The sequence below is a fragment of the Streptomyces sp. NPDC087901 genome (assembly GCF_044742205.1).
Lineage (GTDB): Bacteria > Actinomycetota > Actinomycetes > Streptomycetales > Streptomycetaceae > Streptomyces.
The window spans coordinates 1-57671 of the sequence record NZ_JBIUUC010000013.1; the positions used below are offsets into that span (position 1 = coordinate 1).

General features: G+C 71.5%; 42 protein-coding genes and 1 riboswitch (1 of these 43 running past the window's edge). Of the genes, 31 read left to right on the top strand and 11 right to left on the bottom strand.

The genetic code is table 11. The features are described from left to right. Positions 1 to 87: 87 nt before the first annotated feature. Entirely contained in the window at positions 88 to 693 is a 606-nt protein-coding gene (locus tag ACIOEW_RS31040) for a TetR/AcrR family transcriptional regulator (protein WP_362544572.1), read from the bottom strand. A gap of 242 nt (positions 694 to 935) precedes the next feature. Here ACIOEW_RS31040 and ACIOEW_RS31045 point away from each other — a divergent pair, with 242 nt between their 5' ends. The 6 genes from ACIOEW_RS31045 (at position 936) to ACIOEW_RS31070 (ending at position 9072) form a co-directional block, all read left to right on the top strand. Then, entirely contained in the window at positions 936 to 1493 is a 558-nt protein-coding gene (locus ACIOEW_RS31045; protein WP_362544880.1) for a 2Fe-2S iron-sulfur cluster-binding protein, read from the top strand. Then, complete coding sequence (locus ACIOEW_RS31050; RefSeq protein WP_401967789.1) at positions 1490 to 2482, top strand: FAD binding domain-containing protein; 993 nt, start codon at positions 1490 to 1492, stop codon at positions 2480 to 2482. Before ACIOEW_RS31045 ends, ACIOEW_RS31050 begins: the two co-directional genes overlap by 4 nt. Next, positions 2479 to 4641: a xanthine dehydrogenase family protein molybdopterin-binding subunit gene (locus ACIOEW_RS31055; RefSeq protein WP_401967791.1), complete on the top strand. Its 2163-nt coding sequence runs from the start codon at positions 2479 to 2481 to the stop codon at positions 4639 to 4641. Before ACIOEW_RS31050 ends, ACIOEW_RS31055 begins: the two co-directional genes overlap by 4 nt. After that, the gene (locus ACIOEW_RS31060) at positions 4634 to 5767 is read left to right on the top strand and encodes an XdhC family protein (protein WP_401967792.1); all 1134 of its coding nucleotides are present in this window, start codon (positions 4634 to 4636) and stop codon (positions 5765 to 5767) included. Before ACIOEW_RS31055 ends, ACIOEW_RS31060 begins: the two co-directional genes overlap by 8 nt. A 247-nt stretch (positions 5768 to 6014) precedes the next feature. Beyond that, positions 6015 to 6824 carry an NPP1 family protein gene (locus tag ACIOEW_RS31065; RefSeq protein ID WP_401967793.1) on the top strand — a complete coding sequence of 270 codons (810 nt, stop codon included), beginning with the start codon at positions 6015 to 6017 and terminating at the stop codon, positions 6822 to 6824. A gap of 58 nt (positions 6825 to 6882) precedes the next feature. Next, positions 6883 to 9072 (top strand): alpha-galactosidase, encoded by a 2190-nt coding sequence (locus ACIOEW_RS31070; protein WP_401967796.1) that lies wholly within the window; start codon positions 6883 to 6885, stop codon positions 9070 to 9072. A gap of 17 nt (positions 9073 to 9089) precedes the next feature. On the opposite strand, the gene ACIOEW_RS31075 is transcribed toward ACIOEW_RS31070, so the two are convergent. The 5 genes from ACIOEW_RS31075 to ACIOEW_RS31095 all read right to left on the bottom strand — a co-directional run bounded on the left by ACIOEW_RS31075 (position 9090) and on the right by ACIOEW_RS31095 (position 16178). Beyond that, a complete protein-coding gene (locus ACIOEW_RS31075) occupies positions 9090 to 10727 on the bottom strand; it encodes an ABC-F family ATP-binding cassette domain-containing protein (RefSeq protein WP_401967799.1) in 1638 nt (545 codons plus the stop codon). 78 nt (positions 10728 to 10805) lie between these two features. After that, positions 10806 to 12440 carry a ribosomal protection-like ABC-F family protein gene (gene abc-f, locus ACIOEW_RS31080; RefSeq protein WP_401967801.1) on the bottom strand — a complete coding sequence of 545 codons (1635 nt, stop codon included), beginning with the start codon at positions 12438 to 12440 and terminating at the stop codon, positions 10806 to 10808. Between the two features lie 273 nt (positions 12441 to 12713). Next, positions 12714 to 13310 (bottom strand): TetR/AcrR family transcriptional regulator, encoded by a 597-nt coding sequence (locus ACIOEW_RS31085; protein WP_362544596.1) that lies wholly within the window; start codon positions 13308 to 13310, stop codon positions 12714 to 12716. Between the two features lie 59 nt (positions 13311 to 13369). After that, positions 13370 to 14332 (bottom strand): quinone oxidoreductase family protein, encoded by a 963-nt coding sequence (locus tag ACIOEW_RS31090; RefSeq protein WP_401967803.1) that lies wholly within the window; start codon positions 14330 to 14332, stop codon positions 13370 to 13372. A 175-nt stretch (positions 14333 to 14507) separates the two neighbouring features. Beyond that, positions 14508 to 16178: an IclR family transcriptional regulator C-terminal domain-containing protein gene (locus ACIOEW_RS31095; RefSeq protein ID WP_401967805.1), complete on the bottom strand. Its 1671-nt coding sequence runs from the start codon at positions 16176 to 16178 to the stop codon at positions 14508 to 14510. Between the two features lie 172 nt (positions 16179 to 16350). Between ACIOEW_RS31095 and ACIOEW_RS31100 the strand changes: the two genes are divergently transcribed. The 11 genes from ACIOEW_RS31100 to ACIOEW_RS31150 all read left to right on the top strand — a co-directional run bounded on the left by ACIOEW_RS31100 (position 16351) and on the right by ACIOEW_RS31150 (position 27318). Further along, a complete protein-coding gene (locus ACIOEW_RS31100) occupies positions 16351 to 17139 on the top strand; it encodes a CoA transferase subunit A (RefSeq protein WP_401967808.1) in 789 nt (262 codons plus the stop codon). Next, positions 17136 to 17783 carry a CoA transferase subunit B gene (locus tag ACIOEW_RS31105; RefSeq protein ID WP_401967809.1) on the top strand — a complete coding sequence of 216 codons (648 nt, stop codon included), beginning with the start codon at positions 17136 to 17138 and terminating at the stop codon, positions 17781 to 17783. Before ACIOEW_RS31100 ends, ACIOEW_RS31105 begins: the two co-directional genes overlap by 4 nt. Positions 17784 to 17900: 117 nt before the next feature. Beyond that, the gene (gene pcaH, locus ACIOEW_RS31110) at positions 17901 to 18698 is read left to right on the top strand and encodes a protocatechuate 3,4-dioxygenase subunit beta (protein ID WP_362544611.1); all 798 of its coding nucleotides are present in this window, start codon (positions 17901 to 17903) and stop codon (positions 18696 to 18698) included. After that, positions 18698 to 19330, top strand: a complete 633-nt coding sequence (gene pcaG / locus ACIOEW_RS31115) for a protocatechuate 3,4-dioxygenase subunit alpha (RefSeq protein ID WP_401967812.1) — start codon at positions 18698 to 18700, stop codon at positions 19328 to 19330. The genes pcaH and pcaG overlap by 1 nt, the downstream gene beginning before the upstream one ends. Before the next feature lie 100 nt (positions 19331 to 19430). Continuing rightward, a complete protein-coding gene (gene pcaB, locus ACIOEW_RS31120) occupies positions 19431 to 20837 on the top strand; it encodes a 3-carboxy-cis,cis-muconate cycloisomerase (RefSeq protein ID WP_401968113.1) in 1407 nt (468 codons plus the stop codon). 127 nt (positions 20838 to 20964) lie between these two features. Then, the gene (gene pcaD / locus ACIOEW_RS31125; RefSeq protein ID WP_401967814.1) at positions 20965 to 22170 is read left to right on the top strand and encodes a 3-oxoadipate enol-lactonase; all 1206 of its coding nucleotides are present in this window, start codon (positions 20965 to 20967) and stop codon (positions 22168 to 22170) included. A 3-nt stretch (positions 22171 to 22173) separates the two neighbouring features. Further along, positions 22174 to 23349, top strand: coding sequence for a 4-hydroxybenzoate 3-monooxygenase (locus ACIOEW_RS31130; RefSeq protein WP_401967816.1), 1176 nt, complete (start codon positions 22174 to 22176; stop codon positions 23347 to 23349). Between the two features lie 24 nt (positions 23350 to 23373). Further along, positions 23374 to 24276 (top strand): LysR family transcriptional regulator, encoded by a 903-nt coding sequence (locus ACIOEW_RS31135; protein WP_401967819.1) that lies wholly within the window; start codon positions 23374 to 23376, stop codon positions 24274 to 24276. Between the two features lie 138 nt (positions 24277 to 24414). Continuing rightward, positions 24415 to 24972, top strand: coding sequence for a quercetin 2,3-dioxygenase (locus ACIOEW_RS31140; RefSeq protein ID WP_362544626.1), 558 nt, complete (start codon positions 24415 to 24417; stop codon positions 24970 to 24972). Further along, positions 24969 to 26006: an alpha/beta hydrolase fold domain-containing protein gene (locus tag ACIOEW_RS31145; protein ID WP_401967821.1), complete on the top strand. Its 1038-nt coding sequence runs from the start codon at positions 24969 to 24971 to the stop codon at positions 26004 to 26006. The genes ACIOEW_RS31140 and ACIOEW_RS31145 overlap by 4 nt, the downstream gene beginning before the upstream one ends. Before the next feature lie 82 nt (positions 26007 to 26088). Continuing rightward, on the top strand, positions 26089 to 27318 hold the full coding sequence (locus ACIOEW_RS31150; protein ID WP_401967822.1) for an MFS transporter: 1230 nt from the start codon (positions 26089 to 26091) through the stop codon (positions 27316 to 27318). A gap of 28 nt (positions 27319 to 27346) precedes the next feature. Here ACIOEW_RS31150 and ACIOEW_RS31155 read toward each other — a convergent pair whose 3' ends face one another. Both ACIOEW_RS31155 and ACIOEW_RS31160 read right to left on the bottom strand, forming a co-directional pair. Next, a complete protein-coding gene (locus ACIOEW_RS31155) occupies positions 27347 to 28822 on the bottom strand; it encodes a sulfatase-like hydrolase/transferase (protein ID WP_401967825.1) in 1476 nt (491 codons plus the stop codon). Beyond that, positions 28819 to 29784, bottom strand: coding sequence for a TauD/TfdA dioxygenase family protein (locus tag ACIOEW_RS31160; RefSeq protein WP_401967827.1), 966 nt, complete (start codon positions 29782 to 29784; stop codon positions 28819 to 28821). Before ACIOEW_RS31160 ends, ACIOEW_RS31155 begins: the two co-directional genes overlap by 4 nt. 628 nt (positions 29785 to 30412) lie before the next feature. Here ACIOEW_RS31160 and ACIOEW_RS31165 point away from each other — a divergent pair. The 10 genes from ACIOEW_RS31165 (at position 30413) to ACIOEW_RS31210 (ending at position 44360) form a co-directional block, all read left to right on the top strand. Then, complete coding sequence (locus tag ACIOEW_RS31165) at positions 30413 to 31618, top strand: ROK family protein (protein ID WP_401967830.1); 1206 nt, start codon at positions 30413 to 30415, stop codon at positions 31616 to 31618. A gap of 100 nt (positions 31619 to 31718) precedes the next feature. Continuing rightward, on the top strand, positions 31719 to 31790 hold the full coding sequence (locus ACIOEW_RS31170; RefSeq protein ID WP_315986294.1) for a putative leader peptide: 72 nt from the start codon (positions 31719 to 31721) through the stop codon (positions 31788 to 31790). Between the two features lie 332 nt (positions 31791 to 32122). Next, positions 32123 to 33715 (top strand): ABC transporter substrate-binding protein, encoded by a 1593-nt coding sequence (locus ACIOEW_RS31175; protein ID WP_401967832.1) that lies wholly within the window; start codon positions 32123 to 32125, stop codon positions 33713 to 33715. 1 nt (position 33716) lies between these two features. Further along, the gene (locus ACIOEW_RS31180; RefSeq protein ID WP_362544647.1) at positions 33717 to 34661 is read left to right on the top strand and encodes an ABC transporter permease; all 945 of its coding nucleotides are present in this window, start codon (positions 33717 to 33719) and stop codon (positions 34659 to 34661) included. A gap of 5 nt (positions 34662 to 34666) precedes the next feature. Beyond that, positions 34667 to 35554 (top strand): ABC transporter permease, encoded by an 888-nt coding sequence (locus tag ACIOEW_RS31185; RefSeq protein WP_401967835.1) that lies wholly within the window; start codon positions 34667 to 34669, stop codon positions 35552 to 35554. Further along, complete coding sequence (locus ACIOEW_RS31190; protein WP_401967837.1) at positions 35551 to 37407, top strand: dipeptide ABC transporter ATP-binding protein; 1857 nt, start codon at positions 35551 to 35553, stop codon at positions 37405 to 37407. The genes ACIOEW_RS31185 and ACIOEW_RS31190 overlap by 4 nt, the downstream gene beginning before the upstream one ends. Beyond that, complete coding sequence (locus ACIOEW_RS31195) at positions 37404 to 38318, top strand: formylglycine-generating enzyme family protein (RefSeq protein WP_401967839.1); 915 nt, start codon at positions 37404 to 37406, stop codon at positions 38316 to 38318. The genes ACIOEW_RS31190 and ACIOEW_RS31195 overlap by 4 nt, the downstream gene beginning before the upstream one ends. Continuing rightward, positions 38315 to 40132: a sulfatase gene (locus tag ACIOEW_RS31200; protein WP_401967840.1), complete on the top strand. Its 1818-nt coding sequence runs from the start codon at positions 38315 to 38317 to the stop codon at positions 40130 to 40132. The genes ACIOEW_RS31195 and ACIOEW_RS31200 overlap by 4 nt, the downstream gene beginning before the upstream one ends. Then, entirely contained in the window at positions 40129 to 42444 is a 2316-nt protein-coding gene (locus ACIOEW_RS31205) for an arylsulfatase (RefSeq protein ID WP_401967843.1), read from the top strand. The genes ACIOEW_RS31200 and ACIOEW_RS31205 overlap by 4 nt, the downstream gene beginning before the upstream one ends. A 254-nt stretch (positions 42445 to 42698) precedes the next feature. Then, positions 42699 to 44360 (top strand): MFS transporter, encoded by a 1662-nt coding sequence (locus ACIOEW_RS31210; protein WP_401967845.1) that lies wholly within the window; start codon positions 42699 to 42701, stop codon positions 44358 to 44360. A 40-nt stretch (positions 44361 to 44400) separates the two neighbouring features. Here the strand turns inward: ACIOEW_RS31210 and ACIOEW_RS31215 are convergent, their stop codons facing one another. Together ACIOEW_RS31215 and ACIOEW_RS31220 are read right to left on the bottom strand one after the other, a co-directional pair. Continuing rightward, entirely contained in the window at positions 44401 to 46551 is a 2151-nt protein-coding gene (locus tag ACIOEW_RS31215) for an MMPL family transporter (protein WP_401967848.1), read from the bottom strand. A 232-nt stretch (positions 46552 to 46783) separates the two neighbouring features. Continuing rightward, positions 46784 to 49075, bottom strand: coding sequence for a glycoside hydrolase family 3 N-terminal domain-containing protein (locus ACIOEW_RS31220; RefSeq protein ID WP_401967850.1), 2292 nt, complete (start codon positions 49073 to 49075; stop codon positions 46784 to 46786). A gap of 152 nt (positions 49076 to 49227) precedes the next feature. Here ACIOEW_RS31220 and ACIOEW_RS31225 point away from each other — a divergent pair, with 152 nt between their 5' ends. Together ACIOEW_RS31225 and ACIOEW_RS31230 are read left to right on the top strand one after the other, a co-directional pair. Beyond that, on the top strand, positions 49228 to 49827 hold the full coding sequence (locus tag ACIOEW_RS31225) for a TetR/AcrR family transcriptional regulator (protein ID WP_362544671.1): 600 nt from the start codon (positions 49228 to 49230) through the stop codon (positions 49825 to 49827). Between the two features lie 299 nt (positions 49828 to 50126). Continuing rightward, positions 50127 to 53129 carry a carbohydrate binding domain-containing protein gene (locus ACIOEW_RS31230; RefSeq protein WP_401967853.1) on the top strand — a complete coding sequence of 1001 codons (3003 nt, stop codon included), beginning with the start codon at positions 50127 to 50129 and terminating at the stop codon, positions 53127 to 53129. 89 nt (positions 53130 to 53218) lie between these two features. Here ACIOEW_RS31230 and ACIOEW_RS31235 read toward each other — a convergent pair whose 3' ends face one another. Continuing rightward, a complete protein-coding gene (locus tag ACIOEW_RS31235) occupies positions 53219 to 54133 on the bottom strand; it encodes a carbohydrate kinase family protein (RefSeq protein WP_401967855.1) in 915 nt (304 codons plus the stop codon). A gap of 114 nt (positions 54134 to 54247) precedes the next feature. Continuing rightward, a riboswitch (cobalamin riboswitch) is annotated at positions 54248 to 54463 on the top strand. Between the two features lie 160 nt (positions 54464 to 54623). Here ACIOEW_RS31235 and metE point away from each other — a divergent pair. Continuing rightward, positions 54624 to 56951, top strand: coding sequence for a 5-methyltetrahydropteroyltriglutamate--homocysteine S-methyltransferase (metE, locus tag ACIOEW_RS31240; protein WP_401967857.1), 2328 nt, complete (start codon positions 54624 to 54626; stop codon positions 56949 to 56951). Between the two features lie 270 nt (positions 56952 to 57221). Next, positions 57222 to 57671, top strand: partial view of a hypothetical protein gene (locus ACIOEW_RS31245; RefSeq protein ID WP_401968116.1) — the 5' portion only. 15 nt of this gene lie beyond the right edge of the window; only the first 450 of its 465 coding nucleotides appear in the window; it begins with the start codon at positions 57222 to 57224; its stop codon lies off the right edge, out of view.

The following is a 57671-nucleotide window of genomic DNA, read 5'->3' on the forward strand; positions in this document are numbered from 1 at the left end:
ACGTCCAGTACGAGGGTGATCCGGGCGCACGCCGACAGCACGCACCAGACGCCGCGGGCTGCTCCACGAAGATCCGCCGGACAGGCCCTAGGGCCGGCCCTCTGCGGACGGCCCGCCCACGCCGGGCGCCCCCGCCCGCAGCCCGTCCATGATGAGGTCCAGGAGCCGGGCGGCCCGCGGCTGCCATTCACTGTGCGGGTCGAGCTGCCAGAGGCCGGCGATGGCGAGTACGAAGTCGTCGGGGGTCACCCCCGGGCGGATGGTGCCCGCCTCCTCGTTCGCGTGCAGCAGGAGCGTGACGCCCCGGGTCACCGGACCGTGACCCAGCTGGGCCAGGCTGCCGTACTTGCTCGCGGTCGTGCGGAGCGCGTCGGCCAGGCCGGCCTTGGCCATGGCGTACTGCGCCAGCCGGTCCATCCACTCCCGCAGGGCCCGGTCGGGCGTGCGGGTGCTGAGCAGTTGGGCGGCGGTATCGGCGACCTGCTGCATCTCGTACCGGTAGACCTCCAGGACGAGGGCCTCACGGTTCGGGAAGTTGCGGTAGAACGTCCCCTGGCCGACGCCCGCCTTCTTCGCGATCGCGCTCACCGAGGCGTCCGCGGACCGCGTCAGCTCGGTCAGAGCGACAGCCAGGATGCGCTCGCGATTGCGTTGCGCGTCCGGACGTTGGGACGTGCTCCTCTCCTCGTCCACGCCTCTTCCTTCCGGACACACAGTCAAGTCGCTCTTGCTGAGCGGACAGTTGTCCGCTAGGTTCGACGGATAAGCGGACAGCTGTCCGCTTCACTCCTCCACCATAGCGGTAGATCCGGCCAATGTGGCTGACCAGCGGCTTTGATGGACCGTTCCCCTACCAACATCGCCCTCTCCCTCCCGGCACGTCTGCCGGGATCGTCTCGTTCGACGCGCATAAGCAATGCGAAAGAAGGCTGATCATGGCCCCATCGACGTCCAGTGCCATCACCCTGAACATCAATGGCGAAAAATACACGCTGCCCGTCGACCACCGCACCACTCTGCTTGACGCCTTGCGTGAGCGACTCGATCTGACCGGCACCAAGAAGGGCTGCGACCAAGGGCAGTGCGGTGCGTGCACGGTACTGCTGGACGGGCGGCGGGCAGTCTCCTGTCTGCAGCTCGCGGTCGCGGCCGAGGGGCGGGCGATCACCACCATCGAAGGCGTCGCCGACGGCGACCGGCTGCATCCGGTGCAGCAGGCCTTCCTCGACCTCGACGGCTACCAGTGCGGTTACTGCACCCCGGGCCAGATCTGTTCGGCCCTCGCGGTGATCGAGGAACACGCGGCGGGCTGGCCGAGCGCCGTGACCGAAGACGTCCGGCCGGAAGCGGGGGTGCCCGTTCTGACCGCCGAGGAGATCCGTGAGCGGATGAGTGGCAATCTCTGCCGCTGCGGCGCCTATGTGTCGATCGTGCAGGCCGTGGCACGCGCGGCGGAAGAGTCCGCCGCCGACGCCGAGGAGGCTGTGGCATGAGGGAATTCGGATACGAACGCGCCCTCGACGTCTCCGGGGCCGTGGCCCTGCTCGCCGAGGATCCCGGCGCCCGTTTCCTGGGTGGCGGAACCAATCTGGTCGACCTGATGAAGGCCGGTGTGGAACGGCCGACGCTTCTCGTCGACGTCCAGGAACTGCCCCTCGACGACATCGCGTTCACCCCCGACGGCGGGCTGCGCATCGGTGCCACCGTCACCAACAGCGACCTCGCCGCCCACGCCGACGTGCGCCGGCACTACCCGGCCCTGGCGCAGGCTCTCCTGGCCGGCGCCTCCGGGCAGCTGCGCAACATGGCCACGGTCGGCGGGAACCTGCTCCAGCGGACCCGCTGCGGCTACTTCGGTGACCTCGCCAAGCCGTGCAACAAGCGCACCCCCGGCAGCGGTTGCCCCGCCCTGGCGGGCGAGCACCGCAACCACGCGATCCTCGGCGCCTCCGAGCACTGCGTGGCGACACACCCCTCGGACATGGCGGTCGCGCTCGCGGCCTTCGACGCCGTCATCTCGTACGAAACAGCCGACGGACCAGGCGAGTTGCCGATCGCCGAGTTCTACCGGCCGGTGGGGGAGACCCCGCACATCGAGACGGCTCTTCCGCCCGGCGCCCTGGTCACGGGTGTCACCGTGCCACCCGCCGCGGTCGCCGCGCACTCCCGCTACCGCAAGGTGCGCGAGCGTGCCTCCTTCGCGTTCGCGATCGGCTCCGTCGCCGCCGCCCTCGACGTGGAGGACGGTGTCGTACGCGAAGTGCGCCTGGCCTTCGGCGCGGTGGCGTCCCGGCCCTGGCGGGCCCGTGCGGCCGAGCGCGCGCTGACCGGAGGCCCTGCGGACGCCGAGGCGTTCGCCGCGGCGGCGGATGCCGAACTGGCAGCCGCCGAGGCCCTTCCGGAGAACGGATACAAAGTGACGCTGATGCGCAACCTCGTCGTGGCCGTGCTCACCGAACTCGCAGAGGAGGCCACCCGATGACCACGACGACCGAGAACACCACCGTGACGGGAGCTGTCGGCTCCGTCCGAACCCGCGTGGAGGGCAGGGACAAGGTCACCGGCGCGGCCCGCTACGCCGGCGAGATCCCCTTCGCCGACCTCGCCCACGGCTGGCTGGTGCTGTCGACCGTGGCCCGCGGCCGGGTCACATCCGTCGAGGACGCTCCCGTCCGCGCCATGCCCGGAGTGCTCACTGTGCTCCACCACGGGAACGCGCCCCGGGTCGACACCGAGTACGTGGGCTTTCTGGGACGGCCCAACCCGGTTGTCGGGATCTTCCAGCACGACCGGGTGCCCTTCATGGGCTGGCCCGTGGCGTTGGTCGTCGCCGAGACGTCCGAGCAGGCGAGGGAGGCCGCCGAGGCGCTGGTGGTCCGCTACGAGACGGAACCGCACGACGTGGGGTTCTTCGCCGGGCACTCCGGTGCGTACACCCCCGACGCCAACTCGATGCCCCAGGCCGGGACGGAGAAGGGGGACCTGGAGGTCCGGCTCCGGGAGGCCGCCTTCGTCGTGGACCAGGAGTACTCAACCCCGGAGGAACACCACAACTCCATGGAGCCGCACGCGGCGACGGCCCGGTGGGAGGGCGGCCGGCTGGATGTCCTCGACTCCAACCAGGGCACCTTCTGGGTGGCGAGCGAACTCGCGTTGCTCTTCTCCCTCGATCCGGCCTCCGTCCGGGTGCGCTCCGAGCACGTCGGCGGCGGCTTCGGATCGAAGGGCGTGGCCCCGCACCAGGTGGCCGCCGTGATGGCCACGACCCTGCTCCACCGCCCTGTCCGCGTCGTGCTGACACGCCGCCAGATGTTCTCGCTCGTCGGATTCCGCAGCCCCACCGCACAGCGGGTCACGCTCGGAGCCGACGCCGGCGGCCGTCTGCGGGCCTTCGGCCACCAGTCGCTGAGTCTCACGTCGACCGTGCACGAGTTCGTCGAACCGGGCGCCAACGTGGGACGCACCATGTACGACGCCGACGCGCATCGGACCGGGCACCGGCTGGTGCGGCTCGACGTGCCGACCCCGACCTGGATGCGGGCGCCGGGTGAGACGCCGGGCTCCTTCGCCATCGAGTCGGCCATGGACGAGCTGGCCGAGGAGTGCGGCCTCGACCCGATCGAGCTTCGGAGGCGCAACCAGCCCACGGTGGGTCCCGTGTCGGGGCTGCCCTTCAGCCGTCGCAACCAGCTCGCCTGCTTCGAGGAGGGCGCCCGCCGCTTCGGCTGGGCCGACCGGGACCCGCGCCCCGGACTGCGCCGCGAGGGACGCTGGCTCCTCGGGACCGGCATGGCGGCGGCATCCTTCCCCGCCGGCGTCGGCCCGTCCACGGCTGCCGTGACCGCGGAGCCGGACGGCCACTTCACCGTGGGGATCAACGCGGCGGACATCGGGACCGGGGCGAGGACCGCGATGGTGTCGGTCGCCGCGGACGCACTGCGGGTCGCACCGGACCGCATCCGGGTACGCCTCGGGGACAGCGACCTCGGCCCGGCATGGATCGCCGGAGGCTCCATGGGCACGCGCTCCTGGGCCTGGGCGGTACGGCTGGCGGCGGAAGAGCTGCGGGAGCTGCTCGCCCTCGGCGGATCCGTTCCGCCGGAGGGCATCACCACCCGCTCGGACACCACCGACGCCATCGGCGCCCTGGCGCAGAAGGAACGGCACTCCTACGGGGCGCAGTTCGCCGAAGCCGCCGTGGACATCACCACCGGTGAGGTGCGCGTACGGAGGCTGCTCGGCATCTTCGCGGCGGGCACCATCGTCAACCCGCTGACCGCACGCAGCCAGTTCGTCGGAGGCATGACCTGGGGGCTCTCCATGGCCCTGCACGAGGAGGCGGTCCGCGACGCGGCCTCCGGTGGCCATGTCAACGCCGACCTGGCCGGCTATCACGTCGCGGCCCACGCCGATGTGCCGCACATCGAGGCGGACTGGGTGGACGACCACGACCCTGAGGACCCGGTCGGGATCAAGGGCATCGGCGAGATCGGCATCGTGGGCGTCGCAGCCGCCATCGCCAACGCGGTGTGGCACGCCACCGGCGTACGCCACCGCAGCCTGCCGATCCGTCCCGACCGGGTCCTGGCGGCGGCGGAGGAGGCGCGACAGCGGGCTGCGGAGGAAGCCCCGGGTGCTTGACATCGCGGCGGCCCTGCACCGCTGGTCCGAGGAGGGCCGGGACTTCGCCGTCGCCACCGTGGTGGCGGTCGACGGCAGCGCGCCGCGTGCCCCCGGCGCGGCCCTGGCCGTCGACAGCGAAGGCACCGCCATCGGTTCGGTCTCCGGCGGCTGCGTGGAAGGAGCGGTGTACGAGCTGTGCGTCCAGGCCCTCCAGGACGGCCGGACGGTGCGGGAGCGGTTCGGGTACAGCGACGAGGACGCGTTCGCCGTGGGCCTCACCTGCGGTGGTGTCGTCGACATCCTCGTCGCACCGGTGCGCTCCGAAGCGCCGGTGCTCCGGGCGGCGTTGTCGGCAGCGGTCCGCGACGAGCCGGTGGCGCTCGCCCGGGCGGTCCGCGGACCTGAGGGGCTGCTCGGCCGGGCCCTGCTGGTCCGGGGCGACGGATCGTACGAGGGCAGCCTCGACGGACGTCCGGCCCTGGACCGCAGGGCCGCCGCGGAGGCCCGGGCGCTCCTGGACGCCGGCCGCACCGGCACCGTGGAGATCGCGGAGGACGGCACGAGCTGCCCGGGCGGCCTGACACTGTTCGTGGAGTCGAGCGTGCCGCCGCCCCGGATGATCGTGTTCGGCGCCGTGGACTTCGCCACGGCGCTGGTGCGGGCGGGCAAGTTCCTCGGCCACCATGTGACGGTGTGCGACGCCCGGCCCGTCTTCGCCACCCGCGCCCGTTTCCCCGAGGCGGACGACGTGGTGGTCGACTGGCCGCACCGGTACCTCAGCAACACCGCGACCGATGAGCGCACCGTCCTGTGCGTACTCACCCACGATGCCAGGTTCGACATCCCGCTGCTGGAGGAGGCCCTGCGGCTGCCGGTCGCTTACGTCGGCGCGATGGGTTCGCGCCGCACCCATGAGGACCGCAACCAGCGGCTGCGTGAAGTCGGGCTGACCGACGTCGAGTTGGACCGGCTGCGCTCCCCGATCGGCCTGGACCTCGGAGCCCGTACGCCGGAGGAGACCGCGCTGTCCATCGCGGCGGAGATCGTCGCGGAGCGCCGGGGCGGCACGGGCGCCCCGCTGACCGGCTCGCGGACGCCCATCCATCACGACCTGGACCGTACGCCGGGGGCGGCGCCGCGGTGAGTGGCGCAGGGGCGCGGGTGGCTGCCGCTCGTGAGGGCTCCCGCGCCGGGGCTGCCGAGCAGGAGACCGATCCCGTCCGGCAGGCGGTGCGTCCGGTCCGGGCAGCCGGCCTGTCCGGTACGGCCGGGCGTCGACGCCCGCCCCGTAGCGGACGCGCCGCAGAGCTGTTGGCTGACGCTTCATCACTGCGAAATCCGTAACGCCCGGCAGGGCCACGGGGTTCCGCGAGCTTGGACATGGGCATGCCATGGCATGGCCGAGTCCGGCAGGTGTGAACCAGGAGGATGCAGTGAAGAACACAGGACGACTCCGGAAGGCGTCACTCACCCTGGCCGCCGCCGCGGCGCTGGTCGTCGCCTCGTCCGGCAGCGCCTTCGCGGCGGTGCCGGGCGCTCTGCCCGCGAACGCGGACGGGCTGGAGCAGACGTTCCAGCCCGCATTCGACTACGACGGCGACGGCTGCTATCCGACACCAGCCATCGGCGCCGACGGGGCCATAGCCCCCGGGTTGAAGACCACGGGCGCCGTCAACGGCAGTTGCCACGACTCCTGGGACCTGGACAACACCAACGGCTACGCACGCTCCACGTGCAACAACGGCTGGTGCGCCATCATGTACGGCCTCTACTTCGAGAAGGACCAGGCCGTGGCCGGCAGCGGGCTCGGCGGGCACCGTCACGACTGGGAGCACATCGTGGTGTGGGTGCAGGACAACGAGGCGAAGTACGTCTCCACCTCCGCCCACGGCGACTTCAACGTGTACGGCCGGGACGGGATGCTGTGGGACGGGACGCACCCCAAGGTCGTCTACCACAAGGACGGAATCGGCACGCACTGCTTCCGCCGCGCGACCACCGGCGACGAGCCGCCGGAGAACCACTACCACCAGTGGCAGTTCCCCGATCTGGTCGGCTGGAACGGCTACCCCGCCGGCGTAAGGGAGAAGCTGGTGCAGGCCGACTTCGGCAGTGCGGTCTTCGGTCTCAAGGACGGCAACTTCGCCGGCCACCTGGAGAAGGCGAAGCCCGCCGGGATCCCCTTCGACCCGTACGCCTGACTGGCAATGGGGGGCGGCGAGGCGTATCGCCGCCCCATCCGTTCCGAGAGGACACGGCATGACCCTCAGCACCACCCGGATCGCACACCTGCGCGCAGCCGGGGTGAGTTTCGTCGTCGAGCTCCGCGCTCCACTACCCCGCATCCTGCACTGGGGCGAGGATCTCGGGGAGCTGACCGATGACGGTCTCGCGTCCCTGGCACTGTCGGCGGACGGCGCCTCGCTCCACTGCTCACTCGACGAGCCACGGCAGTTCACGGTCTGGCCGACCGAGGCCGACGGCTGGTCGGGCACCCCCGCGCACGAGGGCCACCGTGCCGGGACGGCCACCACGCCCCGCGTCACGATGACCGGCGCCGAAGTGACCCCGGACGGACTCGTCATCGCTCTCCGGGACTCCGACGCCGGGCTCGACCTCACGCTCACCTATCGGCTCGACCCGTCCGGGGTCCTGGGCGTGCGCACCCGGATGTCCTCCCCGGCCGATGCCCCCGGCCCGGTCCCGTACGATCTCGCCGCCACCACCGCCCTGCTCCCGCTGCCGAACCGCGCCCAGGAGATCCTCGACTTCACCGGCAAGTGGTGCCGCGAACGCTCCCCGCAGCGTGGCCCGCTCGCCTTCGCCGGCCACGTCCGCGAGGTCCGCCGGGGACGCCCCGGGCTGGACGCGCCCTATCTGCTGACGGTCGGTGTGCCCGGCTTCGGGTTCCGTACGGGCGAGGTCTGGGCCCTGCACGTCGGCTGGAGCGGCAACCAGCGCTGGCTGGCCGAGCGGCTGCCCGAAGGCGCCGGGGTACACGGCGGCGTCCTCGGCGGGGGCGAACTGCTCTCGCCCGGCGAGATCCGGCTCGCCCCGGGCGACAGCTACACCTCGCCCCAGTGCTACTTCGCGTGGTCCGCCGAAGGCCTGGACGGTCTCGCCGGACGCTTCCACACGATGCTCCGCGCCCGCCCCGGGCACCCGTCGTCACCGCGCCCGCTGACGCTGAACACCTGGGAGGCGGTCTACTTCGACCACCGTCCCGAACGCCTCCTCGCACTGGCCGACGCCGCTGCCGCCGTCGGGGTGGAGCGCCTCGTCCTGGATGACGGCTGGTTCCTCGGCCGCCGCGACGACACGGCCGGACTCGGCGACTGGACGGTCGACCCGCAGATGTGGCCCCAGGGCCTGACCCCGCTGGCGGACCGGGTGCACGGCCACGGCATGCAGTTCGGACTCTGGGTGGAACCGGAGATGGTGAACCTCGAATCGAACCTCGCGCGGGAGCACCCCGAGTGGATCCTCGGACCGTCCGCGGGCCTGGGGCCGAGCTCCCGTCGGCAGTACGTGCTGAACGTGGCCCACGACGAGGCGTTCGCGTATCTCCTGGAATCGCTGGACGCACTCGTCGCCGAGTACCGCATCGACTACCTGAAGTGGGACCACAACCGGGAACTGCACGAGGCGGTCCACCGCGGCACGAACGGCGGTGACCGGCCCGGGGTGCACGCCCAGACACGGGCCCTGTACCGGCTGATGGACACCCTCAGGTCCCGCCGCCCCGGCCTGGAGATCGAGTCGTGCTCCAGCGGGGGCGGACGAGTCGACCTCGGAGTCCTCGCCCGCACGGACCGGGTGTGGGCCTCGGACTGCAACGACCCCGTGGAGCGTCAGTCCATCCAGCGCTGGACGGGTCAGCTGCTGCCGCCCGAACTCGTCGGCGCCCATGTCGGGGGCCCGCGCAGCCATACGACGGGCCGGGTCGCCGACGACTCGTTCCGCCTGATCACCGCATTGTTCGGACACGCGGGCATCGAGGACGACCTGACCGCCCGTACGCCCACGGAACGGGAGGCGCTGACCCGGTGGGCGGCGCTCTACAAAGAGGTACGCGGGCTGCTCCACGCCGGACGGGTCGTCAGGGCGGACCTCGGCGACGACGCGACGTACCTGCACGGAGTCGTCGCGCCGGACGCCCGTTCCGCGCTGTACTGCTGGGCGCGGACGGCGACCTCCGCGCCGGCACAGTCGGGCCGCGTCCGCCTACCCGGCCTGGCCTCCGGCCGGCCCTACCTGGTCCGTATCCGCACGGAGGCCGGGCTGCCCTCCGTGCACCAGGTCATCGCCCCCGTCTGGTACCGGGAGGCGGTCAAGGACTGGGTCCCGATGCCCGGTGCGGTACTGACCGGTGCGGGGCTGCCCATGCCGACGCTCAACCCGGGACAGGCCCTGCTCATCGAGGTGGCCGCACCGGAGGCGGTGAACTGACCTGCCCCACGCCACCCTCATTCCTCCCGATCCGGGTACAGCCGGAGCTCCCGCCCTTGCCAGCGCCTCCGCAGCCAGCGGTCGTGGCTGGCCAGGACGATGGCCCCGGGACCCGTGCCCAGGGCCTCCTCCAGCTCGTCGCACAGGCGCGGGGACAGGTGGTTCGTGGGCTCGTCCAGCAGCAGGAGGTGCGGCGGGCGTGCCGTCAGCACGGCCAGGGCGAGCCTGCGGCGCTGGCCGACCGATACCTGCCCCACCGGTTTGTCGAGGTCCCCCTCATGCATCAGGCCGAGCGAGACCAGCGGCACCGCCTCGGCCCGTTCGAAGCCCAGCGCCTTCTCGTACGTCTCCCGGACGGTACGGTCGGGCCGGGCGAACTCCGTGTCCTGGGCCAGCATCCCCACTGTCAGCCCCGACCGCCGGTCCACCTCACCCCGGACGGCGAGAGTGCCGGCGAGAACCGCGAGGAGTGTCGACTTCCCCGCACCGTTGGCACCTGTGACCAGCAGGCGTTCGGCCGCCGTGACGTCGAGGCGGTCCACGGCCAGACGGCCCGGGACACGCACCCCGCGCAGGGACACGAGGGCGCCTTCCGCCGACGGCCCGGCCAGAGAGGTGTACCGGAACCGCAGTGGCGGGGGCGGCTCACCGATGCGGTTGCGCTCGAGCTCGTCCAGCCGGCGGGAGGCGTTGCGGACCCGGCGTGCGATCTGGCTCTGTACGCGCCCGGCCCGCAGGCCGTACCCCATCTTCTCGTTGTCGCGCGGTCCACGGTCCGGTGCGACCATGCGTGCGGTCACATCGGCCGAGCGCCGCAGCGCCTCCAGCTCCTGCTGCTCCTCCGCGTGACGGCGCTCCCAGCGGGCCCGCTCGGCGCGCTTCTCGGTCAGATAGCCGCTGTAGTCGCCGCCGAACCGTACGGGACCGTCGACAGCCGGATCGAGGTCGATGAGGTCCGTGCAGACGGCGTCGAGGAAGGCCCGGTCGTGGCTGGCGATCACCACGGGACCGGGCATGCCGCGCAGTTGCTCCTCCACGAAGGCGGCGGCTTCGTCGTCGAGGTGGTTGGTCGGCTCGTCCAGCAGCAGAGCGGAGGGCCGTCGCACCAGCAGCGCGGCGAGTGCCAGACGGCCGCGCTGCCCGCCCGAGAGCGAGCCGAGCGTCCGCCCGTGCGGCAGCGCCGCGAGGCCGAGCCCGGTCAGCAGGATGGCGGCACGCCGGTCGGCGTCCCACGTCTCGCGTTCCTCCGCCTGTTGGAGCCGTCCGCCGTACGCCTCCAGGAGCGCGGCGTGGCCGGGGGAGCTCTGCGGGGTGCGGGCGAGCAGCCCGGAGAGCCGGTCGAGCTCCGCCAGGTCCGCCCGGGCTTCGCGCAGGGCATCGTCCAGTACGTCGGCGATCGTCGACCCGGTGTCGTAGGCCATCTCCTGGTGCAGGAAGCCGACATCGGCAGGCCGGGTGACGCTGCCGGAGTCGGGTTCGTCCGTCCCGGCGAGGAGCCGCAGCAGAGTCGACTTGCCGACCCCGTTCTCCCCGATCAGACCGATGCGGTGACCGGGCGACGCGGTGAGTGACACCCCGTCGAGTACGCGCCGCGCACCGAAGGTGCGGACGAGGTCGTGTGCGAGCAGGGCGGGCGGGGGCGTGGGGTCGCTCATCGTTGCCTCCAACGTGATCGGTTCTCGGCCCGCCGGGCACTCGGCCTCGGGCGCGGGCCAGGACGGCACGTCAGGAGGTCACGTCTGCGGCGCTCCGGTCTCCACCAGCTGCCCGCCGGCCAGCCGCAGCCACCGGTCCACGCCGATCCGTTCGAGGAACCGCTCGTCATGGCTGACGACCACGAACGCCCCCCGGTAGGAGCCCAGCGCGCTCTCCAGCTGACCGGCGCTGACCAGGTCGAGATTGTTGGTCGGCTCGTCAAGGAGCAGCAGCTGCGGGGCCGGCTCCGCGCACAGGACACAGGCCAGGGTGGCCCGCAGGCGTTCGCCGCCGGACAGCACACCGACGGGCAGGTGGGCACGGTCGCCGCGGAAGAGGAAGCGAGCGAGCAGGTTCATCCGCTCGGCCTCCGACCTGTGCGGGGCGAACGCTGCGAAGTTCTCGGCCACCGTGCGGTCGAGGTCGAGCAGATCGAGGCGTTGCGACAGGTACGCGATCCGCCCGTCGGCACGCCTGATCTCACCGCTGTCCAGCGGCAGATCGCCGTTGATCAGGCGCAACAGGGTGCTCTTGCCCGCCCCGTTGGGTCCGGTGAGCGCGATGCGCTCGGGGCCCCGGATCGTCAGGTCGACGCCTTGGCCGGCGAACTGCTCCTGGTCGCCGTGGCGGACCCGCATCTGTTCACCGAGCAGGACGGTGCGCCCTGCGGGGACGTCGGTTTCCGGGAGGTCGAGGGTGATGCGCTGTTCGTCGCGTACGGCGCGGCCCGCCTCGTCCAGCCGGGCCTTGGCATCGCCGACCCGGGCGGCATGCGTCTGCCCGGCCCGGCCCGCGGACTCCTGGGCGCCCCGCTTCATGTTCCCCGCGAAGATGCGCGGCAGACCCGCGCTCTTGAGGTTCCGGGCCGCGTTGCTCGCCCGGCGCTCGGCCCGCTCTCGGGCCTGTTGCAGCTCCCGCTTCTCCCTCTTCAGCTCCTGCTCGGCATTGCGGACGTTCTTCTCGGCCACCTCCTGCTCGGCCCGCACGGACTCCTCGTAGGCGGTGAAGTTGCCTCCGTAAAGGCGTAGTTCACTCGTGTTGAGCTCAGCGATGCGGTCCATCCGGTCGAGCAGCGCGCGGTCGTGGCTGACGAGCAGCAGGGTTCCGTTCCACGCCTCCAGCGTGTCGTGGAGCGTGCGGCGCGCGTCGCTGTCCAGGTTGTTGGTCGGCTCGTCGAGCAGCAGGACGTCGGGCCGCTTCAGCAACTGGGCCGCCAGCCCGAGTGAGACGACCTGGCCGCCGCTGAGCGTGCCGATGCTGCGGTCGAGGGTGATGCCCTCCAGCCCGAGCCGGTCCAGCTGGGCGCGGGTGCGCTCCTCGATGTCCCAGCCGTCGCCGATGACCGCGAAGTGGCCTTCGTCCACGTCGCCGGACTCGACGGCGTCCAGCGCGCGGATCACCGCGTCGACGCCCAGAACCTCCGCCACCGACAGATCACCGGTCAGGGGGAGGCTCTGCGGGAGGTAGCCGAGTGTGCCGCCCACGGTCACGGATCCGGTGGCGGGGCGCAGCTCCCCGGCGATCAGTTTGAGCAGGGTGCTCTTGCCGGACCCGTTGGGCGCGACGAGGCCGGTACGGCCGGTGCCCACGGTGAAGGACAGATCGGCGAAGACGGGGGTGTCGTCGGGCCAGGAGAAGGACAGGTTGGAGCAGATGACAGATGCGTCGGACATGCGGGAGACCTCGCGTGTGATTTCCGGAGTCGGCACGGACTACCGCCCCGGAGGAGTGGCCGAAAGGGAACAACGACATGGCCACTGCGGTGGCGCCCCTGGGCGCCCGCGGTGGCCGATCACATCCGGGTATCACCCGGAGATGTCGTCGTCGCCTGCCATGTCTGGTCTCCTCGGTACACGCTGAAAGGCGTGACGATCTTAGCAGTCGAGCCGCGTCCCGGCCCTTCGATTTCGCACGCGCTCTGCCCTGCTGCTCCCGTACACGCGGAATCAGGCGGCTGTCCGGCGTCGCAGATCGGCGATGCCCTGGTCCAGAGCCGCCTCCAGATGTCCCATGCGGCCGGTGGACAGAAGGATCACCACACCGCCCTGGATACCGGCCAGCAACGCCGCCGCCGAGCGGTCCGCGTCCCGGTCGGCGTCGATCTCCCCGATGGACTGCATGTGCCGGATACCGGCAGCCAGTTCGCCCTGCCAGCGGTCGAGCAGTCCGGTGGCGACGGCCTGCGCTCCCGCCGTGGCTGAGCCGATCCGGGACACCGCGATGTCGAGCGGGCACTCCCGGCCCTGCTCGCGATAGCGGGAGACCACCTTGTCCCGCCAGTTCCGCCAGGCAGGCCACGAGGTGAGGGCGCTCAGTTCCGGCTGCTGGTCGCTGATCACCCGGTCCGCCTCGTGGCGGGCGACGGCCAGCATCAGTTCGTCCTTCCCGCCCGGGAAGTAGTGGAACAGCTGGCTCTTGCTCGTCGAGGTGAGCGCGAGGACGTCGTCGAGCGTCAGCGTGAACACGCCGTGCCGCCGGATCGCGGCGGCGGCGCCCTCGATGATGCGCTGCTTGGTCGCGGCGCCCTTGGGAGTCAACGGCACGATGCGTCTCCTGTTCCGGACGGGAAGTCCATTGAACCGCGAGGCCCCTCGGGGGCGGGTCAGGGAAGGAGCAGCAGCTTCCCGGTGGTCCGGCGCGATTCGAGATCCCGGTGGGCCCGCGCCGCGTCCGAAAGCGCGTAGCGGCCGCCGATGCGCGGGACGACCTTCCCCTCCTGAACCATCCGGAAGACCTCCGCGGTCCTGGTGACCAGCGCCTCCCGGTCGGGTACGTGGTCTTGCACGGTCGGGTACGTCAGCAGGATGCTGTTCGGCAGATCGGTCACGGGGAGCGACGGAACGCCCATGAAGGGCCCGTAGTACGCGTGCACCCCGTGGCGGCGCAGCGACAGCTGGGAGGACCGGAACGTCGCGGTCCCGCCGCCGTCGTACACGACGTGGGCGCCCTCGCCGCTGGTCAGCTCCCTCACGCGCTGCTCGAATCCGGCTCCCGACGACACCAGGACGTGGTCCGCACCGGCCTCCTCGGCCGTGGCCGCCTTCTCCGCACGGGACACCAGGCCGATGACACGGCCGCCACGCGCCTTGATCATCTGGGTCAGCAGCAGGCCCACGCCTCCGGCCGCAGCATGCACCACAGCGGTGTCGCCCGGCCCGACCGCGTACGTCTCGGTGGTGAAGTGGTTCGCGGTGAGTCCCTGCATCATGATCGCGGCCGCCGTCTCGTCCGGCACGTCGTCGGGGACCCTGACCAGCGCGGTTGCGGGGACGGCCAGGATCTCCGCGTAGCTGCCCGGGTGGTAGAACCAGGCCACCCGGTCGCCGACCGCCAGGTCCTCGACGTCGTCGCCCAGCGCGGTCACGTACCCCATGCCCTCGACGCCGAGACCCGTCGGGGCGGACCAGCCGGGGGCGCCGACCGATCGGGCGCCCACGTCCATGAAGTTCACCCCGGCGGCGCCGAGCCGGACCAGGGCCTGACCGGGGGCGGGTGTCGGATCCGGCCGTTCGGACCAGGTCATGACCTCCGGGCCGCCGTGTCGCTCGATGTGGATTGCGTGCATGAGGGGCGCCTCTCTCGGAGCGGTTGCCGCGGTCCGTTCACCGTGGCGTGTCTGTGCACCGTAGAAAGGCAAAAATGGACCCGCAAGTCCACTCCGGGAGTGGTCGGAACGGTCCCTCCCGCACCCTCCGACGGAACCCGGGAACGAGTGCGGCCTGAACGCCCGCCCCGCGGGATCACATCGCCGGGACCCGGACGTACCGTTCGGTGATGTGCAGGTCGGCCTCGATGTGGCCGGCCGCCGCGTGCAGACGGGGCAGCACCTCCGTGACGCATTCCTCCAGGGTGCGGCTGCTGCTGTGCATGGCCACGTTGACCGCCGCCACGACCGTGCCGCGGCGGTCGCGGAGGGGGACGGCGACCGATCGCAGCCCCACCTCCAACTCCTCGTCGACCAGGGCGTATCCGTCGGCCCGCACGCGGTCGAGGGTGGCGCGGAGTTCGTCGGGCCGGGTGACGGTGTACGGGGTCAGGGCGTGCGGTTCCGTGCGCGCGAGGCGGGCTTCGCGCTCCTTCGGCGGCAGGGCGGCGAGCAGGACGCGACCCATGGAGGTCGCATGCGCGGGAAAACGTGTGCCGACCGTGATGTTGACGTTCATGATGCGCCGGGTCGCGACGCGCCCGGTGTACTGGACGTCGTCGCCGACGAGGACTGCGAGCGAGGCCGAGTCCCGGACCTGCTCGGTCAGCGCGGCGAGATGGGGCTGGGCGATCTGCGGCAGCGTCGCGCGGGACAACGGCGGGTAGCCGAGGGCCAGTACGCGCGGGGTGAGGTGGTGTTCCCGTCCCCGTGTGGCGACGTAACCGAGGTGTTCCAGGGTGATCAGAGCACGTCGGGCGGTGGCCCTGGCCAGCCCGGTCGCCCGCGCGACGTCGGTCAGTGTCAGTGCGTCCCGGCCCTCGCCGAAGGCCGCCAGCACGGTCAGTCCCCGCGCGAGCGACTCGATGAACTCGCGGCCCAGCTCCTGCTTGGACGCCCCTGTCCAGGAGGCCAGCGCGGTGGGGGAGTCCGGGCGGACGGGGGGAGGGGCCTGGCGGAGGTCCTGCTCCATGGCCGCGGCGGCCGTCAGCAACCGGGGCAGCAGGGTTTCGTGCAGGGAGGCCGCGGTGTGCCGGCTGGTGTGGCTCACGACGCTGACGAGGCAGGCCACTTCGCCCCCGGGGGAGCGGACCGGCACGGCGAGGGCGACGAGACCGGGCTCGATCAGCTGGTCGTCCAGAGCCCAGCCGTCGTTGCGCGCCCGCTGCGCACGTACGGCGAACTCCTCCTCCTCATCCGGGCACGGGCAAGGGGGCGCGGCGGGGAAGGCCAGACCCTCCGGGTCCGAGGCGCGGCGCTCCCGCCACAGCCGCCACGCCCGCGCGTCCCAGTCGGCCGCCAACAGCGGCCCGGGGGCGGTGCGTTCGGCGGGCAACAGGTCGCCGATGCGGAAGCTCAGCGACATCGCGCGACGCCGGGTGGCCTGATGGATGAAGCGGATGCCGTCGCCGTCGCCGACCGCGAGGGACACCGACTCGTCGAGTTCGTCGGCCAGCGCGTCGGCACGCCGGCCGAGCAGCGACGGAAGACGGAGAGCGGAGAGGTAGGCGTTGCCCAGCTCCATCAGGCGCGGGGCGAGCGTGATGTCGCGGCCGTCCACACGTACATACTCCATGCGGGCCAGGGTCGCGGTGATCCGGTCGACCGTGGAACGGGCCAGACCGGTGGCGCGCTCGATGGCGCTGGGGCTCATCGTCCCGCCCTCGTCGGTGAGCCGGCGCAGGACCGTGATGCCGCGCATGAGTGGGGCGACGGCTTCGGCCGGTGCCGGCGTCTCGGTCTGCTGGGGCGTGTGGGTCGGTGGCATCGGCTCTCCGTCGTGCGTCGTGGAGACACAGTAGTGAATACGGGCAGGTGAGGGGCAGTCCGTCCGGCAGCGGCGGTCCGCCGACCGTTGACAGGGATCAGGACGGGCGGCAGACTCCGTGGCAAGAATAGTGAAAGAAACTTCACTCTACGAACAACTGAGGGACGGTCCCATGGACAAGGTGGTCGCCTCTGCGGCGCAAGCCGTGGCCGACGTGCCGGACGGCGCCTCGATCGCGGTGGGCGGCTTCGGCCTCAGCGGCGTCCCCGACGCGCTGATTGCGGCACTTCACGAACAGGGGACCGGCGATCTGCGCGTGGTCTCCAACAACTGCGGCGCGCAGGACTCGGGGCTCGCGGTACTGCTGACCGCGGGCCGGATCAGCCGGGTCACCGGCTCGTACATCGGCGGCAACAAGGAGTTCGGCCGCCAGTACCTGGCCGGTGAGCTGGAGCTCGAACTCATCCCGCAGGGCACCCTCGCCGAGCGGCTGCGCGCCGGTGGCTCGGGCGTTCCCGCCTTCTACACCCCCGCCGGAGTCGGCACCCTGGTCGCCGACGGCGGAATGCCCTGGCGCTACGACGGGAACGGCGGCGTCGCGGTCAGCTCGCCGGCCAAGGAGGTGCGCGACTTCGACGGCACCTCCTACGTCCTGGAGCACGGCATCCGCACCGACTTCGCCCTCGTCAGGGCGGCCAGGGGGGACCGGCACGGGAACCTCGTCTTCAACAAGGCGGCCCGCAACTTCAACCCGCTCGCCGCCATGGCCGGCCGCATCACGATCGCCGAGGTCGAGGAACTGGTCGAGCCCGGCGAGATCGACCCCGACCACGTCCACCTGCCCGGCATCTTCGTCCGGCGTGTGGTCGCGCTGACGCCGGAGCAGGCGGCCGACAAGAGGATCGAGCAGCGCACCGTGACACCACGGACCACCACCCCGGACGAGGACGGTCACCGATGAGCTGGAACCGCCAGGAGATGGCCGCCCGAGCGGCCGCCGAGCTCCGCGACGGCGAGTACGTCAACCTGGGCATCGGCCTGCCGACGCTCATCCCCAACCACCTGCCCGACGGCGTGCACGTCGTCCTCGAATCCGAGAACGGCATCCTGGGCACCGGCCCCTTCCCGTACGACGAGGACGTCGATCCCGACCTGATCAACGCCGGCAAGGAGACGGTCACCGTCCTGCCGGGGGCCTCGTTCTTCGACTCGGCGCTGTCCTTCGGCATGATCCGCGGCGGTCACATCGACACGGCCGTGCTCGGCGCGATGCAGGTGTCCGCAGGTGGGGACCTCGCCAACTGGGCCGTCCCCGGCAAGCTCGTGACCGGGATCGGCGGCGCCATGGACCTCGTGCACGGTGCCCGCCGGGTCATCGTGACGATGACCCACACGGCCAAGGACGGCAGCCCGAAGATCGTCGAGGAGTGCACCCTGCCGCTCACCGGCAGGGCCTGCGTCCACCGGATCATCACGGATCTGGCCGTGCTCGATGTGACTCCCGACGGGCTGGTCCTGACGGAGACCGCACCGGGCGTCGACGTCGCCGAGGTGCTCGCCCGGACCGCCGCCCCGGTCCGCGTCGCCGAATCGACCGTGCCGTGAGACCCGACCGTCCCGCTCACGGAACCACGCCGTGAGGCAGGGCCCGCGCACGGTCGCGCCTCGCACCGGCGCCCGGCAGGAAGCCGCCCCCGTACTGCTCAGGAAGGACCGACACCCATGACCACCTCATCCGCCCCGGCCGTCCCCCGCGTGCTGACCCAGGCAGACATCACCGCCGAGATCACCACGGCACGCGAGGACTACGCCACGTCCCTCGCCGGCGGCGCGCCCGTGCGCCCGCACCCCGCCCGGGACTACGCCCCCTACCGGAGCAGCGCCCTGCGCCACCCGAAACGGCCGCTGATCGCCGTGGGCGCCGACCCGGAGGCCGTCGAGCTCTCCGGCCCCGCGTTCGGCGTCACCGACATCACCGAACTCGACCACGACCTCACCAGGCAGCACCACGGCGAACCCCTGGGCGAGCGGATCACGGTCACCGGGCGGGTCCTCGACCGGTCGGGGCGTCCCGTGCGTGGCCAGCTCGTCGAGATCTGGCAGGCCAACGCATCGGGCCGCTACGCCCATCTGCGCGACCAGCACCCCGCCCCCCTCGATCCGAACTTCACCGGGGTGGGCCGCTGCCTGACCGACGATCAGGGCGCGTACTCCTTCGTCACCGTCAAGCCGGGCGCCTACCCCTGGCGCAACCACACCAACGCCTGGCGCCCCGCGCACATCCACTTCTCACTGTTCGGGGACGCGTTCACCCAGCGTCTGATCACCCAGATGTACTTCCCGGGCGACCCGCTCTTCGCCTACGACCCGATCCTTCAGTCCGTCACCGACGACGACGCCCGCGGCCGGCTCGTCGCGGCGTACGACCACGACCTGTCCACCCCCGAATGGTCGCTCGGCTACCGCTGGGACATCGTCCTCGACGGCCCGTCCGCCACCTGGATCGAGGAGGGCCGCTGATGTCCGCCGCCACGCACGCCTCCGCTTCCGCATCCGCTCCCGCATCCGCTCCCGCACCGGGGGAGTTCCTGCCCACTCCGTCCCAGACCGTCGGACCCTTCTACGGGTACGCCCTGCCCTTCGCGGGCGGCGGCGACATCGCCCCCGCCGGCCACCCCGGCACCGTCGTCCTGCACGGCCACGTCCTCGACGGGGCCGGTGAGCCGGTACCCGACGCCGTCATAGAGGTCTGGCAGCCCGCACCCGACGGCTCCCGCCACGGGGCGCCCGGCTCCCTGCGCCGCGACCCCGTCACCGGTACGGTGATCGGCCGCCACGGAGTCGGCTTCACCGGCTTCGGCCGGGTGGCGACGGACGCCGACGGGCACTACACCGTACGGACGCTGCCGCCGGGCGGAGCCCCGTACCTCGCGCTCGTCGTCTTCGCCCGCGGCCTGACGCACCACCTGCACACCCGCGCCTATCTGCACGACGCCGCCGGCCTCGACGAGGAACGGCTGCTCGCGGGGCTTCCCGCGGAGCGGCGGGCCACGCTCCTCACCACGCCGGAGGACACCGGCATCCACCGGTTCGACATCCGTCTGCAGTACGACGGGGTACATGAGGAGACGGTCTTCCTTGACTTCGGCTGACACGGCGGGTTCGGCCGACACGGCGGGTTCGGCGTACCCGACGGCTGGCACGGCGGCTTCGGCCGGCGCCGCAGCTTCCGCCGACGCGGCTGACGTCGGCCTGCTGGCACCGGTACGCGCCGGAACGGCGGTCGAGGACGCGACGGGCGACGCCGCGTACGTACGCGCACTGCTCGACGCCGAGACGGCGCTCGTCCGCGCCCAGGAATCGCTCGGCCACGCCCCGGCCGGGGCGGCGGAAGCCGTCGCGTCGGCCGCGGCCGACACGGCCCGGTTCGACCCGCGCGCCCTGGCGCTGCGGGCCAGGTCCGGCGGGAACCCGGTCATCCCGCTGGCCGCCGACCTGACGGCCGCAGTTGCCGAACGGTCCCCGGAGGCCGCCGCACACGTCCACCGGGGCGCGACCAGCCAGGACATCCTCGACACCGCCGCCATGCTGGTGGCGTCCGAGGCAACGCACCTGATCCTGGCCGACCTGGACCGTGCTGCCGCCGCCCTGGCGCTCATCGCGGCCGAGCACCGCGACACGCCGATGGCCGGCCGCACCCTCACCCAGCACGCCGTGCCGACCACCTTCGGCCTGAAGGTGGCGGGCTGGCGCAGCCTGGTCCTCGACGCCCGCGACCGGATCTCGGCGGTCCGGGCCGAGCTTCCGGTACAACTGGGAGGCGCGGCAGGGACGTTGGCGGCCTTCGCCGCCTTCGCGGAGGCCGGGAATCCGGTCACGGGGAGGGCTGGCGCGTCTGACGGCGAAGCGACGGCCCGGGACGCCGGCCCGATGCTCGTCGAGGCGTACGCCACCGCGACCGGGCTGGCCGCGCCCCTGCTGCCCTGGCACACCCTGCGCACCCCGGTCGCCGACCTGGGGGGCGCCCTGGCCTTCACCGCCGGGGCACTCGGCAAACTCGCCGCGGACGTCCTCGTCCTCTCCCGAACCGAGATCGGCGAGGTCTCCGAGAGCACCGGCGGGGCATCGTCCGCGATGCCGCACAAGGCCAACCCGGCCCGCGCCGTCCTGATCTCCGCGGCCGCCCGCCAGGTCCCCGCACTCGCGGGGATCCTGTACGGCTCCCTCGCCGCCGAGGACGAACGCCCGCCCGGCGCGTGGCACGCCGAATGGCAGCCCCTGCGCGAGGCGCTGCGCTCGGTGGGGGGAGCCGCCGACGCGGCGGCCGCCCTGGCCGAGGGGCTGCGTGTCCACCCCGGGCGGATGCGCGAGAACCTCGACGCGACCGGCGGACTGATCGTCAGCGAACGGATCGTCGCCGTCCTCACGGCCAGGATCGGACGGGCAGCGGCCCGCACGGCGGTGACCAAGGGCGCCGCCCGCGCGGCGCGCGAGGGAATCCGCCTCCACGAAGCGCTGGTTCAGGACCCCGCACTGGCGGGCGCGGTGACGCCGGACGGGCTGAAGACCCTCACCGAACCGTCCGGCTACACCGGAGCGGCCGGCCCTCTCGTCGACCGCGCGCTGCGCCGCCACAACGCGGGAACAGTTCCGGAATGACCCGCAGGCCGCACACAACGACACGCACCTGTTGCCCGGCGCCGGCGCACCCACACCGCGCAGGGCCGGCAGCTGCCGCCAGGCACCCCTCACCACCGGCACCGGCATCGGCCGGACCAGGAGCCCCATGACCACCCCGCACGCACCCGACGCCTCCATCGCGCGCCTGCTCCACCACCAGGTGGACGGCCCGCTCTCCGGACCGCCGCTCCTCCTCGGGCCGTCCCTCGGCACCGCACTGTCCGTCTGGGACGCACAGATCGCCGCACTGGCCCGCGAACACCGGGTGGTCCGCTGGGACCTTCCCGGTCACGGCTCCACCCCCGCCGCACTGTTCCCCGCAGGCAGCGGCGTCGCCGAGCTGGGCCGACAGGTGCTCCGCCTCGCCGACGCCCTCGGCATCGAGCGCTTCGCGTACGCGGGCGTGTCCCTCGGCGGTGCGGTTGGGACCTGGCTGGCCGTCCACCACCCCGACCGGATCACTTCCCTCGCGCTCGTGTGCTCCTCGGCGCGCTTCGGCGAGCCGCAGGCCTGGCGGGACCGAGCGGCCCTTGTGCGGGCCGAAGGCATGGGCCCCGTGGCCGACACCGCGGCGGGTCGCTGGTTCACCGCGGACTTCGCCGACAGCCCGGCGGCCCGTGCCGCCCTGGCAGAGTTGCGCGACGTCGACCCCCACGCCTACGCCTCGCTCTGCGACGCGCTCGCCGCACACGACCTGCGCGGCGAACTGGCACGCGTGACCGCCCCCACACTGGTCGTGGCGGGCCGCGAGGACCCCGCGACCCCGGTCGCCCACGCCCGCGAACTGGCCGACACGATCCCCGGCTCGACGCTGGTCGAACTCCCCGGCGCCTCCCACCTGGCCAACGTCGAACGGCCCGCCCCCGTACGGGCCGCGCTGCTGAACCACTTCGCGGCCGGTACCGCGGCCGCCACCGGCGACGCCTCCCGCCATACCGCGGGTCTTGCCGTACGCCGCACCGTCCTCGGCGACGCGCACGTCGACCGGGCCATCGCCAGGACCACGCCTTTCACCGCCGTCTTCCAGGACTTCATCACCCGCTACGCGTGGGGCGAGGTGTGGACCCGGCCCGGCCTCGACCACCGCACCCGGCGCTGCCTCACCCTCACCGCCCTCGTGGCACTCGGGCACCGCGAGGAACTGGCCATGCATCTGCGGGCCGCCCTCGGCAGCGGCGACCTCACTCCCGAGGACGTCCAGGAGGTCCTGCTCCAGACAGCCGTCTACTGCGGAGTCCCGGCAGCCAACGCGGCGTTCGCCGCGGCGGACCGGATCCTCACCGAAATCACCCACGCCGCCAAGGAGAAGTAGCCCATGCACACGACCGTAGGGATCATCGGCGGCGGACCGGCGGGACTCCTGCTCGCCCGCCTGCTGCACCGCGCAGCTGTCGACTGCGTGGTCTTGGAGAGCCGCGACCGCGCGTACGTCGAACAGCGCCAGCGCGCCGGCATCCTCGAACAGCCCACCGTCGACGCGCTCCGCGAGGCCGGCGCCGCCCAGCGCCTCGACGCCGAGGGCCTGGTGCACGACGGCATCGAGCTGCGCTGGGACGGCCGGGCCCACCGCGTCGACTTCCCCTCGCTCACCGACGGCCGTCGGGTGTGGGTCTACGCCCAGACCGAAGTCGTCAAGGACCTCATAGCGCTGCAACTGGCTGACGGCGCACCGCTGTTCTTCGGGGCCCAGGTCACATCCGTCGAAGGGGCCGACACCGACCGGCCGACCGTCCGCTACACCCACGAGGGTCGCAACGAGGTGCTCACCTGCGACTACGTGGTGGGCTGCGACGGATTCCACGGCGTCACACGGGCCGCGATCCCCGCCGGGGTGCAGCGCACGTACGACCGGGTGTACCCGTACTCCTGGCTGGGGATCCTGGCCGACGTACCGCCGTCCTGCGACGAACTGATCTACGCCCACTCGCCGCGCGGCTTCGCCCTGCACAGCATGCGGTCGCCCGAGGTCAGCCGGCTCTACCTCCAGGTACCCAACGGCACCGACCCCGCCGACTGGTCCGACGAGCGGATCTGGGACGAACTCGACGCCCGCTTCGCCGTCGACGGGGACTGGAAGCTGCGGCGCGGCCCCATCACGTCGAAGTCCGTTCTGCCGATGCGCAGTTCCGTCACCGAACCCATGCGGTACGGCCGCGTCCTGCTCGCGGGCGACGCCGCCCACATCGTTCCGCCCACCGGAGCGAAGGGACTCAACCTGGCAGCGGCCGACGTCGTCGTGCTGGCCCGCGCCCTTGTCCGGCAGCACACGACCGGATCGTCCGACCTGCTGGACGCCTACTCCGACACCTGCCTGAGCCGGGTGTGGCGGGCCGAGCACTTCTCGTACTTCATGACCACCACGCTCCACACCGACCCGGAGCAGAGCGGCTTCGACACCCGGCTGCAGGTCTCGCAGCTGGACAGGATCGCCGCCTCGCCGCACGCCGCCGCCGAACTCGCGCAGAACTACGCCGGTCTGCCTCTGCCGTAGGCGCGTCCCACCAGGAGGATCTCCGTGGATCTCACGGTCCAGCAACTGCGGTACTTCGTCGCCGTGGCACACGAGCTCCACTTCGCCCGTGCCGCGCAGGGCCTGCGCATCTCCGCCCCGTCGCTGAGCCAGCAGATCGCGGCGCTGGAACGGCGGTTCGGCGCCCCGCTGTTCCGGCGGGACGCCCGCCATGTGGAACTCACCGAGCTGGGGTCCGAACTGCTGCCGATGGCCCACCGTTCCATCGCGGCGCTCGACGAAGTCGTGTCCTGGGCCGAGGAGCGACGGGCAGGTGGTGCGGTGGTGCGCGTCGGCCTCGTCGTCGGGAGCCACATCGGCTCCGTCATCCTGAACGAAGCGGCGCGAGCCTTTCCGGACACACGATGGAAGATCCGGCGCCTCGGGTTCGACGGCTCCCTGACCGCGCTGCGGACGGACCTGGTCGACGTGGTTCTCGCGCCGGCCCTGGCAGCGCCCTCGGCCCCCGGCCTGCACGCGGTGCCGCTCTGGTCCGAGGGCAGGGTTCTGGTGGTCGGCGCCGGCCACCCGCTGGCCGGCCGGGACAGCGTCACCGTGGACGAGGTGGCGGACGAGCACTTCGTCGCGGCCCTGGGCGACGAGGCGCTCATCGACTGGCTCGGGCTGCCCCGCAGCGACGGGTTCGCCCCCAAGGTCGCGTACGTGGCGGACACGTTCGAGGAGGTCCTCGACATCTGTTCGGCCGGCCTCGGCGTCAACATCGCCGGTGCCGGGGCGGTCTCCGCCTCGCCCCGGCCCGGTGTCGTGTTCGTCCCGGTGCGAGGACTGCCCGACGCCACGGTCTACCTGCTGCGGTCGGCGAGGGCGCCGTCCGCCGCGGTCCTGGCGGTCGAGGAACTCGCCGTACGCGTGGCGCGTCGCGAGACCGGGCGGTCCGATACCCACTGATACCGAAAGGGGATGCGGAACCGCTCTGACCTGCAAGGTTAGGTTCGCCCTCATGATGCTTGAGGCAACAAGTCGTGGCTCCCGGAGCGGTCCGTCAGCAGACTTGATCACACGCGCACCCACCCCTTGGAGGCACCTGTGACATTCGGTCAAGTTCCCGGCCGGCAGCCGAAACCTTCCTGGGAAGGAGTTCTCCCCGGGCGTCCCGCACCCTTCTTCCTGGAGGACGGGGACGGCGAACGGGCGAAGCTTTTCGACAGCGTGGTGACGGTACTGCTGTCGGCGGACGAGACGGAGGGCCAGTTCGGGGTCTTCACCACCCGCCAGCCCAAGGGCGACCTGATCGTCGCACACTCCCACGAGGACGTGCACGAGATCTTCTACGTGGTCGAGGGAGCCGCCCGCGTCTTCCTGGAACACCCCGACGGGCGCCAGGAGAGCAAACTGCTGCGCCCCGGCGACTTCGGCTACGTGCCCGCGGGCATCGTCCACTCGTACCGCACCGAAGGCGAGTACAACAAGATCCTCGGCGTCTCCACCGGCGGATTCGAGCGCTTCTTCCAGGCCCTGGGCGACCTGACGGAGGAACGGGACGTACCGACGGTGCCGTTCATCCCCTCCCCGGACCGGATGCAGCAGGCGTTCACCCGCTTCCGGAACGTTCCCGCCCCGGGCCAGCAGTGGGAGGGAGCGTGAACGCACGCACGGAAGCGGACGACCGGGCCGACGCGGAACAGCGCGGCCGCAACGCGACCCTGATGCAGACCTATGTCGAGGGCCTCGCTTCGACCTCGCCGCCGGGACCGACGGCGCCCGCACCCGCCGTGACGGTTCTGCGTGGCCTGGTCTTCTCCCGGCCCGCCACCGGCGGTGAGCTGCGGATGGACCTGTATCTGCCCGAGGGGGTGCCCGGTCCGCGTCCCGTCGTCGTCTGGCTGCCCGGCGGAGGATGGCAGCGGGCGGCCCGCGGCATGGGCCCTCACCTGGGACGGCTGTTCGCCCAGCGCGGCTACGCCATGGCGGACGTCGAGTACCGGTCGAGCCGCACGGCGGTGTGGCCGGCCCAACTGCACGACGTGAAAGCCGCCGTGCGCTATCTGCGCTCGGTGGCGCAGGACCGAGGCCTGGACGCGGAGCGCATCGGCGTATGGGGAAGCTCGGCCGGCGGGCACCTGGCCGCGCTGCTCGGACTGACGGGCGGCGACCCGGTGTGGGAGGGGAACGGCGGCCACGCCGAGTACTCCAGCGAGGTCCGGGCCGTCGTCGACGGTTACGGCCCCGCCGACCTCCTCCAGATGGACGCCGACAGCCTGCCGGGCGGGGTCGTGAACGACATCGATCCGTCGTCCCCGCCCTGGGGGCTGCTCGGCGGTCCGACGGCGGACCATTCTGAACTCGCCTCCCAGGCAAGCCCGGTGAGCCATGTCAGCGGGCCGGCGGTGCCCTTCCTGATCCTGCACGGAGACGAGGATCTCCTGGTCGGGCCGAGGCAGAGCCAACGGCTGTTCGACGCGCTGCACGGCGCCGGCAGTGAGGCGACCCTGATTTCGGTCCACGGGGCCGGACACGGATTCTTCAACACCGACGCCCTCGAGCGGACGCCGCCTCTGCCCACGACCGTGCACACCACCCGGTGCGGCGACCGGGCCCCGGACCGGCCCGGTGTGCTCACCTCCGGTCTCGTCGAGCGGTTCTTCGACCAGCACATGCGCCGGCACTTCTCCGACTGAGCGGGAACGGGCGAAATGGCCCACTCGCGCGGTGCTGAATTGCCCCACACGGGTGAGCCGATCCCTGCGTATCGTCAACGTCATGCCGAACCTTCTGCCGCCGGCCGGGCCTCAACGCACGCTCTCGCTCGCCCAGTTGACAAACTCCGTGGGCGACGGCGCGTACTACGTCACCTCGGCCCTCTACTTCACCCATGTGGTCGGCCTCGCCCCTGCCAGGATCGGGCTCGGACTCACCGTCGCCTGGGCGGTCGGCTCCGTCGTCGGGGTGCCCCTCGGCCGGATCGCCGACCGCCGGGGCCCGCGGGGAACGGCGGTCCTGCTCGCCCTCGCCACCGGTGTCGCGGTCGCGTCCTTCCTCGTCGTACGGGACTTCGCGCTGTTCCTCGCAGCCGCCTGCCTCTACGCCACCGCGCAGTCGGGCCTCGCCGCCGCCCGCCAGGCCCTGCTCGCGGGCCTGGTCGCCAAGGAGGAGCGCACCGGTGCGCTCGCCCACCTGCAGTCGACGCTCAACGCGGGCCTTGCCGTGGGCGCCGCACTCGGCGGCCTCGCGCTGTCCGCCGGAACCACGGCTGCGTACCTCGCAGTCTTCGCCGTCGACGCCGCAAGCTTCCTGCTCTGCGCCCTCGTCCTGCTCCGGCTGCCGGGCGTCGCGGCGGTGCCCGGGGACCGGAGCGCGAAGCTTACGGTGCTGCGGGACCGGCCGTACGCCGTCGTCACGTTCCTCAACGCCGTCCTCCTCCTGCGCATGCCGCTGCTCAGCATCGGCCTGCCGCTGTGGATCACCGAGCGGACCGAGGCTCCCGAGTGGCTGGTCTCCGCGCTCTTCGTGCTCAACACCGCTGCCGTGATGCTCTTCCAGGTCCGAACCGCCCGCTCCGTGAACGGGATCTCCACGGCAGCCCGAGCCCTTCGCCGGTCCGGCGTGCTCATGGTCCTGACCTGCCTCGTCTTCGCCATGTCTGCGGTGGACAACCCGTGGCTCGCGGTGACCGCCCTGGCCGGTGGCTCCGTGCTGCTGGTCGCCGCGGAGATGCTGCACTCGGCCGGCTCCTGGCAGCTCTCCTTCGATCTGGCGCCGGCGGGGCGCATCGGCGAGTACCAGGGCTTCTTCGGCACCGGCGTCACCGTCGCGCGCACGCTGGGACCCCTCCTGCTCGCCGCGCTGCTGGTCGGATGGGGCACGGCGGGCTGGCTGCTGCTCGGGGGAACGGTCCTCGCCGCGTCGTACGCGCTGGGGCCGGCGGCACGGTGGGCGGCGGGGACGCGACAGGAGACCGTTCCCGCCGCCGTTGTCGCCCAGGGCACCTGAGCGGACAACGGCGACGGGCCTGGGACCGTCAGGGGCGCGGGCGGTGACCGAACCGCACGCCGTTCCACGGTGCGCCGGCCGGGAACGACTCCGCGCGGCGCTGGCCCGACGGGCGCGCGGTGGCCCGCTCGATCTCCGGCTTCGCGTCCTCGATCCGATCAAGCCAGCCCAGCAGCTCCCGGCGCAGCTCGTCGGCCACCTCCCGGTGCGAGTCCAGCCCGGCGAGGTTGTCCAGCTCGTACGGGTCGGCCGCCAGGTCGTACAGCTCCGTCTCCGTGTAGTGGTCCGCGCCCGGGTCGTTCCACGCGTCCGCGCCCGGCGCGTCCACCACGTACTTCCACCGGGAGGTACGCACCGCGCGCCCCACCCGGTCCTCGCTGATCTGGACGAACACGGAACCGGGCCGGCCGGGATCGCGGCCCCCGCCGGTCAGCGGAAGCAGGGAGCGTCCCTGGACACCATCGGGAACCGGGAGGCCCGCAGCCGCCAGCAGGGTGGGCATCAGGTCCACCGTTCCGACGGGCCGGCGGACGAGCCCACCGCCGACGAAGCCCGGACCGGTGAGCGCGAGGGGCACATGGACGGACGCCTCATGGGCCGAGCGCTTGTACTCGCTGTTGCGGGTACGGAAGTGGGAACCGTGATCCGCCGTCCAGGCCAGCACGGTGTTCTCCTCGGTCCCGATGCTTCGCAGAGCGTCGCGCAGCCGCCCCACCCCCTCGTCGACCCGCTTGATCTGCCCGAGGTAGCCGGCCAGATGGCGGTGCGCACCGCCCTGCGGGGCGCCCGGTGCGAGCGCGGCGAGGTCCGGGGGCAGCCAGGCGCCCTCGTAGCGCTCGCGGTAGCCCGCCGGGGCCGGGTAGTCGTCGGTCGGATTCTGGTGATGCGGCTCCAGCAGGGAGAGGAACAGCAGATACGGGCGGTCGTGGTGGTCGGCCGCGAAACGGATCGCCGCGTCGATCAGGGCGTCCGAGCGGTATCCGGGCAGCCGGACGGCATCCCCGTCCTCGTCGTACACCACCGTGCGGTAGGCGTCCGAGGTGAACTCGAGCCGGTCCGAGGCGAGCCAGCTCTCGTAGCCGCCCCGGCGGCCGGGTGCCACCGGGCCGTCCGGCTGGTCCTCGCCCGCCAGATGCCATTTGCCGATGTAGCCCGTCACATACCCGGCCGCCGCGAACTGCCCGGCGAGTGTGGGGATGTCCCGGGGGAGCGGAAGCCCGTTGCGGAAGACGCCCGTCGCGGTCGGGAAGCGGCCGGTCTGCAGCGCCGAACGGGCGGGTGCGCAGACCGGGTTGGGGGTGATCGCCTGCTCGAACAGGGTGCCCTCGCGGGCGATCCGGTCGAACTCGGGAGTCACCCCCGCCCGGTTGCCGTGCACACCGGCCGTGTCCCAGCGCTGCTGGTCGGTGAGGATCACGATCACCTGCGGGGGCGCCCCGGCGGGCGGCGCCGCAGCGCCGCCCGCCGGGGCCGGTGTCTCACCGTGCGGAGTGGTCCCGCTCATGCGCCCGCCGTCTGGGCGTCCTGGGCCGTCGAGGCGCCGGAAGCGATCCCGAAGGACGGGTCGGGCACCGCCTCGGGGCTGATGAGGGTGGAGGAGCGGCCGTCGGTGCCGACCGGGACGTCTCCGTCGATGGTGACGCGCCGCAGCTTGCGCTCGTGGGTGTCGGAGTCGTCCACGCCGTAGTGCTGGGTGGCGCGGTTGTCCCAGATGGCGACGTCGCCCACCTGCCAGTCCCAGCGCACGGTGTTCTCCGGGCGCTCGATGTGGGACTGGAACAGATCGACGAGAGCGCGGGAGTCACTCCCGGTCAGCCCGCTGATCCGCTGGACGAAGTTGCCGAGGAGCAGCACACGTTCGCCGGTCTCGGGGTGGACGCGGACCACCGGGTGCTCGGTGAGGAACTTCGTCGAGGTGAACACCTCCCGGTACTTGGCGAGCGCTTCCGGCCGGGCGGTCGGACGCAGGGCGACGTAGTCGTAGTCGTTGGAGTGGACGGCCCGCAGACTGTCGGCCAGGGTGCGCAGCTGCTCCGGCAGTTCGGCGTACGCGGCAGCGGTGTTGGACCACAGGGTGTTGCCGCCGTAAGGCGGGATGACGACGGCGCGCAGGATGGAGAAGGCCGGATAGGCGGGGACGAACGTGACGTCGGTGTGCCACTGGTTGGCCCGGCCGCCGTGGTCGGAGTCGATGCCGAGCGAGTAGCGTCCGTCGGCGGACGGGACGGTCGGGTGGGCGACCGGGGTGCCGAGCAGCCGGCCGAACGCCTCGTGGCTGTCCTCGTCCAGGTGGTCCTGGCCGCGGAAGAAGACGACCTTGTTGGCCAGCAGCGCGGCCCGGACTGCCGCGACGGTCTCGGGAGCGAGATCTCCACCGAGGCGGACCCCGGAGATGACGGCGCCGATGCGGCCGCCGAGCTTCTGGACGGTAACGGAGGGCGCGGGGGCGGTGGTTGTGGAGGTCATGGCAGATTCCCTTCGAAGGGCAAGCTCGTACGTCGGCCGATCCGGGAGTCCGGTCAACGGCGAGTTGATTAATTTGGGAGCGGAAGAAATGAGGCTGTGGAGCGGCCGCCTGCGGACGGGTGCTGTCCGGGAGCGGAGGTACGGGTGGAGAGCCGTCCGAAGTGCGGTGCGGGGGCAGCCTGGTCAGAGGGCTGTACAGCGGCCCGGACACACGGGCGGCATTGCGGTGCGGCCGGCGCGGGCGGGCCGCGCATCGGTATCGGCCGTCGCGAACATGTTCCGGAGACTCGCAGCGCCCCGTGGCGTACGTCAAGCGTCCGTCCCCGCCCCGCGGGGCGCCGGGCAGTGGTTCAATCGGCCCTTGCGCGGGGCCCGCACCACCTCCGGAAAGGCATCGCGAAAACGCCTCTGAGCTGCAGCTTTTCCTGTCGTGCCGGAGGGTCTGCAGACCCGGCCCCGGTGCCGGGCGCGAGCCCGGAGACGAATTCACGCCGCCGTAATGTTGCGACCGCCCCTGTGTCGCAGGACCTGAGGACGGCCTGCATGACACCTGAGGATGCCCTCATGACACCTGAGGATGCCCTCATGACACCTGAGGATGGCCCCCATGACATCTGAGGAAGGCCTCATGACCACTGCCCCCCATGTCTTCCGGGCGATCGGAGACGGCCGACGCGAGGCCAACGCCGCCACGGTGCTGCGCACCGTGCTCGACCACGGGCCGGTCGCGCGCCGGACGATCGCCGATCTCTCCGGGCTGAGTCCGGCCGCCGTGTCCCGCCAGTGCACCGACCTCGTAGGCCTGGGCCTGGTGCGGGAGTTGCCCGAGCTGGTGGCGAGCAGCGGGGTCGGCAGACCCCAGATCCCGGTCGATCTGCACACCAGGGAGGGCAGCGGGCCGGTCGCGGCCGGAGTCCACATCGGCGTACCCGGTTCGACGTTCGGCCTGCTCGACCTGCGCGGACGGCTGCTGGCCCGCCGCGCCCTGCCGCACGACGGCATAGCGCCGGGGGAGCTGTCGCTCCGGATCGTCCAGGGGCTCCGCGCGTTTCTCGGTGACGTCGGCCGCGGACGGCGTCTGCTGGGTGTGGGCGCCGCTCTGGGAGGGTGGGTGGACCCGGTTTCGGGGACGGCCGTGCGGCATGACGCACTCGGCTGGCATCAGCGGCCCCTCGCCGCCGAACTCGCCCGTGGCCTGGGCGGACTCGAGGTGCGGGTCGACAACCACGCCCGGGCCATCGCCCAGTCCGAGATCCTCTTCGGCCGGCCTGCGGCGCGCCGAAGCCTGGTCCACCTCTTCATCGGGAACGTGGTCGACGCGGCCCTCGGCATCGCCGGCGTGGTCCACCAGGGACCGGGGTCCGGAGCCGGCGACGTGGCGCATCTGCCCGTACCGGACTCCACGGCCGTCTGCCCCTGCGGGCGGTCCGGCTGCCTGGAGGCGACCGCCTCCAACACGGCCGTCGCCCGCATCGCCGTGCGCCGCGGGATCGTGCCCGAACCGGACGCGTTCCTGGTGGTGGACGCCGCGGCCTCCGGAGACCGGCGCGCGGACCGGCTGCTGCGTGAGCGGGCCCGCGCGGTCGGCCGTGCGACGGCCCTGCTCCTGGACGTCCTCAACCCCGATCTTGTCGTGGTCACCGAGCACTCCAGCCTGGTCAATCCGGACTACCTGGAGGAGATCCGGGGCGCGGCGGTGGACCATTCCCACGTCTGCCGGGACCCCGAACGGATCGTCAGTCCGCATGCCGGGACAGCCGTCATCCCCGTCGCGGCGGGCACCATATTGCTGAACCCGCTGTTCAGGAGCCCGCTGACCGCGTCCCAGCGGTAGCCGCCCGTAAGGGGCGGGAGGGGGCTTCGTACCAGGATCCGGACAGACCGGGTTGACCGCCCGGCGAAGCCACTGTCATATTGCTCCCGTGAACCCGGACATGCGCCTCGTCTCCCGCAGGCACGTCGACCTCTGTCGACAGGCCAGCGCGGTCTGTGCTGTCCGCAACTGACCCGGACCGTCTCTTCCGCGGACCCGTCCCGGGCGTTCGCAACGCCTCGCTGATACCTCACCAACGGAACGACGCTCCTGCCCGGAGCCGGTTCCCCGAGGTCCGGTACCGCGTTACGGCCTGATGCGCCCCAGCTCACCCCTTCCTGCTCCGACAGGCATCTTCATGCGCTGTCGGCACTGATCCCGCACGCCCTCGAAGTGCCCTCGAACCGTGCTTCCTTCGGGATGCACCACCTCGACCTTCAATTCCTCCCGCAGCGGAACGAATGCATGAGTGCGTCGCGCCGCACCTTCCCCTTCGCCGTCCCTCACCGTCACAGGCAGGCTTCGATGACCGAGCTGTACTCCCTCACGCCCCCCGGACCCTCCCGGCGCTCGACACTGCGCGCCGCAGGAGGCGGCGCCCTGCTTCTCGGACTGGGCCTGGCGGGCTGCCGCTCGGCAGTGTCGGACACCTCGTCCGCTCCGAAGGGCGCGAGTGCCGCACCCAAGCGCGGCGGTGTTCTCAACGTCGCGGTCAACAGCGACTTCACACCTGCCCTGCTGTTCTCCCAGAGCGGTCAGTCCCTCCAGCACCGGCTCATCTACAACACCCTGACCCGCTACGACGACCGGCTCAGCCCGAAGCCGGAGCTCGCCCGCTCCTGGACGTACGCCAAGGACGGGCGCAGCATCACGCTGCGGCTGCGTGACGACGTGACGTTCCACAGCGGCCGCAAGTTCACCGCGGACGACGTCATATTCGCCGTGAAAAACCTTCAGAACCCGGTACGCGCCGCCCAGTTGCGCGCCACAGCCGCCACGATCACCGGATTCGAGAAGCGCGGCGACCATGAACTGGTGCTCAAGCTGGCACACCCGGTGAACAACCTGTTCGACCTGTTCGAGTTCATGATCATCGCTGATTCGGAGACGGTCGAGGACGCCGTCACCGGTAAGCAGCTCATCGGCACCGGACCGTTCAAGCTGAAGAAGTGGAGCCCCGGCTCCGGTCTGAGCCTGGCCAGGAACGACAAGTACTGGCAGGCCGGCCGGCCCTACCTCGACGGTGTCGAACTGCGCGTCATACCCCAGGCCGACGCCCTGATCTCGTCGCTTCGCTCCGGCCAGTCCCAGCTCTCCTTCAACGTGCCGGGCAAGAGCCTCGGCGTCGTCAAGACCGATCCGCATCTCACCATCAGCGACTACGACACGGGCGGCGGCGCCGTCTACCTCGGGGTCAACACCACCATCGCCCCACTGAACGACCGGACCGTCCGCCAGGCCCTCGCCTGGGCCGTCGACCGCGACCGGCTGCTCGCGCAGACCCTCGGCGGCTACGGTCTCGCCTCCGCCGCCCCCTGGCCCAAGTCCTCGCCCGCGTTCACCGAGGCACACCGCACCCACTACTCCCACGACCCCGCCAAGGCCCGGGCGCTGCTGAAGTCCGCCGGGCACAGCAAGCTGGAACTGCCGTTGCTCCACCTCGCGCTGCCCAGCGAGACGGCGATCGCCGAATCCCTCCAGTACGACCTCAAGCAGGTCGGCGTCCACGTCACGCTCCAGCCCACCGACCCGGCCACCGGTCAGAAGAAGCTGATCTCCCAGGACATGCCGGCCCTGTGGACCATGGGGCACGGCTTCGCCCAGGTGCAGCCCTCCACCCTCGCGGTGAGCGCCTACCCGTTCAACGAGGCGAAGAACACCTCCAAGTTCCGCTCCGCCGCGTACACCGAGGTGGTGCAAGAGGCCTGGACCGAGCCCGAGTCGAGCACCGCCGAGGCCAACGCCCAGCACGAGAAGATCTCCTCCATCCTGCTCGACGAGGCGTTCCTCATCGACCTCGTCGTCCGCGGACAGGTCCAGGTCGCCGCCGACGGGCTGCACGGCGTCACGCTGAACAAGTTCTCGTATCTCAACCTCGACGACGCCTACCTGGTATGACATGCGCAGCTATCTGATCCGCCGGCTGCCGTCGGCCCTCCTCGTCCTGATCGCCGCCTCCTTCCTGATCTTCACCATCCTGCGGCTCGTCCCCGGTGACCCGGCCACCACCCTCGCGGGCCCCGACGCGGACGCGGCGACCGTCGCCGCGATCCGGGACCGGCTCGGCCTCGACGCACCCCTGCTCTCCCAGTACGTCCGCTGGATCGGCTCACTGCTGACGGGCGACCTCGGCCCCTCGTACGCGATCGGCGGCCAGACCGCCGACCTGATCGGGGACGGGCTCGGCGCCACCACCGAACTCTCCCTGGCCGCGCTCCTGTTCGTGGTGGTGCTCGGTACGGCCTTCGGCGTCCTCGGGGCGACCTCCCGCAGCCGCTGGGTCCGCACCGCGGTCCGGGTGACCACGACCGCCGCCCTGGCCGTGCCGCCGTTCGTCAGCGGTGTCCTGCTCGTGCTGCTGTTCGCCGTGATCCTCGGCGTACTGCCCCCGGGTGGCCGGGTCGCCTTCCTGACCGCGCCCGACCTCGCCGCGCAGTACCTGCTGCTGCCCGCGCTCTGCCTGGCGCTGCCCAGCGCCGCCGTACTCGGCCGCTACCTCAAGGACGGCATCGAACGAGGGCTCGCCGAGGACTACATCCGCACCGCCACCGCCGCTGGGGTCGCACCGCGCCGGCTGCTGTGGCGCCACGCACTGCCGAACGCCCTCCCGCCCGTCGTCACCCTGCTCGGCATGCAGGTGGGGCACCTGCTCGGCGGAGCCGTGCTCGTCGAGGCGATCTTCGCCTGGCCGGGCCTCGGCCAGCTCGCCGAACAGGGCCTCCAGCGCCGGGACTACCCGGTCGTCCAGGACCTCCTGCTGCTCCTGGTCGCCGTCTTCGTCCTCGTCCAACTGCTCACCGACCTCGTGTACGCCTGGCTCGACCCCCGGATCAGGTGGGAGTAACCCTGATGACCTCGACGACCGACCTGCTCACCGCAGGCCCGCCCCCGGCCGCCCGCAAGGCGCGCGGCCGGGCCCGCAACCGCCACCCCTACCGCAGCGCGCTGTCCACCGCGCGCGCCCGCACGGGTCTCGTCCTCGTCGGCGCGGTGATCCTCGCCGGACTGCTCGCGCCGCTCCTCGCCGGACACGGGCCCACCGACCAGAGCGGCCAGAGCCTCGCGGCCCTCGGCACCCCCGGACATCCGCTCGGCACCGACGACCTGGGCCGGGACCTTCTCAGCCGGGTCCTCTACGGCATCCGGGCCGACCTCGGCATCATCGCGATCGCCGTCCCCCTCGGCGCCGCACTCGGCTGCCTGTTCGCCCTCCTCGCGGCCGCGCACCCGGTGGCCGACACCGTCGTCCAGCGGATCTTCGACCTCCTTCTCGCCTTCCCCGGCCTGATCCTGGCGCTCGCCGTCACCGCGATCCTCGGCCCCGGCCGCCTCCCCGTCGTCCTCGTCATCGCACTCGCCGAGATCCCGGCGTTCGGACGGCTGCTGCGCGGCGGGATCCTCGTCCAGCGGGAGCGGGAGTACGTCACCGCCGCCCGGGTCGGGGGCAGTTCGGGCAGCCGGGTGCTGGTCCGGCACATCCTGCCCAACGCCGCGGACCCGCTCATCGTCCAGATCGCCGTCTCCCTGACCGTCGCCGTCTTCGTCGAGGGCGCGATGAGCTTCCTCGGCGTCGGCGTCCGGCCACCGGAACCCACACTCGGAGCCGTACTCAGCCAGTCCATGCCCTATCTCGCCCAGGCCCCGAACTTCGCCGCGGGCCCGCTGATCACCGTGACCGCGCTCGTCCTCGGACTCTCGCTCATCGCCGAGGCGCTCAACCGGGAGATACGCCGATGACCGCCCAGGAGCTGCTGCAGGTCCGCGACCTCGGCGTCGAGTTCACCGCCCCCGACGGCTCGGCGCTGCGCGCCGTCCGCGGCGTCTCGTTCACCCTGAACCGGGGCGAGACCCTGGCCGTCGTCGGTGAGTCCGGCTCCGGCAAGTCCACCACCGCGCTCGCCCTCACCCGCATGCTGCCCGGCACCGGACGCATCACCACCGGGACGGTGCGCCTGGACGGCCGGGACCTGGCCGCCGCCACCGAGCAGGAGCTGCGCGCAGTGCGCGGCGCACGCATCGGCATGATCTTCCAGGACCCGATGACGGCCCTGAACCCCGTCCTCACGGCCGGCCGGCACATCGACGAGGTGCTCCGCGCCCACGGCAACCGGGACAAGGCCGCCCGCCGGGCCCGCGCCGTCGAACTTCTGGACCGGGTCGGCATCCCGGAACCGCACCGGCGCGCCGACGACCACCCGCACCAGTTCTCCGGCGGCCAGCGCCAGCGCATCCTCATCGCCATGGCGCTGGCCGGCGAACCCGACATCCTGCTCGCCGACGAACCGACGACCGCCCTCGACGCCACCGTCCAGGACCAGATCCTCACCCTGCTCGCCGACCTCAACCGGGAGACCGGCACCGCCCTGGTCCTCATCACGCACAACATGGGCGTCGTCGCCCGTGCCTGCGAACGCGTCCTGGTGATGTACGGCGGCACGGTCGTCGAGGACGGGCCCACCGCCGAAGTGCTCACCCGCCCCCGGCACCCGTACACCGCAGGGCTCCTCGCCGCCGTACCCCGCCTCTCCACCCCGTCCGGCACCCGGCTCACCGGCATCCCCGGCAGCCCGCCCGACCTCACCCTGCTCGGGGACGGCTGCGCCTTCGCCGACCGCTGCACGCTCGTCGAGGACCGCTGCCGCACCGCGACGCCCCCGCTCACCCGGACAGCGGACGGGGTGCACGTCGCCTGCCTGCCCGCAGCCGGGCGCACCGAGCCCTTGCCTGCCAACGCCCCGCCCACCCGCATCGACCGACCGGCCCCGGGCAACGTCGTCCTGGAGGCCGAGGGACTGCACAAGACGTACAGGTCGCGCGGTGCCCGACGGCGCGCGGTCCCCGCACTCGACGGCGTGTCCCTGACCCTGGCGGCAGGGGAGACCCTCGGGATCGTCGGGGAGTCGGGCTCCGGGAAGTCCACCCTGGCCCGGGTGCTGGCGCACGCCCACTCCGCCGACGCCGGCAGCATCAGGCTGCGCGGCGAGGACATCACCAGGCCCTCACGGCGCGCCCTGCACGCGGTGCGCCGCCAGGTCCAGATGGTGTTCCAGGACCCGTACGCCTCGCTCAACCCGCGGATGACGGTGGGCGAGATCGTCGCCGAACCCCTGATCGCGTTCGGCATCGGCGACCGGGACGCACGGGAGGAGCGGGTGGCCGAACTGCTGCGCCGGGCCGGTCTGGACCCGGCGGTCGCCGACCGCCATCCGCGCTCCTTCTCCGGCGGCCAGCGTCAGCGCATCGGCATCGCCCGCGCTCTCGCACCCGAACCCTCCGTCCTCATCTGCGACGAACCCGTCTCGGCCCTCGACGTCTCCGTCCAGGCACAGATCGTCGCCCTGCTCACCGACCTTCAGCGCGACCTCGGCCTGGCTCTGGTCTTCATCGCGCACGACCTCGCGGTCGTCCGCCAGGTCAGCCACCGCATCGCGGTCATGCACCAGGGCCGGATCGTGGAGACCGGCAGCGCCGACGAGGTCTGCGAAAACCCCCGCGACCCGTACACCCGCGCCCTGCTGGCGGCGGCGCCCGAACCGGTACCCCCGGCCGCCCGTGCCGTGGCGGCGCAGAGGACCGGAGCGCTCGCGTGAGCGCGTGCTGCACCCCCGGCCGCCCCTGTACGGGCGTCCTCCCGCTGCCTTCGGTACGCCGCACGGCCCCGCCACCGGCTCTCGCGCACCGGGCCATGGCCGAACTGCCCGGCGGGGTCTTCCGGATGGGCGACGCCTTCGGGGAGGGCTACCTCGCCGACCGGGAGGGGCCGGTGCGCGAGGTGACCGTGGCCCCGTTCGCCATCGACACCACCGCGGTCAGCAACGCCGACTGGGCCGTCTTCGCGGCAGCCACCGGCTACCGGACGGACGCCGAACGCTACGGCAGCTCCTACGTGTTCCACCTCCTCCTCGCCCCGGCCGCAGGGCGCCACGTCATCGGCCGGGTGCCGGGCGCTCCCTGGTGGCTCGGCGTCGAGGGGGCGTCCTGGAACGCACCCGAGGGCCCCGGCTCCGGCATCACGGACCGGGCCGACCACCCCGTCGTCCACATCTCCCACGACGACGCCCTGGCCTACGCCCAATGGGCCGGGCTGCGCCTGCCCACCGAAAGCGAATGGGAGTACGCGGCCCGCGGCGGCCTCGACGGCGCCCGCTATCCGTGGGGCGACGAGCTCACCCCCGGGGGACGCGAGATGTGCAACATCTGGCGCGGCTCGTTCCCGCACCGCTCCGACCGGCCGGGCGGCCGCACGGGCACGGTCCCCGTCACCGCGTACGAACCCAACGGATACGGCCTCCACAACACCTCCGGCAACGTCTGGGAGTGGTGCGCAGATGCTGCCGGACCGGGTGAACGCGTCATCCGTGGGGGCTCCTACCTGTGCCACGCCTCGTACTGCAACCGCTACCGCGTCGCCGCCCGTTCCCACAACACCCCCGACTCCTCGACCGGCCACGGCGGCTTCCGCTGTGCGCGCGATCTTCCGGAAGGACGAACCAGGCAGTGAAAGCCGTCATGGTGATGTTCGACAGCCTCAACCGGCATCTGCTGCCGCCCTACGGCGCCGACTGGATCCACGCCCCGAACTTCCGCCGCCTCGCCGAGCGTACGGTCACCTATGACACCTGCTACGCGGGCTCCATGCCGTGCATGCCGGCCCGGCGCGAACTCCACACCGGACGCCACAACTTCCTGCACCGGGGCTGGGGGCCGCTGGAGCCGTTCGACGACTCGATGCCCGAGATCCTCAAGCGGCACGGCGTCTACACCCACCTCGTCAGTGACCACCAGCACTACTGGGAGGACGGGGGCGCCACCTACCACGGCCGCTACAACTCCTGGGAGTTCTTCCGCGGTCAGGAGGGCGACGCCTGGAAGGGGCAGGTCGCTGAGCCCGAGATCCCCGAGGACCTGCGCACCACCCGCAACGACCTGTGGCGCCAGGACTGGGTCAACCGCCCACACCTGGACACCGAGGCGAAACAGCCGCAGACGCTCACCTTCGACGCCGGCCTCGAATTCCTCCGGACCAACCACGGCGAGGACAACTGGTTCGTCCAGATCGAGACCTTCGACCCGCACGAACCCTTCTTCACCCAGGACCACTACAAGGACCTCTACCCGCACGACTACGACGGACCGCACTTCGACTGGCCCGACTACAACCGCGTCACCGAGACGAAGGAGCAGGAGAACCACGCCCGTTACGAGTACGCGGCGCTGCTCTCCATGTGCGACCACTCGCTCGGCCGGGTCCTCGACGCGATGGACGAGCACGGTCTGTGGGACGACACCATGCTCATCGTCTGTACCGACCACGGTTATCTGCTGGGGGAGAAGGGCTGGTGGGCGAAGGTCGTCACCCCCTGGTACAACGAACTCGTCCACACCCCGCTGTTCGTGCACGACCCGCGCCGCCCGGAGCGGGCAGGCAGCCGTGACGACGCGCTGGTCCAGACGATCGACCTCGCCCCGACCCTCCTCGACCTCTTCGGAGCCGACCGCACCCCGGACATGCAGGGGCGGCCCCTGCGCGAGACCGTGGAGTCCAGGCACCCCCGGGAATCGGCGCTCTTCGGCATGTTCGGCGGCCATGTGAACGTCACCGACGGCCGGTACGTCTACATGCGGGCCTGCCACGACGACACCAACCGGCCGCTGTACGAACACACTTTGATGCCGACCCGTATCCGCGGCCGCTTCACCCCGGCGGAACTGTCGGACCTGACCCTGGCCGCACCGTTCGCCTTCACCAAGGGCGTGCGCACCCTCAGGATCGAGGCCAACCCGTCCCCGCTGCTCGGGCCGCAGCGGTTCGGCACGCTCCTGTTCGACCTCGACACCGACCCGCAGCAGGAGAAGCCACTCGTCGACGACACCGTCGAACTGCGAATGATCCGGCTGCTGGTGGAGCAGCTGTCGGCGAGTGAGGCGCCCGCCGACCAGTACGAGCGGCTCGGCGTTCCGCGCGATGCCGGCGATGTGGGCGAGGCCCATCTCCTGGTCGCCGCCCAGCGCGAACGAGCGGAGGTGGCCCGCGAACCCGCCGCGCGATCCGACGAGTTCACCGAGGGGGCACTCAACCTCCGTACGCCGCTGGCGCAGTTGCTGGCCGAGCCGGCAGCCACCGAGGCGATCCGGCGCATCGTGCCGGGCCTGCTCGACACCGAACTGCTGACCGTACGAGGCGCCGGCACCCTCCTCCAGATCGCGGCCTTCGCCGGACACCCCGGGCGGGCACAACTCGCAACCCTCGCCGACGAACTGGCCCGGCTCTTCCCGCCGGCCCCCACACACGACCACGGAGATGCACGCCGATGACCTCCAGCACCCGACGCGACCCCTACGAAGGCTTCCCCGGCCGGATCGGCCGCACCTTCGCCGAGTCCGAACCGTCCTGGCCCCCGCCCCGCACCCCGGGGCACAAGCCACCCAACATCGTCGTCGTCCTCGTCGACGACATGGGCTACAGCGACATCGCCCCGTTCGGCTCCGAGATCGCCACCCCCACTCTCACCGCTCTGGCCGAGGACGGCGTACGCCTCAGCAACTACCACACCATGCCGCTGTGCTCACCGGCCCGCGCGGCTCTCCTCACCGGCCTCAACCCGCATCGCGTCGGCTACGCCATGGTCGCCAACTCCGACCCCGGCTTCCCGGGATACGGCATGGAGATCGCCGACGACATCCCCACCCTCGCCGAACTCCTCCACGACTCCGGATACGCCACCTACGCCGTCGGCAAATGGCACCTGGTCCGCGACTCCGCGTCCAACGCCGCCGACGACCGGGACAACTGGCCGCTGCGTAAGGGCTTCGACCAGTACTACGGCGTCCTGGAAGGACTCACCAGCCTCTTCCACCCGCACCAGCTCGTCCGTGACAACAGCCCGCTGGACATCGACGAGTTCCCCGACGACTACTACTACACCGACGACATCACCGACCAGGCCATCTCCATGGTGAAGTCGCTGCGCGCCCACGACCCCGACAAGCCGTTCTTCCTCTACCTGGCACACAACGCCGTCCACGGCCCGCTCCAGGCGAAGGCGGAGGACATCGCCCGCCACCGGGGCCGCTACGACGACGGCTGGGACGTCCTGCGCGAACGGCGCTTCGCCGCCCAGCTCGCCGACGGGCTCCTCCCGCCCGGCACGGAACTGCCCGACCGCAACAGCGAGGCCGGACTCGACGTGCCCGCCTGGGCGAGCCTCACCGAGGAGCAGCAGAAGCTCTACGCGCGCTACATGGAGGTGTACGCGGCGCTCGTCGACAACATCGACCGGAATCTGGGCCGCCTCACCGAGACCCTCGACGCACTCGGCGAGCTCGACAACACCGTCATCGTCTTCACCTCCGACAACGGTGGCACCGGCGAGGGCGGCGCCGAGGGCACCCGCTCCTACTTCAGCCGCTTCGTCCACCACCCCGCCCTCCCGGGCGACTGGACCCCGGACGTCGACCGCGACCCGGAACTCATCGGCGGCCCGCGCAGCCTGGTGCACTACCCGCGCGGCTGGGGCATGGCCTCCAACACCCCCTTCCGCCTGTACAAGGGGCACACCTACGCCGGCGGGGTCCGCGTCCCCTTCGTGCTGTCGTGGCCGAAGGGTGCCCGCGAGGGCCGGCTCGCTCCCGGCCTGCGGACGCAGTACCAGTACGTCACCGACGTCGCCCCCACCCTCCTGCGGCTGGCCGGGCTCGAGCGGCCCGCCACCCGGCGGGGCGTCACGCTCCAGGAGCCGGACGGCGTCAGCTTCGCCCCGGTGCTCGCCGACGCGGAACAGGGCTCCACCCACCCCGAGCAGTACTGCGAGATGACCGGCAACCGCAGCTACTACCGGGACGGCCACAAGCTCGTCACCCTCCACCGCCCCGGCACGCCCTACGACGACTCCGAATGGGCCCTGTACGACATCCGGACCGACCCGACCGAGATCCACGACCTGGCCGCCGAGCGGCCCGGACTCGTCAAGGAACTGGCCGCCGCCTGGGAGGAGGCCGCCTGGCGCAACGGCGTCTTCCCGCTGCCGGACGGCAGCGGGGCGCTCGCCCGCCGGAACCCGGCCGAACAGCGGCTGGCCCGTCCGCTGACCCTGCTGCCCGGCACCCCGGAGCTGGAGCGCTACCGCTCCTCCCGACTGGTCGCGCTGCGCTCCTTCGAGATCACCGTCGTGATCGACGAGACGGGGGAGGGCGTCCTGGTCTCGCACGGTGACCAGGGCGGCGGCTACAGCCTGTACGTCGAGGACGGCCGGCTCCGCCTCGCGTACAACGAGTACGGCGTGCTCCACGAGACCGACGCAGGCCGCCTGGCGCCCGGCGAGCACGTGATCCGTCTCGCGGCCACGGCGGAGCGGGGCCTGCGCTGGAGCTTCACGGTGGACGTCGACGGAGAGGTGCGGGCCACCCCGCCGAGTGTGCACCAGCTCATCGGCATGGCCCCGTTCCAGGGCATCAGCGTCGGGATCGACCGCAAGTCACCTGTCTCGTGGCCGCTGTTCGAACGCCACCGCTCCTTCCGCTTCCAGGGCCGGCTGCGCACGGTGACCTATCACCCGGGGGAGCCGGGGCCCGACTCCCCGGAGGCGGTGGCGGCGGCGCTCAAGGAAGCAGCGGCGGCGTTCGAGTGAGGCCACGGCGGCCGGGGCGGCATCAGCTGCCCGGGCCGCCGTGGGCGGTCGATCCCCCATGCGTGACATCGTTGTCGGACTGCGAAGGGTGAGGCCCGCCTTTATGGACGAAAGCAGCTGCGGGTGGGACGGGCCGGTACCGCGAGCAGCGCCGCCCGGCTCCTGTAACCCGATTGGCGGTGGCCCGCGGGCAGGGCTACCGTCGGGGGAGTGAACGACTGCGTTCACTGACGGCTTGAGTGGCAAGCAAACCCATGACGGGCTCCCACGCGACACCCCAACGGGCTGCCGAATCCCCGAGGAAGGGACGAGGCAGCGGGATCGCCCTTCTCGTCATCTGCTCCTGCCAGCTGATGGTGGTTCTCGACATCACCATCGTGAACATCGCTCTTCCGCACATTCAGACCTCGCTGGGCTTCTCGACCGAGAACCTCTCCTGGGTCATCAACGCCTACACCCTGACGTTCGGCGGACTGCTCCTGCTGGGCGGGCGCCTCGGCGACATTCTCGGCCGCCGCAGAGTCTTCATGTTCGGCGTCGCGCTCTTCGTCTTCGCCTCCCTGCTCGGTGGCCTCTCCCAGGAATCGTGGCAACTGCTCGCCGCGCGTTCCCTGCAGGGTGTCGGCGGTGCGATCGCCTCGCCTACCGCCCTGTCGCTCATCACGACGACCTTCCGCGAAGGTCCGGAGCGCAACAGGGCGTTCGGCGTGTTCGCGGCCGTATCGGCGGGCGGCAGCGCCATCGGACTGCTGGCGGGCGGGGTGCTGGTGGAGTGGCTCGACTGGCGGTGGATCTTCTTCGTCAACATCCCCATCGGTCTGCTGATCGTCCTCGCCACGCCGCGCTACATCCGGGAGTCCGAACGCCATCCCGGACACTTCGACCTCCTGGGCGCGCTCACGGCGACGCTGGGCATGGTGGCCCTCGTCTACGGATTCATCCGCGCCTCCGAGGAGGGCTGGAGCGACACCCTCACCCTGGCGGCCTTCGCCGCGGCCGTGCTGCTGCTCGGCACGTTCATCGCGATCGAGGGCCGGTCCCGGCAGCCCATCACGCCGCTGTGGATGTTCCGCGACCGCAACCGCGCAGGCACGTACGGAATGATGCTGAGCCTTGCCGCCGCGATGTTCGGCATGTTCTTCTTCCTGACCCTGTTCGTGCAGAACATCCTGAACTTCAGCCCGCTGAAGGCGGGTCTCGCCTTCCTGCCGGTCAGCGCCATCATCGCGGTCGGCGCGGGCATCGCCTCCCAGCTGCTGCCCAAATGGGGACCCAAGCCGTTCATGGTGACCGGTGCGGTCCTCGCGGCCGTGGGACTGGGATGGCTGACGCAGACGGATGTCCACAGTTCGTACCTGGGCAGCCTGCTCGGCCCGGTGCTGGTGTTCGGCCTGGGCATGGGGCTGCAGTTCGTTTCGCTGACCCTGATGGCCGTCTCGGGAGTGGAGCCGAAGGAGGCCGGCGCGGCCTCCGGCATCCTCAACACCACGCAGCAGGTGGGCGGATCGCTGGGCCTGTCCATCCTCGTCACGGTCTTCGGCACGGCCAGCCGCAACGAGGCCACCGACCAGGTGCCGAAGTTCCTGGCGGACGCGACGCCGGCCCAGCTGGCGGAGTTCCGCAGGACCGGACAGCTTCCGGGGCAGTGGGGTGACCAGGTCCTGGCGTCCGGCGTCTCCAACGCGTTCGTCGCGGCGGCGATCTTCGCTGTCGTCGCCGCGCTGATCGCCCTGCTCGTCATCCAGGTGCGCCCCTCGGACGTGCAACGCCTGCGCGGAGACGGTGTGATGCCGGGTGCGGGGGAGGAAGCGGCGGACGGCGGGCCGACGGAGGAGACGACCGGTGACGGGGCGCCGGATCCGGCCGCGCGGCCGCCGAGCGGGCGTACCCGCGACGGCCCCGGCCCGGAGCGGTGACACCCAGGTCCGCGACCCATACCGCCGGTCCGTGATCCGGCTACGCCTTGGGCGTCGGCGCCCCGGCCGCCCGCGCGGCCGTGCCGTCCTCGCGGGCCAGCCGGCTCGGCCACCACACCCGCGGGCCGATGTCGAGGAACAACGAGGTGACCAGCACCGACCGTACGACGAGCGTGTCCAGCAGCACACCCAGGGCCACTGCGAATCCGATCTCCGCGAAGACCACGACCGGCAGGGTGCCGAGCGCCGCGAAGGTGCCGGCGAGGACCAGGCCGGCCGACGTGATCACCGCTCCGGTGGCGGCGAGACCCGCCACCACGCCCGCCCGGGTGCCCTGGAGGATCGCCTCCTCGCGGATCCTCGTCGACAGGAAGATGTTGTAGTCGATGCCGAGCGCCACCAGGAACACGAAGACGAACAAGGGGAAGTCCGTGGATTCGCCCGCGTAGTCGAAGACGTGACGGAAGGCCAGCGCACTGATGCCGAGCGCGGCGGCGAACGACAGCACCACGGTCGCGACCAACAGCACAGGTGCCACCACCGCACGCAGCAGCAGCCCCAGAATGATCAGCACCACCAGAAGCACCAGGGGGATGATCAGCAGGTTGTCGTGCCTGGTCGCTGCGTCCATGTCGAGCAGCGCCGCGGTGCTGCCGCCCACCTGCGCATCGGCGCCCGGTACCTCGTGCACCGCGTCGCGGACCCGCTCCACCGTGTCCTTCGCCGCGTCGCTGTCCGCCGGATCGGTCATCGTCGCCTCGAGGATGACCTGCCCGTTCGCCTCCGGCCGCGCACCAGGCGGCGTGCCGACCGAGCCGGGCACCACACCCGGAGTCGTCGCGACCGTGGCCCGCACCGCGGTCGCGCGGCCGGCCGCGGCGACGATCACCAGAGGATCGCCGCTGCCCCCGGGGAAGTACCGGTCCTGGACCTCCTGGCCGGTGATCGAGTCCGGCTTGCCGGTGAACGAGTCGGCATTGTTCAGGCCGGAGGCGCGCAGCTGTGTCAGCCCCAGGGACAGTGCGGCGAGCACCAGTGCGGTGACGATCCAGATCGTGCGCGGGCGGCGTGCCAGCCGCTCGCCCATCCGGGCCCAGACCCCGTGCTCGGTCGGCTCGGTGGAGCCGAGGTGCGGGATCACCGGCCAGAAGACCCACCGGCCGAAGATCACCAGCAGGGCGGGGAGCAGCGTGAGCATGGCGATCAGGGCGACGGCCACACCGATCGCGGCCACCGGCCCGAGCCCCCGGGTCGAGTTCATCTCCGCGACCAGCAGTACCAGCATGCCGAGCACCACCGTGCCGCTGCTGGCCAGCACCGCGGGCCCGGCCCGGTGCAGTGCCCGCGCCATCGCCTCGTGGCGGTCTTCGTGCCGGCGCAGCTCCTCCCTGTACCGGGCCACGAGCAGCAGGGCGTAGTCCGTGCCCGCACCGAACACCAGCACCGTGAGGATGCCCGCGCTCTGGCCGTTCACGGTCAGCCCCGCATGGGCGGCGAGCAGATAGATCACCGCCTGCGCGCTGAACAGCGCGGCCACGACCGCGATCACGGGCAGCAGGAGCAGGGTGGGGCTGCGATAGGTGATCAGCAGCATCACGATCACCACGGTCAGCGCGGCGAACAGCAGCGTCGAGTCGATGCCCGAGAAGGCCTCCGCGGAGTCGGCCGTCACCCCGCCCGGGCCGGTGACGTGCACGGCGAGACCGCCGCCGCTGCTGCCCACGACCTCCCGGATGTCGTCGACCGCGGGACCGATCTGTTCCCAGCCCTCCTCGCCCATCGTGATGGGCACGAAGACCTGGGCGGCCGAGGGCGCGGTCTTCTTGTCGTAGACGGGCCCACGGGTCTGGGCACCCCGCACGCCGTGCGCGTCCAGCGTGCGCAACTGCTGTGTGTCCTCGACGATCCGCTCACGGTCCGGCCCGGTCAGCCCACCGGCACGGGCGTACACGACGACGGCGGTGATGATCTCGGGCCTGAAGTCCTTCGAGCTCTCCAGGACCTGGGTGGACTCCGCGCTGCTCGGCAGCCAGGAGGTGGCGTCGTTGTCCTGGGCATCGGTGAGCTTCTGGGCGAGTGGTGCCGCGACGACGAAGACGATCAGCCACAAGGCCACGATCAGCCATTTGGTGCGACGGCCGCAGACCAGGGCGGCCACCCCCGGCCGTCGGCGCTGCTGTACGTCCGGCATGCCACTCCCCGTACTTCGTCATGAGTGACGTCGTCATCGAGGAGGAAGGGGGCGCCGGAGCGGCCCGCAGCGCCGATACCGCAACGTCACCCGTTCCCAGGTTCCGTGCCGGTGACAGTAGGCGGCATGTCGTGAGGAGCTCCCACGACATGCCGCCGGGCCCATGGCGGGCCCCGGTTGGGCTATCCCGGCCGGCGCGTCCCTTCCACCGGACGCCCGGCGCCCGTGGAGCTCAGTCCTTGACCGTGAACCCCGCCCGCAGCAGGGCATCGTCGCGGGACGACGGACCGACGAGGAGCTCGAACGCGCCCGGCTCGACGATCCGCCTGCCCTCGGCGTCCACGAGCGTGCACTCGGAGACCGGCAGTTCGATGACGACCTCCCGGGACTCACCGGGGGACAGGGACACCTGACGGTAGGCCTTGAGCTCCTTCTCCGCCCAGGTCACGGAGGTCACCGTGTCGCTGACGTACGCCTGCACGGTCTCCAGCACGGGACGCTCACCGGTGTTGCGGACGACGACGCGCGCGCGCAGCGTGTCACCCGCGCCGAGGACGTCGGTGAGCACCTCCAGATCCGTGTACGTGACCGTCGTGTAGCTGAGTCCCTCACCGAAGACGAACGCCGGGCGCTGCGTCAGGTCGGCGTACCGGGTGCCGTGCTGGCCGCGCACCTGGTTGTAGTACGTCGGCTGCTGCCCCGCATGACGTGCGAAGGAGATGGGCAGCCGCCCGGAGGGCTCGATGAGACCGAGGGCGAGTTCGGCGACAGCCCGGCCGCCGCACATGCCAGGGTTGAAGGCGTGCACGATCGCCGCGGCGCCGTGCGCGGACGGCGGCAGCACGAGGGGCTTGGAACTGATGACGACCACGACGAGCGGCTTGCCCGTCGCCGCGAGCGCGTCGAGCAGCGCGACCTGGCCGCCGATCAGCTCCAGGGTCGCCGTGGAGCGGCCCTCACCGACGAGTTCGATGCGGTCACCCACGACCGCGACGACGTAGTCGGCGGCCTCCGCCGCGGCGACGGCCTCGGCGATCATGGCTTCGGACGGCTCCGCCGGGACGACGATCTCGGGCCGCGGCTGCCCGTCGGGGAAGAACGCGCCCTCGGGGTCCGGGCCCACGGTCAGGATGTCGGCGCCCCGCGCGGGCGTGACGGTCCAGCCGTCCGGCACCTGCTCGCGGAACCCGTCCAGCACCGTACGGATCATGGCGCGCGGATGCCCGTCCGGCAGCCAGTCCGCCTGGCCCGAGGAGCCCGCCCAGTCGCCGAGCTGAGTCTGCGCGTCGTCGGCGTTGGGCCCGATGACGGCGACCGTGCGCGGCGCGGATCCGTCCCCCGCGAGCGCGCGGCCGTCGGGACCGGCCTCGAACCCGCCGGCCAGCGGCAGCGTGCCGTCGTTGGCCAGCAGCACCAGCGAGCGGCGTGCCGCTTCGAGGTTCAGCCCGGCGTGGCCCGCGCTGCCGATGACGGCGGCCTGGCGCTCGCGGTCGGGGTGGCGCGGATTCTCGAACAGGCCCAGTTCGAACTTGAGCGTGAGGATGCGCCGGACCGCCGCGTCGATCTCCGCCTCGTCGAGCGTGCCCGCGGCGACCGCCTCCTGCGCCCCGCCGAAGAAGGCCGGCGTCGTCATCACCATGTCGTTGCCCGCGCGGACCGCGGCGGCGGCCGCCTGGGTGTGGTCGGCGTACACGTGCTGCTCCCACACCATGCGGCCGACGTTGTCCCAGTCGGTCACCAGCGTTCCGGTGTAGCCCCACTCGCCGCGCAGCACTTCGTTGAGCAGCCAGTTGTTGACCGTGACCGGTACCCCGTCCATGGACTGGTAGCCGAGCATGAACGTCCGGCAGCCCTCGTGGGCGACCCGCTCGAACGGCGGCAGGAACCATGAACGCAGCTTGCGCCGCGAGATGTCGGCCTCGCTGGCGTCCCGGCCTCCCTGGGTCTCGGAGTATCCCGCGAAGTGCTTGGCACACGCGAGGATCGCCGTCGGGTCGTCCAGCCCGTCGCCCTGGTACCCGCGCACCATCGCCGACGCGAGCTCGCCGATGAGGAAGGGGTCCTCCCCGAACGTCTCGCTCACGCGGCCCCAGCGGAGGTCCCGGGTGATGCACAGGACCGGCGAGAACGTCCAGTGGACCCCGGTCGCTGCTACCTCGACGGCGGTCGCCCGGGCGATGCGCTGCACGAGCTCCGGGTCCCAGGTCGCCGCCATGCCGAGCTGGGTGGGGTAGATCGTGGCCCCTTCCCAGAACGAGTGACCGTGGATGCAGTCCTCGGCGACGAGGAGCGGAATCCGCAGCCGGGTCCGCCCGGTGAGCGCGGCCGCCTCCAGGACCCGGTCGGGGGAGGCATGCAGGATCGACCCGGCGTGCATCTCCTCGATGAGGGGCCGTACCCCGTCCTTCGCGTTCAGCTGGAGCATCTGGCCGACCTTCTCGGGCAGCGTCATCCGGCCGACGAGGTCGGCGACGCGCTCCGGGACGGACAGTGCGGGGTCGAGGTAGGGCGGGGAGGAGCCCACGGAAGTTCCTTTCACAGCGTCGGCGGGATGGCGCGGCGCGGCACAAGTCAGCCGCAGGGATCCACCGTACGCTGAATCCCGACCGGGTGGTAAGTATGTGAGTGTGCGACGGTACGCAGGGGTGCCGTCCGACATGACCGGGAGAGTGGCGAGTGACGGGTGAGGCGCGTCGTGGCTACGCGAAGGGCCGCGCGAAGCGCGTGGAGATCCTCGACCAGGCGATGGCCATGTTCGGAGAGGTCGGCTACCGGGGTGCCTCGCTGCGCGTGATCGCGACCCGCTGCGGCATCTCGCACCCGGGTCTGCTGCACCATTTCCCCACGAAGGGGTCACTGCTGCTCGCGGTCCTCGAACACCGCGACGAGGTGGACGGGGAGTGGCTCTCCGTCGGTGATCCCACGGGTGTGGACCGCCTGCGCCGGCTGGCCGACCTTGCCGCGCTGAACGCCGAACGGCGGGGAATCGTCGAACTGTTCTCCGTGCTCGCCGCCGAGGCCACCTCCGCCGAGCACCCGGCCCACGCATACTTCGTCGAGCGGTACCGGACCTCTGTCCTGACCACCGCCGTCTCGTACACGGAAGCCCGTGACGCGGGGGCCCTGCGGGACGGGATCGACCCCGACGAGGCGGCGCAGCAGCTGATCGCGTTGATGGACGGACTCCAGACGCAGTGGCTTCTCAGCGGCTGCATGACGGACATGGCGGGCGTGCTGCGCGCCCACCTTCAGGCGCAGTTGACCGTGCCGATCTGAGCGACGGCGCGGTCCGCGGGGCGGGGCGAGAACGGCCGCCCGGCATGGAATGTATCCCTCCGCTCAAGGAGGGCGTGCCAGGTGGCGCAGGACCCCTTTACGGCTTTGTCATGTGCCGGTAACTTCCCAGCTGCAAGAGATTGCAGCAAAATTCCGGCTGATATTTCAGTCGGAACGCACCCCCATCGCTAGGACCTTGAGGCGCGTCAGGGTTTCCGGCGGGACGGCGCAGGTCCCCGACTCCTGCGCCCTGGACGCCATGGCTTCGCCGTCGCCGTGGCCCTTCCCTGGAGACACCGATGAAACGCACCCCTCACCGGCTGCTGAGACGCCCCCTCGCGGCAGCCACGGCCGCGGCCGCAGTGCTCGGTCTGTTCACCGCGCTGCCCGCCACGCCCGACCTGGACGCGAAGCCTGTCGCCGCGTCAGAGACCTCCACAACCGTCTTCTATTACACCAAGACGAAGAACTGGGCGGCCTACAACCTCCATTACGCACCGGACGGCGGTTCCTGGACCGCGGTGCCCGGTGTGGCGATGGAGGCCGCCTGCACCGACTGGGTCAAGAAGACCGTGCCGCTCGGGACCGCGCAGGGGCTCCAGGCGACCTTCAACAACGGTTCCGGTGTCTGGGACAACAACGCGGGCAAGAACTACGACCTGGGCAGCGGGAACATCACCGTCAAGGACGGGGTCGTGGCGCACAGTGACCCGTGCGCAGGCGCCACCGACCCGGACCCGAGCCCGAGCCCGACCGACGCTGCGGCGAACACCGCCTCGGTCTACTACTCGACCGCAACCGTCGGCTGGACCACCACCAACCTGCACTACCAGCCCGCAGGCGGTTCCTGGACCGCGGTGCCTGGCGTCGGCATGGAGCCCGCCTGTACCGGCTGGGTGAAGAAGACGGTCGACCTCGGCAGCGCCATCTCGATGCAGGCCGCGTTCAACAACGGCAACGGCGTCTGGGACAACAACAACGGCGGCAACTACACGCTCTCCGCCGGCGTCAGCACCGTGAAGGACCGGGCCATCGTCAAGGACGCCAAGGACCCGTGTGTCGCCGAGACGCCCGACACCGAGGCGCCGACCGTGCCCACGGGCGTGACGGCCAAGGCAGACGGCGTCGGGGTGGTCCTGACCTGGGAACCCTCCACCGACAACAAGAAGGTGACGAAGTACCAGGTCACCCGGACCGGAGGGTCCAAGGGCAGCGTCGTCACCGATGTGAGCTCGACCGTGCTCTCCGAGTCGAACCTGGAGGAGAACACCGCCTACACCTACACCGTCAAGGCGGCCGACGCGGCGGGCAACACCTCCGCGGCCTCCGCGGCCGCGAAGGCCACCACGGGCGACAAGCCGCCGGCCGCCGCCCAGGGCAGGCCGCTGGGCACCGACCCGCGCAAGGACCCCATCTACTTCGTCCTGACGGCCCGCTTCAACGACGGTGACGCGAGCAACAACAGGGGCGGCAGCCAGGATGTGAAGTCCGGCAACGCGGCCAACAACGACCCCATGTTCCGCGGCGACTTCAAGGGCCTGGTCAAGAAGCTCGACTACATCAAGGGACTCGGCTTCTCGGCCATCTGGATCACCCCGGTCGTCCTGAACCGGTCCGACTACGACTACCACGGCTACCACGGCTACGACTTCTACAAGGTCGACCCCCGGCTCGAGTCCGCCGGAGCCTCGTACCAGGACCTCATCAACGCCGCCCACGCCAAGGGCATCAAGATCTACCAGGACGTCGTCTACAACCACTCCTCGCGCTGGGGCGCCAAGGGCCTGTACACCCCGACCGTCTACGGGGTCCGTGACAGCCAGTGGAGCTGGTACTACGACGAGAAGAGCGAGGGCTTCGAGTACGACGGACTGACCGTCGACCCCAAGACCGGCAAGTCGTACTACAACGGTGACCTGTGGTCCACGGCCGAGCCCGCGGGCAACACCTGCCTCAACTGGGGCAAGCCGACCGGAGCCACCTCTCCCGAGGGCTACAAGATCTACAACTGCCAGTGGCCGAACCCGACATCGGGGATGTTCCCGAGGGAGTACTACCACAACTGCTGGCTGGGCAACTGGGAGGGCGAGGACTCCCGTTCCTGCTGGCTGCACGAGGACCTGGCCGACTTCAACACCGAATCCGCACCGGTCCAGAACTACCTGATCGGCGCGTACGACAAGTACATCGACATGGGCGTCGACGGCTTCCGCATCGATACGGCCGTCCACATCCCGCGCACCACCTGGAACCGCCGCTTCCTGCCCGCGATCCAGGAGCGCGTCACCCAGCAGTTCGGCGCCGAGGCGGCGAAGAACTTCCTGGTCTTCGGCGAGGTCGGCGCGTTCGTCAACGACAAGTGGAACCGCGGCTCGGTCAACCACTCCGCGCAGTTCTTCACCTGGAAGGAACGCAAGGAGTACGACGCCGACGACACCAAGGCCGCGCTGGAGATGTACAACTACGAGGAGCAGCTCGGCACCGGGTCGCAGCCCACGTCCACCAACGCGTTCCTGGACGGCAACGCCTACCACACCCCCGACCGCAGCCAGTTCTCCGGCATGAACATCATCGACATGCGCATGCACATGAACTTCGGTGATGCCACGAACGCGTACAACAACGGCAAGGACTCCGACGACTCGACGAACGACGCCACGTACAACGTCGTCTACGTCGACAGTCACGACTACGGCCCCAATAAGAGCAGCGAACGCTACGCGGGCGGCACCGACGCCTGGGCCGAGAACATGGCCCTGATGTGGACCTTCCGCGGTATCCCGACGCTCTACTACGGTTCGGAGATCGAGTTCCAGGCCGGCAAGAAGATCGACTGCGGGCCCAGCTGCCCGCTGGCCACCACCGGACGCGCCTACTACGGTGATCACCTCGCGGGCGACGTCACGTCCTCGGAGTTCTCCAAGGTCGACTCCGCCACCGGCGAGGTCGCCGGCACGCTGTCCCAGCCCCTGGTCAAGCACGTCCAGCGGCTCAACGAGATCCGCCGGGCCGTGCCCGCCCTGCAGATGGGCCAGTACTCCACCGTGGGCATCACCGGGCAGATGGCGTACAAGCGCCGCTACACCAGTGGTACGACGGACAGCTTCGCCCTCGTCACCGTCACCGGCGGGGCCTCGTACACCGGGATCCCCAACGGCACGTACAAGGACGCCGTCACCGGTGACACGCAGGTCGTCAGCGACGGAAAGCTCACCGTCGCCGCACCCGGCAAGGGCAACATGCGCGTCTACGTGCTGAACGGCCCGGGCAAGATCGGCGCAGCGGGTCCGTACCTGAAGTAGCCAGAAACCAGCGGTACTTCAGTCGCACAGCAGGTGCCCCGGCGGGCCGGTGACTCCGGCCGCCGGGGCACCTGCACACTCCGGGACGGCTACGAACCGCCGTCAGCCGCCAGCAGGGCCTCGCGGCCGATCATGGCGGTCGACCCCGGGGCCGTACACGCGTAGGCGCCCGCCACCGCGCCCAGACGGGCCGACCCGAGGGCGTCCCGGCCGTCGAGCCGTCCGTACAGGAAGCCGGTGACGAAGGCGTCACCCGCACCGTTGCTGTCCACCACCGGAGCCGGCGGGACCGTCGCCGGAACGTGGACCGGGTCCTGCCCGCCGTCACGGGTGAGGACGTACGACCCCGCCGCGCCGTCCGTGGCGACCACCGTGCCGGCACGGCCCTCACCCAGAATCTCCCGCATCACGGCGGGCGTGCGGTCTCCCGTCGCCGCCGCGCTGAAGAAGACGAGATCGGACCGGAGAGCGAACTCCCGCTGGTGATCGCCCAGTCCGTCCCAGTCGTGCAGATCGGTGGAGACCGGGATGCCCAGGGCCACGATGTCGTCGTAGAGGAAACGCGTGAAGTTCATGATGGACAGATGGACGTGGCGGGCACGCCGTAGCCGGGGAAGATAGAAATCCTGGCGCATCCGCAGATCCTCCGGATCACGGGCGTCGTAGAACGACATCCGCCGGCCCGTCGCGTCCACCAGGTTCACCGCACGGCGGGTGCCCGCCGCCGAGATCAGCGGGTGGAACTCCACATCGCCCTTGGCCAGCCGCTCGCGCACCTGCGCACCGGTCCAGTCGTCGCCGATGCAGTCGAGCAGCGCGACGTCCAGCCCCAGCGCGCGGGCGCCCAGGGCCACATTGCCCCCGGTGTGACCGGGCCACTCCTCGATCGGGCCGACCATCACCGAGTCGGCGAGCGGGACCGGCAGGGCGTCGACGCGGACGATCGTGTCCACCCCGCTGCCGCCGACCACCAAGACGTCGTATTCCGTTTGTTGTTGGACCACTGCTCCGCCTCTCCGTTCCCGCCGTGATCAGTATGGCCGACGTCCCGCACAGACATCCGTCTCATCAGGAGGTCCGGAATGTGAACAACGGCGTGGTGTGCGCGGCAGTCCTCTAGGGTGGGATGTGCAGCTGGTTCGCCCTGCCCGCCAGGCAGGCGCGTCGCAAGAGGGAACCCGGTGGGAATCCGGGACTGCCCCGCAGCGGTGAGCGGGAACGACCGCCGTCATACGCACTGGACCCGAAGGGCCCGGGAAGCGACGGCCAGTAGGAGTCTGCCCCGGCAGACGTGCCCGCGAGTCCGAAGACCTGCCCGCAGCCCGCACCCGAACCCTCGGATGCGGAGATCTCGGTGACCTCGTGGGCGGGTCGGCGGCAGACAGCGGGTGGACGGGCACCGAAAAGGTGCGGTGATCCGCCCGGTCCGTCATCCTTTCGCGCCCTCGTCCCGATCCGGGATCCGCAGGAGACACGCTCGCGAAGGAGAGCTACGTGACATCCGAATCCACCTCGGCGACGGCAACCGCCACCGTGTTCGGCTACCCCCGCCAGGGCCACCACCGCGAACTGAAGAAGGCCGTCGAGGGCTACTGGAAGGGCCGCGTCACCGCCGAAGCCCTCCGGGAGACCACCGCCGCCCTGCGCCGGGCCAACTGGGAGGAACTCGCCGCCGCCGGCATCGGCGAAGTCCCGACCGGTGACTTCTCCCTCTACGACCACGTCCTCGACACCAGCGTCATGGTCGGCGCGATCCCGGAACGTCACCGGGCCGCCGTGGCGGCCGAGCCGCTGGACGGCTACTTCGCGATGGCCCGAGGCAGCCGGGAGACCGCGCCGCTGGAAATGACCAAGTGGTTCGACACCAACTACCACTACCTGGTACCCGAACTGGGCCCGGACACCGTGTTCGCCGCCGACTCCGCCAGGCAGGTCGCCGAGTTCCGCGAAGCCGTCGCCCTCGGCCTGACGGGCCGTCCGGTCCTCGTCGGCCCCGTCACCTACCTCCTGCTGGCCAAGGCGGCCCCGGGCGCCCCTGCCGGCTTCGACCCGCTGTCCCTGCTGGACCTGCTGCTGCCCGTCTACGACGATGTGCTCGCCGACCTCAGGGCGGCGGGAGCCGCATGGGTGCAGCTCGACGAGCCCGCCCTCGTCCAGGACCGCACGACCGCGGAACTGGACGCGGCAGACCGGGCCTATCACCGGCTCGGCGGCCTTGACGACCGACCGAAGCTCCTGGTCGCCTCCTACTTCGGGCGGCTCGGCGACGCCCTGCCCGTCCTGGCCCGGACGCCGGTCGACGGACTGGCCCTCGACTTCACCGACTCCGGCGCCGGCAATCTCGCCGATCTCGCCGCCGTCGGCGGTCTGCCCGGCAAGCGGCTGGTCGCGGGCGTCGTCAACGGCCGCAACATCTGGATCAACGACCTGGGGAAGTCACTCGCCACGCTGGGCACCCTGCTCGGTCTCGCCGGCCGGGTGGACGTCTCGGCCTCCTGCTCGCTGCTGCACGTGCCGCTGGACGCCGCAGCCGAGAGCGGCATCGACCCGCAGGTCCTCCGGTGGCTCGCCTTCGCCCGCCAGAAGACCACCGAACTCGTCGTCCTCGCCCGCGGACTCGCGCGCGGAACCGGCGCCATCGCCACCGAACTCGCCGAGAACCGGGCCGCTCTGGCGTCCCGGGCGGGATCCGCACTCACCCGGGACCCGGCCGTGCGGGCCCGCGCCGCGGCCGTCACCGATGCGGACGGCCGACGCTCGCAGCCGTACCCCGAGCGGACCGTGCTCCAGCGCGCGCACCTGGGACTCCCACTGCTGCCGACCACCACGATCGGCTCCTTCCCGCAGACGGATGAACTGCGCACCGCCCGGGCCGACCTGCGGGCCGGGCGGCTCGACGGCCCTGGCTACGACAAGCGGATCGAGGCCGAGATCCGCGAAGTGATCGCCTTCCAGGAGGAGGCCGGGCTCGACGTCCTGGTGCACGGCGAGCCCGAACGCAATGACATGGTCCAGTACTTCGCCGAACAGCTCACCGGCTACCTCGCCACCAGGCACGGCTGGGTCCAGTCCTACGGCAGCCGCTACGTCCGTCCCCCGGTGCTCGTCGGCGACATCTCACGGCCGGATCCGATGACCGTCCGCTGGACCGCGTACGCGCAGTCGCTGACCGCACGCCCCGTGAAGGGCATGCTCACCGGGCCCGTCACCATGCTCGCCTGGTCGTTCGTCCGCGACGACCAGCCAGTCGCCGAGACCGCCCGCCAGGTCGCCCTGGCCCTGCGCGACGAGGTCGGCGACCTGGAGGCGGGCGGCACATCGGTCATCCAGGTCGACGAACCCGCCCTCCGCGAGACCCTGCCGCTGCGGGCCGCCGAGCACGCCGCATACCTGGCGTGGGCCACCGAGGCGTTCCGCCTGACGACCGGCGGAGTACGGCCGCAGACCCAGATCCACACCCATATGTGCTACGCGGAGTTCGGCGACATCATCAACGCCATCGACGACCTCGACGCCGACGTCATCAGTCTGGAAGCTGCCCGCTCCCACATGGAGGTCGCCCGGGAGCTCGCTGACCACGGCTACCCGCGCGAGGCGGGCCCCGGTGTCTACGACATCCACTCGCCCCGGGTGCCGAGTGCCGGCGAGGCGGCGGCCCTGCTGCGCACGGGACTCGACGCCCTCGGCGCGGAGCGGCTGTGGGCCAACCCGGACTGCGGGCTGAAGACCAGGGCCTGGCCCGAGACCCGGGCCTCCCTGGAGAACCTCGTCTCGGCGGCCCGCGTGGTCCGGACGGAACTGGCCGGCGGCGGCGCCGCCTGACCGGAGCAGGGGCCGGGGCCGGAGCAGCCGCCACCTGGCGCGCTCCGGCCCCGGCGGTGCGGCCCTGCCGGATGCGGCCCCGGCGGTGCGGCCGGGCACCGGGGCCGGATCCGGCAGCCCGCACTATGCGCCGAGGCCCTGCGCAAGGCCGTGTGGGACGAGCGGTCCGCCCGGGACAGGGCCCGGGGGGTGGCTGTTCTCTGCGCGCGCCCGGGATGCCTGCTGGCTATGCTCGATCAGGGGCCGACAACCTGAAACGTGGAGGCACCCATGCTGCCGCTGCCCGAACCTCGCGACTTTCCGCCGCGCATCGCCACCGGCGCGTTCATCCTCAACTCCGGCCTGGGCAAGCTCAAGGCGGACGAAGCGACCCAGCAGGGCCTGCACGGTATGGCTTGCACGGCCTACCCGTTCCTCAAGAAGATCGAGCCCGACCGGTTCACCCGGCTGCTGGCCTGGTCCGAGATCGCGGTCGGCAGCAGCCTGCTCGTCCCCTTCGTGCCGACCAGGCTTGCCGGACTCGCTCTTGCCGGGTTCTCCGGCGGACTGGTCGGCCTGTATCTGCGGGTGCCCGGGATGCGTGAGCCCGGCAGCCTGCGCCCGAGCCAGGACGGCGTCCCGCTGGCCAAGGACTCCTGGATGCTCGGCATCGGGCTGGGCTTCCTCGGTGCGGGCACACGCCGGGCCGGTTCGGCAGCGCAGCGCTGTCGCCGGCACCGC

What these genes read in the sequence shown, in the direction of transcription:
- ACIOEW_RS31045 (WP_362544880.1), top strand. Translation starts at nt 936, where the DNA reads ATGGCCCCATCGACGTCCAGTGCCATCACCCTGAACATCAATGGCGAA.
- ACIOEW_RS31050 (WP_401967789.1), top strand. Translation starts at nt 1,490, where the DNA reads ATGAGGGAATTCGGATACGAACGCGCCCTCGACGTCTCCGGGGCCGTG.
- ACIOEW_RS31055 (WP_401967791.1), top strand. Translation starts at nt 2,479, where the DNA reads ATGACCACGACGACCGAGAACACCACCGTGACGGGAGCTGTCGGCTCC.
- ACIOEW_RS31065 (WP_401967793.1), top strand. Translation starts at nt 6,015, where the DNA reads ATGGCATGGCCGAGTCCGGCAGGTGTGAACCAGGAGGATGCAGTGAAG.
- ACIOEW_RS31070 (WP_401967796.1), top strand. Translation starts at nt 6,883, where the DNA reads ATGACCCTCAGCACCACCCGGATCGCACACCTGCGCGCAGCCGGGGTG.
- ACIOEW_RS31075 (WP_401967799.1), bottom strand. Translation starts at nt 10,727, where the DNA reads ATGAGCGACCCCACGCCCCCGCCCGCCCTGCTCGCACACGACCTCGTC.
- abc-f (WP_401967801.1), bottom strand. Translation starts at nt 12,440, where the DNA reads ATGTCCGACGCATCTGTCATCTGCTCCAACCTGTCCTTCTCCTGGCCC.
- ACIOEW_RS31090 (WP_401967803.1), bottom strand. Translation starts at nt 14,332, where the DNA reads ATGCACGCAATCCACATCGAGCGACACGGCGGCCCGGAGGTCATGACC.
- ACIOEW_RS31095 (WP_401967805.1), bottom strand. Translation starts at nt 16,178, where the DNA reads ATGCCACCGACCCACACGCCCCAGCAGACCGAGACGCCGGCACCGGCC.
- ACIOEW_RS31100 (WP_401967808.1), top strand. Translation starts at nt 16,351, where the DNA reads ATGGACAAGGTGGTCGCCTCTGCGGCGCAAGCCGTGGCCGACGTGCCG.
- ACIOEW_RS31105 (WP_401967809.1), top strand. Translation starts at nt 17,136, where the DNA reads ATGAGCTGGAACCGCCAGGAGATGGCCGCCCGAGCGGCCGCCGAGCTC.
- pcaH (WP_362544611.1), top strand. Translation starts at nt 17,901, where the DNA reads ATGACCACCTCATCCGCCCCGGCCGTCCCCCGCGTGCTGACCCAGGCA.
- pcaG (WP_401967812.1), top strand. Translation starts at nt 18,698, where the DNA reads ATGTCCGCCGCCACGCACGCCTCCGCTTCCGCATCCGCTCCCGCATCC.
- pcaD (WP_401967814.1), top strand. Translation starts at nt 20,965, where the DNA reads ATGACCACCCCGCACGCACCCGACGCCTCCATCGCGCGCCTGCTCCAC.
- ACIOEW_RS31130 (WP_401967816.1), top strand. Translation starts at nt 22,174, where the DNA reads ATGCACACGACCGTAGGGATCATCGGCGGCGGACCGGCGGGACTCCTG.
- ACIOEW_RS31150 (WP_401967822.1), top strand. Translation starts at nt 26,089, where the DNA reads ATGCCGAACCTTCTGCCGCCGGCCGGGCCTCAACGCACGCTCTCGCTC.
- ACIOEW_RS31155 (WP_401967825.1), bottom strand. Translation starts at nt 28,822, where the DNA reads ATGAGCGGGACCACTCCGCACGGTGAGACACCGGCCCCGGCGGGCGGC.
- ACIOEW_RS31160 (WP_401967827.1), bottom strand. Translation starts at nt 29,784, where the DNA reads ATGACCTCCACAACCACCGCCCCCGCGCCCTCCGTTACCGTCCAGAAG.
- ACIOEW_RS31165 (WP_401967830.1), top strand. Translation starts at nt 30,413, where the DNA reads ATGACCACTGCCCCCCATGTCTTCCGGGCGATCGGAGACGGCCGACGC.
- ACIOEW_RS31175 (WP_401967832.1), top strand. Translation starts at nt 32,123, where the DNA reads ATGACCGAGCTGTACTCCCTCACGCCCCCCGGACCCTCCCGGCGCTCG.
- ACIOEW_RS31180 (WP_362544647.1), top strand. Translation starts at nt 33,717, where the DNA reads ATGCGCAGCTATCTGATCCGCCGGCTGCCGTCGGCCCTCCTCGTCCTG.
- ACIOEW_RS31185 (WP_401967835.1), top strand. Translation starts at nt 34,667, where the DNA reads ATGACCTCGACGACCGACCTGCTCACCGCAGGCCCGCCCCCGGCCGCC.
- ACIOEW_RS31190 (WP_401967837.1), top strand. Translation starts at nt 35,551, where the DNA reads ATGACCGCCCAGGAGCTGCTGCAGGTCCGCGACCTCGGCGTCGAGTTC.
- ACIOEW_RS31205 (WP_401967843.1), top strand. Translation starts at nt 40,129, where the DNA reads ATGACCTCCAGCACCCGACGCGACCCCTACGAAGGCTTCCCCGGCCGG.
- ACIOEW_RS31210 (WP_401967845.1), top strand. Translation starts at nt 42,699, where the DNA reads ATGACGGGCTCCCACGCGACACCCCAACGGGCTGCCGAATCCCCGAGG.
- ACIOEW_RS31215 (WP_401967848.1), bottom strand. Translation starts at nt 46,551, where the DNA reads ATGCCGGACGTACAGCAGCGCCGACGGCCGGGGGTGGCCGCCCTGGTC.
- ACIOEW_RS31230 (WP_401967853.1), top strand. Translation starts at nt 50,127, where the DNA reads ATGAAACGCACCCCTCACCGGCTGCTGAGACGCCCCCTCGCGGCAGCC.